The sequence below is a fragment of the Paenibacillus montaniterrae genome (genome assembly GCF_018403185.1).
Taxonomy (GTDB): Bacteria; Bacillota; Bacilli; order Paenibacillales; family Paenibacillaceae; genus Pristimantibacillus; species Pristimantibacillus montaniterrae.
The window spans coordinates 173015-230685 of record NZ_BOSE01000005.1; the positions used below are offsets into that span (position 1 = coordinate 173015).

General features: G+C 46.4%; 47 protein-coding genes (2 of these 47 running past the window's edge). 17 read left to right on the forward strand and 30 right to left on the reverse strand.

The genetic code is table 11. The annotated features are described in order from the left end of the window. The 8 genes from KJS52_RS27735 to KJS52_RS14590 form a co-directional block, all read right to left on the reverse strand. A protein-coding gene (locus KJS52_RS27735; protein WP_281425603.1) for a hypothetical protein crosses the window boundary here: on the reverse strand, window positions 1-300 show its 5' end (the start). The gene continues 570 nt to the left of window position 1, outside the view; 300 of the gene's 870 nt are visible here — the first part of the coding sequence; its start codon is at window positions 298-300; the stop codon falls past the left edge of the window. 195 nt (window positions 301-495) lie between these two features. Next, window positions 496-1287 carry a collagen-like domain-containing protein gene (locus KJS52_RS27910; protein ID WP_373871365.1) on the reverse strand — a complete coding sequence of 264 codons (792 nt, stop codon included), beginning with the start codon at window positions 1285-1287 and terminating at the stop codon, window positions 496-498. A 49-nt stretch (window positions 1288-1336) separates the two neighbouring features. Next, window positions 1337-2140: a collagen-like triple helix repeat-containing protein gene (locus KJS52_RS27415; RefSeq protein WP_246563578.1), complete on the reverse strand. Its 804-nt coding sequence runs from the start codon at window positions 2138-2140 to the stop codon at window positions 1337-1339. A 43-nt stretch (window positions 2141-2183) separates the two neighbouring features. After that, the gene (locus tag KJS52_RS27740; protein WP_213516467.1) at window positions 2184-3044 is read right to left on the reverse strand and encodes a collagen-like domain-containing protein; all 861 of its coding nucleotides are present in this window, start codon (window positions 3042-3044) and stop codon (window positions 2184-2186) included. A gap of 393 nt (window positions 3045-3437) precedes the next feature. Next, window positions 3438-3878 (reverse strand): DUF1259 domain-containing protein, encoded by a 441-nt coding sequence (locus KJS52_RS14575; RefSeq protein ID WP_213516469.1) that lies wholly within the window; start codon window positions 3876-3878, stop codon window positions 3438-3440. A gap of 49 nt (window positions 3879-3927) precedes the next feature. Next, on the reverse strand, window positions 3928-4347 hold the full coding sequence (locus KJS52_RS14580) for a DUF1259 domain-containing protein (protein ID WP_213516471.1): 420 nt from the start codon (window positions 4345-4347) through the stop codon (window positions 3928-3930). A 167-nt stretch (window positions 4348-4514) separates the two neighbouring features. Beyond that, window positions 4515-5711 carry a hypothetical protein gene (locus tag KJS52_RS27745; RefSeq protein ID WP_213516889.1) on the reverse strand — a complete coding sequence of 399 codons (1197 nt, stop codon included), beginning with the start codon at window positions 5709-5711 and terminating at the stop codon, window positions 4515-4517. A 408-nt stretch (window positions 5712-6119) separates the two neighbouring features. Next, window positions 6120-7232, reverse strand: coding sequence for a rhamnogalacturonan acetylesterase (locus tag KJS52_RS14590; RefSeq protein ID WP_213516473.1), 1113 nt, complete (start codon window positions 7230-7232; stop codon window positions 6120-6122). 123 nt (window positions 7233-7355) lie between these two features. On the opposite strand from KJS52_RS14590, the gene KJS52_RS14595 reads away from it, so the two are divergent. Further along, on the forward strand, window positions 7356-8183 hold the full coding sequence (locus tag KJS52_RS14595) for a helix-turn-helix domain-containing protein (protein ID WP_213516475.1): 828 nt from the start codon (window positions 7356-7358) through the stop codon (window positions 8181-8183). A gap of 22 nt (window positions 8184-8205) precedes the next feature. Here the strand turns inward: KJS52_RS14595 and KJS52_RS14600 are convergent, their stop codons facing one another. Next, on the reverse strand, window positions 8206-8373 hold the full coding sequence (locus KJS52_RS14600; protein WP_213516476.1) for a glycine zipper domain-containing protein: 168 nt from the start codon (window positions 8371-8373) through the stop codon (window positions 8206-8208). Between the two features lie 300 nt (window positions 8374-8673). On the opposite strand from KJS52_RS14600, the gene glpX reads away from it, so the two are divergent. From glpX to KJS52_RS14620, 4 genes are read left to right on the forward strand one after another with little or no spacing between them, the layout of a single operon-like run. Beyond that, window positions 8674-9648, forward strand: coding sequence for a class II fructose-bisphosphatase (glpX, locus tag KJS52_RS14605; RefSeq protein WP_213516857.1), 975 nt, complete (start codon window positions 8674-8676; stop codon window positions 9646-9648). Between the two features lie 49 nt (window positions 9649-9697). Beyond that, window positions 9698-10123 (forward strand): nucleoside-diphosphate kinase, encoded by a 426-nt coding sequence (ndk, locus tag KJS52_RS14610; protein ID WP_213516478.1) that lies wholly within the window; start codon window positions 9698-9700, stop codon window positions 10121-10123. A gap of 43 nt (window positions 10124-10166) precedes the next feature. Beyond that, a complete protein-coding gene (locus tag KJS52_RS14615; protein WP_213516480.1) occupies window positions 10167-10850 on the forward strand; it encodes a helix-turn-helix transcriptional regulator in 684 nt (227 codons plus the stop codon). Beyond that, the gene (locus KJS52_RS14620; protein WP_213516482.1) at window positions 10847-11671 is read left to right on the forward strand and encodes a pyruvate, water dikinase regulatory protein; all 825 of its coding nucleotides are present in this window, start codon (window positions 10847-10849) and stop codon (window positions 11669-11671) included. Before KJS52_RS14615 ends, KJS52_RS14620 begins: the two co-directional genes overlap by 4 nt. Window positions 11672-11795: 124 nt before the next feature. Here the strand turns inward: KJS52_RS14620 and KJS52_RS14625 are convergent, their stop codons facing one another. Together KJS52_RS14625 and KJS52_RS14630 are read right to left on the reverse strand one after the other, a co-directional pair. Continuing rightward, window positions 11796-13304, reverse strand: a complete 1509-nt coding sequence (locus tag KJS52_RS14625; RefSeq protein WP_213516484.1) for a UxaA family hydrolase — start codon at window positions 13302-13304, stop codon at window positions 11796-11798. Continuing rightward, window positions 13301-14848 carry a tagaturonate reductase gene (locus tag KJS52_RS14630; RefSeq protein ID WP_213516486.1) on the reverse strand — a complete coding sequence of 516 codons (1548 nt, stop codon included), beginning with the start codon at window positions 14846-14848 and terminating at the stop codon, window positions 13301-13303. Before KJS52_RS14630 ends, KJS52_RS14625 begins: the two co-directional genes overlap by 4 nt. Window positions 14849-15029: 181 nt before the next feature. Between KJS52_RS14630 and KJS52_RS14635 the strand changes: the two genes are divergently transcribed. Next, complete coding sequence (locus KJS52_RS14635; RefSeq protein WP_213516488.1) at window positions 15030-15902, forward strand: AraC family transcriptional regulator; 873 nt, start codon at window positions 15030-15032, stop codon at window positions 15900-15902. Between the two features lie 312 nt (window positions 15903-16214). Here KJS52_RS14635 and KJS52_RS14640 read toward each other — a convergent pair whose 3' ends face one another. After that, complete coding sequence (locus tag KJS52_RS14640) at window positions 16215-16673, reverse strand: DUF4362 domain-containing protein (protein ID WP_213516490.1); 459 nt, start codon at window positions 16671-16673, stop codon at window positions 16215-16217. Between the two features lie 247 nt (window positions 16674-16920). Continuing rightward, entirely contained in the window at window positions 16921-24429 is a 7509-nt protein-coding gene (locus tag KJS52_RS14645) for an S-layer homology domain-containing protein (RefSeq protein WP_213516492.1), read from the reverse strand. Window positions 24430-24695: 266 nt separating this feature from the next. Between KJS52_RS14645 and KJS52_RS14650 the strand changes: the two genes are divergently transcribed. Both KJS52_RS14650 and KJS52_RS14655 read left to right on the forward strand, forming a co-directional pair. Beyond that, complete coding sequence (locus KJS52_RS14650; protein WP_213516494.1) at window positions 24696-26927, forward strand: AraC family transcriptional regulator; 2232 nt, start codon at window positions 24696-24698, stop codon at window positions 26925-26927. Window positions 26928-27006: 79 nt separating this feature from the next. Then, the gene (locus KJS52_RS14655; RefSeq protein WP_246563581.1) at window positions 27007-27882 is read left to right on the forward strand and encodes an AraC family transcriptional regulator; all 876 of its coding nucleotides are present in this window, start codon (window positions 27007-27009) and stop codon (window positions 27880-27882) included. Window positions 27883-28462: 580 nt separating this feature from the next. Here KJS52_RS14655 and KJS52_RS14660 read toward each other — a convergent pair. The 9 genes from KJS52_RS14660 to KJS52_RS14700 form a co-directional block, all read right to left on the reverse strand. Further along, entirely contained in the window at window positions 28463-29536 is a 1074-nt protein-coding gene (locus KJS52_RS14660; RefSeq protein ID WP_213516498.1) for a Gfo/Idh/MocA family protein, read from the reverse strand. Continuing rightward, window positions 29529-30701, reverse strand: a complete 1173-nt coding sequence (locus KJS52_RS14665) for a Gfo/Idh/MocA family protein (RefSeq protein ID WP_213516500.1) — start codon at window positions 30699-30701, stop codon at window positions 29529-29531. The genes KJS52_RS14660 and KJS52_RS14665 overlap by 8 nt, the downstream gene beginning before the upstream one ends. Window positions 30702-30878: 177 nt before the next feature. Continuing rightward, window positions 30879-32936: a glycosyl hydrolase 115 family protein gene (locus KJS52_RS14670; protein ID WP_213516502.1), complete on the reverse strand. Its 2058-nt coding sequence runs from the start codon at window positions 32934-32936 to the stop codon at window positions 30879-30881. Between the two features lie 30 nt (window positions 32937-32966). Continuing rightward, entirely contained in the window at window positions 32967-33845 is an 879-nt protein-coding gene (locus KJS52_RS14675) for a carbohydrate ABC transporter permease (protein WP_213516504.1), read from the reverse strand. Further along, window positions 33845-34729, reverse strand: coding sequence for an ABC transporter permease (locus KJS52_RS14680; RefSeq protein ID WP_246563582.1), 885 nt, complete (start codon window positions 34727-34729; stop codon window positions 33845-33847). The genes KJS52_RS14675 and KJS52_RS14680 overlap by 1 nt, the downstream gene beginning before the upstream one ends. Before the next feature lie 142 nt (window positions 34730-34871). After that, on the reverse strand, window positions 34872-36452 hold the full coding sequence (locus KJS52_RS14685; protein ID WP_213516508.1) for an extracellular solute-binding protein: 1581 nt from the start codon (window positions 36450-36452) through the stop codon (window positions 34872-34874). A gap of 107 nt (window positions 36453-36559) precedes the next feature. Continuing rightward, the gene (locus KJS52_RS14690) at window positions 36560-38392 is read right to left on the reverse strand and encodes a sensor histidine kinase (RefSeq protein WP_213516510.1); all 1833 of its coding nucleotides are present in this window, start codon (window positions 38390-38392) and stop codon (window positions 36560-36562) included. Continuing rightward, window positions 38389-39405, reverse strand: coding sequence for a response regulator (locus KJS52_RS14695; RefSeq protein ID WP_213516512.1), 1017 nt, complete (start codon window positions 39403-39405; stop codon window positions 38389-38391). The genes KJS52_RS14690 and KJS52_RS14695 overlap by 4 nt, the downstream gene beginning before the upstream one ends. Window positions 39406-39576: 171 nt before the next feature. Beyond that, window positions 39577-40713, reverse strand: a complete 1137-nt coding sequence (locus tag KJS52_RS14700) for a DUF2264 domain-containing protein (protein ID WP_213516514.1) — start codon at window positions 40711-40713, stop codon at window positions 39577-39579. A gap of 138 nt (window positions 40714-40851) precedes the next feature. On the opposite strand from KJS52_RS14700, the gene KJS52_RS14705 reads away from it, so the two are divergent. Both KJS52_RS14705 and KJS52_RS14710 read left to right on the forward strand, forming a co-directional pair. Beyond that, window positions 40852-41628, forward strand: a complete 777-nt coding sequence (locus KJS52_RS14705; protein WP_213516516.1) for a helix-turn-helix domain-containing protein — start codon at window positions 40852-40854, stop codon at window positions 41626-41628. Between the two features lie 86 nt (window positions 41629-41714). Next, window positions 41715-42179, forward strand: a complete 465-nt coding sequence (locus tag KJS52_RS14710) for a hypothetical protein (protein WP_213516518.1) — start codon at window positions 41715-41717, stop codon at window positions 42177-42179. 109 nt (window positions 42180-42288) lie between these two features. Here the strand turns inward: KJS52_RS14710 and KJS52_RS14715 are convergent, their stop codons facing one another. From KJS52_RS14715 to KJS52_RS14730, 4 genes are all read right to left on the reverse strand, one after another. Continuing rightward, complete coding sequence (locus KJS52_RS14715) at window positions 42289-43881, reverse strand: extracellular solute-binding protein (protein ID WP_213516520.1); 1593 nt, start codon at window positions 43879-43881, stop codon at window positions 42289-42291. A 73-nt stretch (window positions 43882-43954) separates the two neighbouring features. Continuing rightward, on the reverse strand, window positions 43955-44848 hold the full coding sequence (locus KJS52_RS14720) for a carbohydrate ABC transporter permease (RefSeq protein ID WP_213516522.1): 894 nt from the start codon (window positions 44846-44848) through the stop codon (window positions 43955-43957). Between the two features lie 39 nt (window positions 44849-44887). After that, window positions 44888-45814, reverse strand: coding sequence for an ABC transporter permease (locus KJS52_RS14725; protein ID WP_213516524.1), 927 nt, complete (start codon window positions 45812-45814; stop codon window positions 44888-44890). A gap of 291 nt (window positions 45815-46105) precedes the next feature. Beyond that, entirely contained in the window at window positions 46106-46762 is a 657-nt protein-coding gene (locus KJS52_RS14730; RefSeq protein WP_213516526.1) for a helix-turn-helix transcriptional regulator, read from the reverse strand. A gap of 147 nt (window positions 46763-46909) precedes the next feature. Between KJS52_RS14730 and KJS52_RS14735 the strand changes: the two genes are divergently transcribed. The 4 genes from KJS52_RS14735 to KJS52_RS14750 all read left to right on the forward strand — a co-directional run bounded on the left by KJS52_RS14735 (window position 46910) and on the right by KJS52_RS14750 (window position 50893). Beyond that, window positions 46910-48262: an MFS transporter gene (locus KJS52_RS14735; protein WP_246563584.1), complete on the forward strand. Its 1353-nt coding sequence runs from the start codon at window positions 46910-46912 to the stop codon at window positions 48260-48262. 156 nt (window positions 48263-48418) lie between these two features. Continuing rightward, the gene (locus tag KJS52_RS14740) at window positions 48419-48844 is read left to right on the forward strand and encodes a collagen-like protein (protein WP_213516530.1); all 426 of its coding nucleotides are present in this window, start codon (window positions 48419-48421) and stop codon (window positions 48842-48844) included. 132 nt (window positions 48845-48976) lie between these two features. Continuing rightward, a complete protein-coding gene (locus KJS52_RS14745) occupies window positions 48977-49636 on the forward strand; it encodes a TetR/AcrR family transcriptional regulator (RefSeq protein WP_213516532.1) in 660 nt (219 codons plus the stop codon). A 66-nt stretch (window positions 49637-49702) separates the two neighbouring features. Beyond that, window positions 49703-50893: a serine hydrolase domain-containing protein gene (locus KJS52_RS14750; RefSeq protein ID WP_213516859.1), complete on the forward strand. Its 1191-nt coding sequence runs from the start codon at window positions 49703-49705 to the stop codon at window positions 50891-50893. A gap of 465 nt (window positions 50894-51358) precedes the next feature. On the opposite strand, the gene rpmG is transcribed toward KJS52_RS14750, so the two are convergent. The 4 genes from rpmG to rpsN form a co-directional block, all read right to left on the reverse strand. Continuing rightward, a complete protein-coding gene (gene rpmG / locus KJS52_RS14755; protein ID WP_213516534.1) occupies window positions 51359-51508 on the reverse strand; it encodes a 50S ribosomal protein L33 in 150 nt (49 codons plus the stop codon). 61 nt (window positions 51509-51569) lie between these two features. Continuing rightward, complete coding sequence (locus KJS52_RS14760; protein WP_213516536.1) at window positions 51570-52379, reverse strand: AAA family ATPase; 810 nt, start codon at window positions 52377-52379, stop codon at window positions 51570-51572. Window positions 52380-52443: 64 nt separating this feature from the next. Further along, window positions 52444-52800 carry a DUF3024 domain-containing protein gene (locus KJS52_RS14765; RefSeq protein WP_246563587.1) on the reverse strand — a complete coding sequence of 119 codons (357 nt, stop codon included), beginning with the start codon at window positions 52798-52800 and terminating at the stop codon, window positions 52444-52446. A gap of 8 nt (window positions 52801-52808) precedes the next feature. Further along, on the reverse strand, window positions 52809-53078 hold the full coding sequence (gene rpsN, locus KJS52_RS14770) for a 30S ribosomal protein S14 (protein WP_213516538.1): 270 nt from the start codon (window positions 53076-53078) through the stop codon (window positions 52809-52811). A 424-nt stretch (window positions 53079-53502) separates the two neighbouring features. Here rpsN and KJS52_RS14775 point away from each other — a divergent pair, with 424 nt between their 5' ends. The 3 genes from KJS52_RS14775 to KJS52_RS14785 form a co-directional block, all read left to right on the forward strand. Then, the gene (locus KJS52_RS14775; protein WP_213516542.1) at window positions 53503-54036 is read left to right on the forward strand and encodes a hypothetical protein; all 534 of its coding nucleotides are present in this window, start codon (window positions 53503-53505) and stop codon (window positions 54034-54036) included. A 1228-nt stretch (window positions 54037-55264) separates the two neighbouring features. Next, entirely contained in the window at window positions 55265-56212 is a 948-nt protein-coding gene (locus KJS52_RS14780; protein ID WP_213516544.1) for a MerR family transcriptional regulator, read from the forward strand. Between the two features lie 633 nt (window positions 56213-56845). Further along, window positions 56846-57671, forward strand: the 5' end (the start) of a protein-coding gene (locus tag KJS52_RS14785; RefSeq protein WP_213516546.1) for a cellulose binding domain-containing protein. 2252 nt of this gene lie beyond the right edge of the window; the window shows 826 of its 3078 coding nt (coding positions 1-826); it begins with the start codon at window positions 56846-56848; the stop codon falls past the right edge of the window.

A 57671-nucleotide genomic window follows, 5' to 3' on the forward strand; every position in this document is an offset into this window, starting at 1 on the left:
TCCAGTTGCTCCGGCTGGACCCGTTGAGCCCGTTTCTCCTTGCGATCCAGTGGGACCAGTTGGACCCGTTGCTCCTGTTCCTGTCGGGCCAGTTGCTCCGGCTGGGCCTGTTGAGCCCGTTTCTCCTTGCGATCCAGTGGGACCAGTTGGACCCGTTGCTCCTGTTCCTGTCGGACCAGTTGGACCTGTCGTGCCGTTAAATCCGTTCTGTCCATTTAAGCCTCTCGGTCCAGTTGGACCCGTTGGACCCGTTGGGCCTATCTCCTGTTGAGCTTGAAACTTTTGATCTTCTGTTGTCATATACAACAAACTCCTTTACATTCTAATTGCTTTCGGCCATTAACGAAGCGGGTCACAAATCAGGAAATATAAACTGTTACAACTCCGGCCACATCGTCCGGAATATAGATGTTATTGTAAATTGTAGGCCGAGTGCTTCTGTTGCACCTGGTACCCCTGTCGGACCTGCAGGGCCCGTGGGAACGGCATACTAAATCAAGGGATCGTTATTTTCTTAATAATCAGTGCTATATCATGAAAACTCGACCCAAAAGGCTTCATGTTAGTACTTGCTGTAAGCTCCGCTGTTACAAATGAATGGGCCGACGCTGTAAATGATTTTGTTAAATAGAAAGGATAGCTGTAAAATGGGGAATAAGCAAAATTAATCGAAGATAATGCGAGTTTAAATGTTTCACTATGATTCTCCCAGGATATCTGAAATGTTGCATCAGCAAATTGGTTTTCATTTACACAATATTGGTAAATGAAAAAAAGAGTGAATTGATACGTTTGATTGGAATCAAACGTGCTTAGATCCTGATGCAAGATTTGAACCGGCTGATTCACCTGATCAATATTGCTAAAGCTATAGAAAATAGGAATTTCAGCCGGTCCCGTTGCACCTGGCGCTCCGGTTGGGCCCGTTGCACCTGGCGTTCCTACTCCAGCCGGTCCCGTGGGACCTGCTTCTCCGCTTCCTGTCGGGCCAGTCGGACCTGTTGCACCTGGTGCTCCTTTCGGGCCTGTTGCCCCCGGCGTTCCTGCTCCGGTTGGACCCGTTGGGCCTGGCCTTCCTGCTGCACCAGTCGGGCCCGTTGGGCCTGGCGTTCCTGTGCCAGTTGGGCCTGTTGGGCCGATTTCTCCTTTCAGACCAGTCGGACCCGTGGGACCGTTAAACCCATTCTGTCCATTCAAGCCATTTTGTCCAGTTGGACCTGTCGGGCCCGTGGGACCAGTTGGACCAGCCTCCTGCTGGACTTGCACATGTTGTTCTTCATTTGTCATTTCCATCTGGCTCCTTTTCTTAAACATGATATCGTATCGCTGTATCGAATCAGGAAGAGGCGATCGTTACCTTATTAATAATTAGCTCTATGTCATGAAAATTGGAACTGGAACTTACCATGTTATAACTGCTTGTAAATTCCGCTGTTACAAATGAATTGCTCGATGCTGTGAATGATTTTGTTAAATAGAAAGGAAAGTCGTAAACTCGGTTATCAGTAAATTGATCCGAAGGGAGGGAGATTGTAAAGGCTTCACTATAATTCTCACTGGATATCTCAAATGTTGCCTCACCTTGTGTGTTATTGTTTACACTATATTGGTAAGTGAACGCAAGAGTAAATTGATACGTTTGATTGGGTTCAAGCGTGCTTAGATCCTGATGCAAGATTTGATGCGGCGCGTTCACCTGATCAATATTGCTAAAGCTATATAAAATAGGAACTGCAGTCGGGTCCGTTGCACCTGGCGCTCCTGTCGGACCGGTTGGGCCCGTGGGACCCGTTGAGCCAGGCGCTCCGGTTGGGCCTGTGGGACCTGCTTCTCCGTTTCCTGTAGGGCCTGTCGGGCCTATTACACCTGGCGCCCCGGTTGGGCCTGTTTCCCCTGACTCTCCTGTCGGGCCCGTTGGGCCTGGCCTTCCTGCTGCTCCGGTCGGGCCCGTTGGGCCTGGCGTTCCTGCGCCAGTTGGGCCTGTTGGGCCGCTTTCTCCTTTCAGACCAGTCGGACCCGTGGGACCGTTAGACCCATTCTGTCCATTCAAGCCATTTTGTCCAGTTGGACCTGTCGGGCCCGTGGGACCGGTTGGACCGACCTCCTGCTGGACTTGCACATGTTGCTTTTCATTTGTCATTTCCATCTGACTCCTTTTCTTAAACATGATATCGTGTCACGAATCAGGAAGAAGCGATCGTTACCTTATTAATAATCAGCTCTATACCATGAAAATTGGAACTGGAACTTGCTATGTTAGTACTTGCTATAAGCTCCGCTGTTACAAATGAATGGGCCGATGATGTAAATGATTTTCTTAAATAGAAAGGATAGTCGTAAATTTGATTATCAGTAGACTGACCCGAAGGGAAGGCGATTTTAAAGGTTTCACTATTATTCTCCCAGGATATCTGAAATGTTGCATCAGCAAATGTGTTATTGTTTACGCTGTATTGGTAAGTGAACGCAAGAGTAAATTGATACGCTTGATTGGATTCAAGCATGCTTAAATCCTGATTCAAGATTTGATGCGGCGCGTTCACCTTATCAATATTGCTAAAGCTATAGAAAGTAGCAGCCGCACCTGAAATTCCTTGCGGACCGGTTGGACCGATTGGGCCGGCTGGGCCAGACTCTCCGGTTGGGCCCGTAGGACCTGCTTCTCCACTTCCTGTCGGGCCAGCCGGCCCTGTTGCACCTGACGCTCCAGTTGGACCCGTTGCACCTGGCGCTCCACCTGTCGGTCCCGTTGGGCCTGGCATTCCTGCTCCGGTTGGGCCCGTCGGACCTGGTGTCCCTGCTCCGGCTGCTCCTGCTGGGCCCGTTGGGCCGCTTTCTCCTTTCAGACCGGTCGGACCCTTGAGACCGTTAAACCCATTCAGTCCAATCAAGCCATTTTTTCCAGTTGGACCTGTTGGACCCGTGGGGCCTGTATGACCATTTTCTCCATTTTGACCACTTAAGCCATTTTGTCCATGGCGTCCAATTGGTCCTGTCGGACCGACCTCTTGCTCAACTTGCACGTTTTCGTCTTCAATAGCCATATACAGCAAGCTCCTTTACATCACATTTGTTCATAGCAATTGGCCAGAACAATGAATTTAAGATTTTCGCACCAGTCCACATACAATCTTGCTGTGTTTGCCAGACATGTCCAACTAACGCATGCGATTCGCCGCGTTTATTCAGCTCTCAAGATCATTGTAAGGACTTTCCCAGCGATCGATTATTTGAATGTTTGAAGCATGGTACATGTTAATGATATGTACGCTATTCAAATTTGGTGTAGGAAAAGTTACCTCCCGAGCATAAATGTGCGAAAGTCAGAGGTAAAAAAAGAGGTTGTGATCGCCATGCGCCCAGCAAGCTCTCACAGCCTCTCTCCGATTATTTATGTTCCCCTGAACTTTACAACGCTTGCAGTGACTCTGTTTTCCTTACCCTATGAAAGCAATCGAACGCTTTACTTTTTTGGCAAAGGCAATTGGATTATCGATCGACTCCCAATGAACATATATTAGACGAGGTTCTTCGAACAGCCAATGATTATGAACTGCCGTTACTTTTATTCCATTTTTGCGTAAATTGGTCAGCAGCTGATTAACCTGATGCTGAAAAACTGCCGTTTCTCCTAAACAAAGCGCCTTTCCGGAGCTGTCCAGCGATTCAAATGAAAACAATTGATATCGTACTAAAGGAGAGGTCGTACGTCTTCCTAAAATCGTTTCCTGAAATGAACGACTTCTTGAGACAAAACAAACAGGACCTTCTGTAATCATGTGCTCTGTTCCGCCTAAAATAGCTGAAAAACGATCACACAGCTTCCTAAAGTGATGACTTGCTTTTACGTGATGTCCTTCTTTTACATGAAGACTCAACTATATCATCCTTTCATTAGCATCGAATGCAAAGCTTATTCATTGATCTTTAACCTAAAAACGATATTGATTCCTTCGTTCTTCTGGCAAACACAATAGGATTCATGATCGCTTCCCAATGCATATACATTAACCGCGGGTTTTCAAACAGCCAATGATTATGAACCGAGGTCACTTTTATTCCGTGCTTGCGCAGGTTGGTTATTAAGCGATTGACCTGATTTTGATGAACGGCTGTTTCTCCCAAGCATAATGCACGATCGGAAGAATCCAGCGACTCAAATGAGAACATCTGCATTCGGACAAGAGGTGAACGTGATCTTCTTCCCAGAATGGTTTCGTGCAAATTCGTCAACCGTGTAACAAAACAAACCGGACCTGGTTCAATCGATGATTCACCTCCTAAAATATCTCCAAACTCAGAACAGAGCTGCTTAAAATGCGAGCTTGCTTTTACTTGGTGCGACATTTAACTCCTCCTTATTTTTTTGTTCACAATAATCTATGACCCAAGGAGCTAAATGTAACGGGCGATACCCCATTTTTGAATAATTTTCCATTTTTCTCTTATTTGACCATCAAAAAGACCAACCCTTCGTCCAGCAAATAGACGAAAGATTGGTCTTTTTTCAGTATTTATAAAATTACGGATTGATGAATAGACCATATGATACCAGGAGGTACAATTCCGATATTGAGCGTCAATGTTAAGCCATTGTCCACGTAAAACAATCCTAATTGTTCACCGCCGTTAAACTGCAGGTCTCCGGCCAAAGTAACCGTACCAGCTCCAAGCAAAGCGCGTCCAGTAAAATCCGTGAAATTAAGATCGATAATAGGCAGCACTCCTGAAATAAGGTCTGTGCCAGAGGCTAAATCTCTTACGCTAAAGTAAGGAAGAATATCGCTTCCTATGGAGGAGGTTGGAGGCGTCGTTAGATTATAGCTAATTGTCGCATAGACCGAGTACACGCCTGGCATTGGAACAGAATAAGTCCCTGATCCGCTGTCGAACAAGCCAAAAAAATTATAGTAAGGCGGATTTGTAGACCAGCCCCCAATCTGGGTAGTCGCAGAAATACCTGTTGCTGTCGTAATCGCAGAGAAGCCATTCGGATCTGTAATCATCGGTCTAACGTCAAAGAACACTGTAGTCCTGTCAGGCTCCTCTTGTACATTAATGAAAATATTTCCTCCTGGCTCCAGATTTAACGTCCCGCCAAAAGGAATTGCGCTTGTACCTCCTGGCGAGGTTACATTAAACAGTGGCTCACCGATATCAAACCCGCCTGTTGGGCCCGGCTCTCCTGCTGGGCCGGTTGCTCCTGTTGCTCCTGCTGGCCCCGCTTCTCCTGGTACACCTGTCGCGCCTGTTGGGCCGGTTGCTCCCGCTGCACCTGTCGCGCCTGTTGGGCCGGTTGCTCCCGGCACACCTGCACCAGTTGCCCCCGTCGGGCCGGTTGCTCCTGTCGCGCCGGTCGCTCCTGTTGGGCCGGTTGCTCCCGGCACACCTGCACCAGTTGCCCCCGTCGGGCCGGTTGCTCCTGTCGCGCCGGTCGCTCCTGTTGGGCCGGTTGCTCCCGTCGCACCTGCACCCGTCGCGCCTGTTGGGCCAGTCGATCCCGGTGCGCCTGTTGCCCCTGTCGCGCCTGCCCCCGTCGCGCCTGTTGGACCTATTGGCCCTGCTGGACCTGTTGGACCGGTTGGGCCAATGTCACCCACTTCTCCTTTTTCGCCTGGCAGCCCCATTTTTCCACGCTTAACTATTATACATTTTTTTATTGTTCTCCGTGATCTTGGCGGGCATAGAAGCGCTTTTTTACGTTTTTTCATACATATTTTCTTTTTTCTCCCGAGATACATTAGTCATTTCACCTCCTTCTCAAATACTTTCATTATATGAAAATCAGTATTATTCCGCTTATGCGTCCACCTACTGTTAAAAATGAGTACAGGCACGTGTATCACATTTATTACCTTGTACGCGATCTGCACTACAAAAAAACAACCTCTCGCAATACAGCTGCGAAAGGTAGTAGGGATGACCAATTAAAAAGTTTTTGCAAACGCGTAATTTACTAGGGCGTGTCTGAAAACCCGCTCAGAGGCCCCTTTCACCGCCTTTTCGCCCCCTGCTTCGTTCCGTTTGCTTGACGTACGCCCGGTACGCCTTCCCAAACGCGCCTTGCATGGAACGAAAATTCGGCAAAATTGGCTGTCCTCGGAGTTCTCAGACACGCCCTAGACTGCCGCCGCCTTTAAAAACATTGTCAGCGGCATCAATTGCAGCTCGCGTATGCCTTCGACAACTAGCCGGGCAATGCTTAAGCCGCCTTGCTCTTGAAAATGGGTATTGTCACTAATGCCGTTAGAATAGTTGATCCACTCTCCCGGCTCTCCCCACAGAAAGAGGGAAGTCGTGCCTTCCGGTCCCAGCTCTTCAAACAGCTGCTTGCTTTTCTCTGCCAAATCGATTAGCGCTACCTGCTCTTCCGCCGCCAGCTTCCTTACCGCTTCAAGGTAAGCTTGATGCGTATCGACCAGCTTGCCTTCCTGATCATAATAACGGCGATGCACAGACGTAAGCAGAACTGGCGTAGCCTTCACCGAGCGAGCCGCATCAATATATCGTTTTAGATGCTCGGGATAAGTCGTGGCCGGATCGGTAAATCGCGCCTCATCATTTTTTTGATCGTTATGACCGAACTGTATAAACAGGAAGTCCCCTTCCTTAATCTCTTCCATAATGCGATCAAGCCTGCCTTCGTCTATAAAGCTTTTCGTGCTGCGGCCACCGATCGCATGGTTGGCCACGACAACATCATGCTTGAAATAAAAGTTCAGCATTTGTCCCCAGCCGGAAAACGGGAAGTTGCCAGGCACCGGGTCAGTAACCGTCGAATCTCCCGCCAAATAAATCGTCGTTTGCTGTGAGGATGCCGTTATTTCCAGCGCATTAATTCGCGGCGCCAGCCCGCCAAAGCTTAGCTTCAGCTTTCCATCCCTCACATTTACGCCAAACTGCTCACGGGCAAATTGCCCCGCTACCGTCTTATAGTTGTGCAGCACAAGATGCTCGCCGTTCGTTTTTAAAGAAGTGTGGGTAGGTGCAAGCGTGTCGCCAATTAATAGCGAAACGATATAATGGCCGTTAGGAACATCAACCATAAATGTAGTGTCAAAAGGAATGCAAAAATCCCCTGTCAGCAGCTCATCTGTCCGCTTCTTGAATGTTACTTTTTCCAGCGAAGCAAAGCCGTAGCCTGACTTGTCATCATATCGTACAGCACTGCTAATCTTCTGATATTCTTCCTTAACAGCCCCTTCCGGGCCAAAATCAAAGCGCCACGTCATCGTGAGCTTCCCTCCCAAGCTTAGCATTTAGCATTTATACCTTTTACTGTAGCGAAGGAATCCGTTATAATCGACTATATTAATTGCTCAATTCATGAAAAAGTTGCAATTCTTGCACTGGCTATGGAGGTAACTATGGGCATGTACTACAATTCAACTGGCACGATATTGGTCGATCATTACAAACGCAAGGGCTTCTATACGATGCAGGAGCATCATGCTCATGATGACTATGAGCTGTACTACCTGTTTACAGGCGAGCGAAACTTCTTTATTCGCGATCGCTGCTATCGTGTAAAGCGAGGCTTCTTTGTGTTTGTTGAAAAAAACGAGCTGCACAAAACGATCGATACCGAGGTTCCCAATCATGAAAGGCTCGTTATAAATTTCGGCTCTGCACTGCTTGCAGATTTCCCTTTGCATGGAAGAAGCGGAGCAATTTTGCTGCCGCCGCAGGAGCAGTTTAAAGGCGAGTCACTTGTACGAGAGATCATTGCCGAAGCACAAGGCCATGCAGAAGGGCGCGACGTTATGCTGGAGTCGTTAATCAAGCAGCTTCTTCTGCTGCTGTTTCGCGCACAAAAAGAGCAGCCAGAGCTTGAAGCTGAAGCATCCACCGTTCACAAAACCATTTCCGAGGTGGCGGCATATGTAGGAACACACTATCGTGATCCGCTTCGTCTCAATGAAGTAGCGAGCCAGTTTTTTATTAGCCCTTATTACCTTAGCAGAAAGTTTAAAGAATGCACGGGCTTCGGCTTTTCCGAATATGTTCAGCTCGTACGGATTCGTGAAGCACAGCGGCTGCTGCGCGAAACCGATTTGAAAATGATTGAGGTAGCCGAGCAAATTGGCATCGAAGCGGTCGCCAATTTTTATAAGCTGTTTAAAGCAACGACAGGCTGCTCGCCTCTGCAATACCGCAAGCGCCAGCAAGCCCGTAAAAACTAAACGTGATAAAATGAGCGGTCTTTCACTTGCGGGGATTTTTATTTCTAGCTCCGATTCCTGCTCCAAGTGCAATACCTAGCGCAATGCCAAGCGCCAAATTATCTATAGCCAGCCCAAATATAAGCCCCAGCGCAACACCAATGCTAATGCCTGTAGCAACTGAATTATTGTTGTTTTGGTTATCACTCATAGAAAAGCCTCCCCGTCGTTTAATCGCAGCCAGCTTGCAGCTTACTAAGGACCAATGCTATTTGAGCTACGTTATACTAGACTACATAACATATATCGTTTACGCCAGTCAAGCTGCTTCATGCTATGTGCATTGCGTTCATGCTGCACATTGCGATAAGCAGTACCGTTATATAAGATACACTATTGATTAATTGACACAACATAAATATAGTCAAAAACATATATTGCCAACATTATTATATATAGTGTACACTATTAAATAAATAGAATACACTAAAAGGATGGGGAAATGATGAAGCTGGAACGAGAGCTTGCACTTGAAATTGTTAGAGTAACAGAATTGGCGGCTTTAGCCTCGGCTCCCTGGATGGGACTCGGAGAGAAAAACAATGCCGATGGCGCTGCGACAGAAGCGATGCGCGACATGTTTGATACGGTATGCATGAAAGGCACAGTCGTAATCGGTGAGGGTGAAATGGATGAAGCTCCCATGCTTTACATCGGGGAAAAAGTCGGCTCAGGACTAGGACCGGAGCTGGACGTAGCAGTCGACCCGCTGGAAGGGACCGAACTCGTTGCCAAAGGCTTGAACAACGCAATGTCCGTCGTCGCCGTTGCCAATAAAGGCAATCTGTTGAATGCTCCTGATATGTATATGGAGAAGCTGGCCGTTGGTCCTGCACTGGCTGGCAAGCTGTCGCTGCTCGACCCAATCGATGTTACCTTGCGCAAAGCATCGCAAATTCTGTGCAAGCCGATTAACGATATAACGGTTATGATCCTTGATCGTGAGCGCCATCAACAGATGATTCAAACTGTTCGCGCACTCGGCGTAAGAATTAAATTTCTTGCTGCTGGCGATGTTGCCGGCGCTATCGCACCGGCCTTTCCAGAAACGGGTATTGATATGTACATCGGCTCGGGCGGTGCTCCTGAAGGTGTTCTTGCTGCTGCCGCGCTTAAATGCTTGGGCGGCGAGCTGCAAGGAAGGCTAATGCCGGAAAATTCGATACAGGAGCAGCGCTGTCTGGACATGGGACTTGCTGATCCGAGAAAGCTGCTGACGATGGAGGATATGATCGGCAGCGGAGATGTTATATTTGCAGCAACTGGTGTTACTCCAAGCGACTTTCTTGGCGGCGTGCGCTATTTGCCCAATCAACGTGCCGAGACCTTCTCCATGGTTATGCGCGCCCAAACTAAAACCGTTCGTTTTATTCACTCGATTCACGATCTTACAACGAAACCGTATTTTCAGAAGCAAGCCATCTAAGATTGGTTGCAAGCCGAATCATCTCTATTATCTAGGAGGATCAACGAGCATGGAACAAACCTTTGTTATGATTAAGCCAGACGGTGTAAAGCTGGGACTAATAGGAACAATTATACAGCGCTTTGAGCACAAGCGCCTTCGTCTCGTAAGGGCAGAGATGATGCAGCTTTCGCTGGAACAAGCGAAAGCGCATTATCTCGATCTGGCGCATAAGCCGTTTTTTCATGATTTGCTTCAATTTATCACCTCCGGGGAAGTGATGGCTATGGTATGGGAGGGTCCCAATGCCGTCAAAGCTGCACGCTGCCTGATTGGCGCCACGAACCCGTTAGAGTCTCCTTCCGGCACAATTCGCGGCGATTTTGCGCTTGAGCTGGACAGCAACATTATTCACGGCTCTGACAGCGTGGAGAATGCTGCCCGCGAAATCCAACTGTACTTTCCAGACTATTATGCAGCCAAATCTGTATCGTGAATTGGAGTATAGCATGCTATAATGAGAAGCAATGGAGTTGTGATTGGTAAAGGGGGTTATTCACATTCAGCTTACACAAAGACAAATCGATATTGTTACATTTGTTCAGAATCAATCTCCCGTAACTAGTGATCAAATTGCGGATTTTCTAAATGTTAACCGTGCCACCTTGCGCTCAGATCTTGCTGTTCTCGTTATGCTGGGGTACCTGGATGCCAAGCCGAAAGTGGGCTACTTTCCCGGGAAAGTGCAAAATGCACCAACATGGACATCACGCCTGGATAATATGAAGGTTAGTGATGTACAGGGAGTTCCAATCGTGATTTCGATCAATGCCACCGTGCAGGACGCCGTTATTTCCTTGTTTTTAGAAAACGTAGGAAGCCTGATCGTAACCGATCAGCGCGGCGCGATTGCAGGCATGGTTTCGCGCAAGGACTTGCTTAAAGTAACACTTGGCAATCAGTCTGCCCCTGCTATGCCTGTCAGCCTGGTCATGACCAGACAGCCGAAAATAGTGACCGTTGAACCCGAAGAATCTGTACTGTCTGCGGCCAAAAAGCTGCTGCACAATGAGATAGGCATGCTCCCTGTCGTTCGTAAAACGGTTGATCAGGACGGCGCAGAGCTTCTTGAACCCATTGGCCGCATAACAAAAACAACAATGACCGAAATACTGCTCAGCTTGGCTGCGGAACCTTTCGCAAAGGATGGCAATCGTGTATGAATATAGATATAGACAATCAGCATTGGATCTATGTATGCTCTGATGCAGCCGGTACAACGGCAGAAACCGTCGCCAAAGCGACCATTAGACAATTTCAAATGAGTGAGGTGCAGTTAAAACGCTTCTCACAGCTGCAGGATGAGGAAGAAATTCGTGCGATCGTTCATGAAGCGGCAGCTCAGCAAGCCTTTATTATGTATACGCTTGTGCAGCCAGAGCTAAGAGAAATGATGCGCCTGGAAGCAGCCCTGCACAACGTGCACGCCTTTGACATTATGGGACCTGCGATGAAAGGCTTTGTCGACACCTTTCACAACACGCCGCAACAACTTCCTAAATTGCCGTATACGATGGACGAGGATTACTACCGACGAATCGAAGCGATCGAATACGCGGTGCGCAACGACGACGGCAAAAGCTTAACCGAGCTAACCCAGGCCGACATTGTGCTTATAGGTGTTTCTCGTACTTCCAAAACTCCATTAAGCGTTTACTTGGCGCATAAGGGCTACAAAACAGCAAATATTCCAATTGTTCCAGAGGTACAGCCGCCAGAAATTTTATTGCAGCTGGAGCCGCAGCGAGTAATCGGACTTACGATGAAAGCAGATCAGCTTATGCGCATTCGTGAAGCCCGCTTGCAGGGTCTCGGGCTATTATCAGGAGCTAAATATGCGGAGCAGGCGAGAGTTGAACGGGAGCTTGCGTATGCCCGGCAATTTATGGAGCGGATAGGCTGTATCATCATTGATGTTACGAATCGAGCAATTGAGGAAACAAGCGAAATAATAATAGATCATATCCAGCAATTCCAGCAATAACAAAGAGAGGGAGTTCAAAGCGTCAGTGAAGCCTGACGATTTGAACTCCCTTCTTCTTGTTTGCAATCATTCTTGTTTTTCGGCTAGGGCGTGTCTGAAAACCCGCTCAGACACGCGCTAATGACTATAGCGTAACCCCGTCCTTGAAGATCGCGATTTCCTTAAAGCCATTGCGCTCATTATGCGTTTGCCGCTCGCCAGAGGCAAGAGCAATAAGCTGCTCCCACAGCTCATCGCTTAATTCTGTCATCGTCTTTTCGTTCAGCAGTCGTCCTGCATTGAAGTCGATCCAGTTGCGCTTGCGCTCAGCCAGCTCGTTATTGGTTGCGATTTTAACCGTTGGCACCGGACCGCCAAATGGCGTTCCTCTCCCTGTCGTAAACAATACGATATGCGCCCCGGCTGCGCTAAGCGCGGTGACGGATACCAGATCATTGCCAGGTGCCTCGAGCAGCGTCAAGCCGCCGCTTTTTCGCACTTGCTCGCCATAAGCAATAACGTCCATGACCGTCGCATGACCGCCTTTTTGCGTACAGCCAAGCGACTTTTCCTCCAATGTGCTTATGCCGCCTGCTTTATTGCCCGGCGAAGGATTTTCGTAAATTTCCTGCCCATGACGAATAAAATATTGCTTGAAGCCGTTAATGAGCTGCACAATATCCTCAAACACCTGTTGGTCGACAGCACGCTCCATCAAAATCGTTTCTGCGCCAAACATTTCGGGCACCTCAGTTAATATTGCGGTGCCGCCTGCTGCAGTTACCCGGTCTGCGATTGCTCCGGCAAGCGGATTGGCTGTAATCCCGGACAAGCCGTCAGAGCCGCCGCATTTGAGGCCGATTTTCAAGCGGGATACAGGGACGGGCTCGCGCTTGAAGCTTTCGGCGTATTCGACCAGCTCCTCTATCAGCTCCAGAGATTCCTCGATTTCGTCTTCCGCCTGCTGTGCCTTGACAAATTTGATCCTGCGCTCGTCATATGGTCCAATAGCCTGCTGGAAAGCTTCAATTTGATTGTTTTCACAGCCGAGACCGATGACCAGTACCCCCGCAGCATTTGGATGACGCACCAGCGATGCCAGCAGCTTCTGCGTATAGGTCAAATCATCGCCAAGCTGCGAGCAGCCGTATGGGTGAGCGAAATGGTAAATGCCATCGACTCTGCCCGCATACATTGCAGATGCCTGTCGCGCTACAATTTCGCATGTTTTGTTAATGCAGCCAACCGTATTAATAATCCAGATCTCGTTGCGAATCCCGACCTCGCCATCTGCACGAACATAGCCTTGAAACGTACGCTCAGCAGCCTCAGGGCGAGCGGCTTCAGGCTGAGCGATCTGAGCAGCAGGCTCATATTTGTAGTCGATAATGCCTTTCAGCCCGGTTGCCAAATTATGCGTGTGAATCCAGGTGCCAGGCTCAATCGCAACTGTCGCGACGCCAATGGAATAGCCAAACTTCCATACATGCTCGCCTTCAGCGATGCTTCGCAGCGCAATTTTATGTCCAAAGGGAACCTCGCTGGTCAATTCCAGCTCGCTGCCATCCTCCAGCTTAAGCTTTTCCCCCTGCTGGAAAGGCCGAAGCGCTATGGCAACCGAGTCCTTCTCATTCAGCTTGATCCATTCATTCATAGCTCTCTCTCCCATTGCTCGATTATCGAGGTAATTTGCTCAGCAAGCTGCGGATATGCGGCATGCAAATTGCTTTGCCATAGCTCCTCCAAAGACAGCAAAACTGCAACTGTTTCCTGCAGTGACCGCTCGGCTTGATGGAACAATGCCCATATGTCCGCCAGCTTGATCAGCAGCTCGCGATCATCGCGCAGCAAATACTGCTCGCCTGTGAAGCTTTGCCCCCAATAGCCGGATTCATCCACCTTCACGATGCGATAATGACGCAGCAAGGCAGCGAGTGCTGCAGCCAAACCTTGCGGCAAGCTCACAGACTCGCCATCAGAGCCGACCTGATCTTTCTGAGCTATAAAAGCCTCGTTATGCTGCAAGTAAAACTTTAGCGAAGGCAGCAACCGCGTTTGGAATTTGCTAAGGCTGTTCATTGTAATATCCGAAAGCCGATGCTGGATAAATGGATTAAGAAAGCGCTCGCATACCTGCTTGGCATAAGTCTGCAATTCCGTCTGGTCGTATGGCAGAGACGGTATAATTTCCGATTCAATCGTACGAATGATCAATACTCCCAGCTCGTCATGCTCCATAGCTGCGCGCACCTCGGACAAGCCCTTGAGCATACCCAGCAATGCCATAAATGTATGCGCACCGTTCAGGATGCGAACCTTGCGCTGCTGAAACGGCTTCAAGTCGTCCACCCACAATACGTTAAGACCTGCGCTAGCCAAAGGAAGCTGCTGCTCCAGCTCGCTCTCGCCCTCAATCGCCCACAGATGATACGGCTCGGCCGTGGTTAGAAGCGGATCTTCATAGCCCCACTCAGCAAACCATTGCTCGGCCTGCTTAGCGTCCGGATAACCGGTAACAATGCGATCAACCAGCGAATTTAAAAATCGATTATGCTCCACTACCCAGCTTCTAAAGGCTTGCGGCAGTCTCCAATCCTCGCAATAGCGCAGCACGCATTCCCGCAGCGTATCGCCATTGCGCTCCAGCAGCTCGCAAGGCAAGCAAATTAAGCCTTTTGCCGGATCGCCGTTAAAAGCGATATATCTTTCATATAACAGCTGCGTCAGCTTGCCGGGAAAGGACTGCACTGGCTTGCCTTCACTGTATGCTTCCTGACGATACACAAGTCCAGCCTCCGTCGTGTTGGACACAACGAAACGAAGCTGCGGCTGCTTTGCCAGCGAGAAAAATTGCTCCCAATCCGAATACGGGTCAAATGCGCTTGAAAACACGGTAATCACTTGCTTGCGTTCAACCGGGCTGCCGTTTTCCAGCCCGCGTGTGACTAGCGTATACAGTCCGTCCTGCTCGGCCAGCTCTTCAATTTTTGGCTTGCCGCTTGGTCTTGGCTGAACGACGGCTACGCTTCCTTGAAATAGTCCCTGCTTGCGGCTTTCGTGAATCATCCAATCAAAGAAGCCGCGCAAAAAGTTGCCCTCGCCAATTTGAAGCACGGTTACTGGCGCTTCCGTCAGCTCGTCAAAAACATGCTTCTGCCCGGCTTCCAGGCTAATCCGATTTAATCGCTGCTTTATCATAATGTCCATGCTCCTTTACTAGATTGTTGTATTCATTATAGGAGATAATGATCAAGCATGAAATGGCAGATTTCGTGCAATTTGTACTCTATTTTGATCTTTGATACACTATAAGTACGTGTTCATACGCTTGATTTGAACATCCTTTACTATTAAATCAACTTGGCGAGGTGAGGTGCCTATGAATCCATATCGCAAAACCTTTGCATTCAACGCTGAGTTTCCATTTGAATATGTTTACCGTGATGCAAAAAGCGCGCAAAATGAGCTGCCCGATCATGTGCATGACTGGTACGAGTTCGTCTATGTTTATACGGGGAGAGGCACCTTTTTTATCGATCACAGCTTTTATGATGCGGAGCCAGGCGATATTTTCCTTATTCCCGGCAATACACTGCATCGCTCGTTTCCGCTGGAGGAGGATCCGAAGCGCGCGACGGCTTTTTATTTCAGCGCTTCTTTCGTCAACGCTCCTGCCTTGGGCGACTCCTTCTCCTATTTGCAGCCGTTCGAGACAGCCAAGCGCAATCAATCGTTCCGTCTAACGCTGGCTAAGGAGAAGCAAGAGCAAATTGAAGCGGTTATTGAGGAGATTCATCGCGAGTTTTGCGAGGCCAAAACCGGCTATAGACAGGCGGTCAGGCTGCATATGCAGCAGCTTTTGCTGCTGGTGGGCCGGTACGTTGAGGAAGCATGGGGCATCCAGTCTGGACATCGAGTCGGCTCGCCGCTGCCGGAGTGGCTGGAGGATGTGCTGGCTTATGCCGACGCTCATCCAAATGCGGATCTATCGCTCTCTGCGCTGGCACGACATGCCGCTGTTACAGCAGCACATTTCTCTCGCGTGTTCAAACGGCTAACGGGCATGAATGTAACCGATTATGTAACAGCGAAGCGCGTTATGCGAGCCAAGGAGCTGCTGCTGCAGGGTGATCGAAGCATAGCAGATATCGCTGAAAGCTGCGGCTTTGGCAGTACCACGCATTTTCACCGCAAGTTCAAAGCATTGACTGGTCTCACGCCTGCGCAATATAAGCGCAACGGCCACAGCTAGTGGCCATGCTGCCTAAGTGTGTGCAGCGAGCAATAGCAGAGCGGATCTATTCATGTAGGTAATACTAGCTTGCTAGCTAACTAACTAGCAGAGCGAATCTAAGGAATATGGGCAACGTTAAATGCCAGGTTTTGAGCCACTTGGAAATCTAAAGAATATTCATAACGTTAAGCACGGGGAATCGGTTGATCCACAAAGAAAACCGACTAATAGGACGTTGAGGTTTCATTAGAATTGGAAAGGTTTCGTATTCCGTAAATAGCGTTACTCAGCTTCCTTAGGCTAGCTTTTAGCCCTCCCCCTCTTTTGGTACTATAGCATCGATTTTATAGATAGGTTACTTCTAATACTTTCATGCTCCAACCGGAATAGAAAGATTTTGTCGGTATTTGCACCTGAACAACTATTGAGATAATAAGCTACTCCGCTTGAAACTGAATCTTGTGTTATGTTGCTGCAAACTCCTTTTTGGATATCTCTTTTTGAAAATTTATCCTTGGAGTTATCTAATCTAAAAGAAATGGAATCATCTTCTCTACGTGATAAATCTGTAATTATTGAATCTCCCTCGTCAGTATATAGGACGATTCTAATCTTTTGTCTCTCTTTTTCTAAAAAATCAAAAAAAGTATCCAAATTATAATCTTCGCTATGCGTAAGTACAACATCCCCATTTTTTATTGCCTTTTTTGATGAATAGTTCGCGTTACGCATGAGAAAAAACAATAAAACTAAGCAAGCACCTACAATAATGATCCACTTGATTTTCATAGTCTCACTCCTCACTTCTAATAATACTATATAAGTTGTTTTCTTTCTGCTACGGATATGAGAAAATCAGCTATTAAGGTGTTGAGGATTCATTAGAATTGGGGGCACTTATTTGTACGAAAATAACGTTCTCCAGCTTCCTTAGCGAGTCTAGTCTCCTCCTCTCATTAAATGTGCTGTATCAGTATAAAATGGGGTGCTGCGGCTATTTCTAGCCTGCAGCACCCCATTTTTCCATAAACTAGCTTTATTTCTCCAATGCACGCAGGATCATTACGACCGCCTCTGCACGTGTTGCATATTCATTGGGCGCAAAGCTATTGCTGCTGCGGCCTCCGATAATGCCCAGCTGTCGCATGGATTCAACTGCTCCTTTCCCCCATTCAGGAATTAAAGCGTCATCAGTAAATTGGGTGCTCTTGCTGTCTGCTGCTGGCAAATCTAAGACTCTAGCTAACAGAATTGCCATCTCTGTTCGAGTAATCTCTTGGTTCGGACGGAAGCTGCCATCCCCATATCCTTTAATAATTCCCCGCTGCATTGCTTGTGCGATGGCGTCATTCGCCCAAGCACCGATTTGATCATTGTCGGTAAAAGCAAGCTGCGCAGCATCGCCCTTCCATAGGAAGGCATTGTACAGCATGACGACAAACTCCGCTCGAGTAGTTGCAGCATTGGGCTTGAACTGATTGTTCAGATGCCCATTTACAATTTGCAAAGCCGCTGCTCGTTTAATTGCAGACTCTGCCCAATGTCCTGCAATATCAGTGAATATGAATTCTGGCTGCTCTACATGCTCTTGAGATGCTGGTTCTTCCGATTCATGCGACGACTCTGCTTCCTGATCAACAGGCAATTCAGTCTCTTCCTGTTCAGCAGGCGGGACAATGACGCTGCCGCCGGAATAGATCGGCAGCGTGCGTACGGTAACGCTTGGTCCTGTTTCGCTCCAGTTGCCTGCTGCATCAACCGCTTCGATCTTAAATGTGTAGCTTGTGTCCGGCTGCAAGCCCGTTACATGGAAGCTATTAACATTCCCGATAACGACAGCCTGCTTGCTCCCCTCGTCCCATGTCACTTTATATCGTGCAACAGCAACATTATCCTCAGCAATCGTCCAAATTAATGTCAAGCTTGTTTGGGCAACAGCAGTAGGTACGATCAGACTGTTGCTCGGCCACGTTGGAGCGACAACATCTACAGGTTCCTCAGGGTCTACCGGATCTATCGGATCCACCGGGTCTACTGGATCCACAGGTTCCACTGGATCTATCGGATCTATCGGGCCAACGTTGACCAATTTTTTGAATGTTTCAATTGCAGCTTCCAGACTTGCTGCTGCTTTATTTACTTCTTCCTGTGTCACATTTGCTTGATCCATTACCAATTGTGCTGCTGAAATCGCTTTTTTCAGCGCTGCAATAGCGAATGCGGGATATTGACCAGGCTTTGTTCCCGCTTCAGCTGCGTCAACCAGAGCTTCGGCTTCAGTGATTTTTTCTTCCAATGCAGCTCTATCCACAGAACCAACCGGATCCTCTGGATCAACTGGGTCGACTGGATCCACCGGATCTACCGGATCCTCTGGATCTACTGGGTTCACCGGATCCACCGGATCGACTGGATCAACTGGGTCTACCGGATCCACCGGATCCACCGGATCGACTGGGTCTACCGGATCCACCGGATCGACTGGGTCCACTGGGTCTACCGGGTCGACTGGGTCCACTGGGTCTACCGGATCTACCGGATCCTCTGGATCTACTGGGTTCACCGGATCCACCGGATCGACTGGATCAACTGGGTCTACCGGATCCACCGGATCCACCGGATCGACTGGGTCTACCGGATCTACCGGATCGACTGGGTCTACCGGATCTACCGGATCGACTGGGTCCACTGGGTCCACCGGATCTACCGGATCGATTGGGTCAACGTTGACCAGCTTTTTGAATGTCTTTATTGCCGCTAATAAGCGCTCTACTTCTGCATCGACTTCCTCTTGTGCTGCATTCGCATTTTGCAACACGGTCTGTGCAGCTGCGATTGCTTCTTCCAATGCTTCGAGCGCTTCGGCTGGATACTGCCCTGGCTCTGCGCCAATCTCAGCCTCGGTAACCAGTGCTTCGGCTTCGGCAATGGCTTCCTCCAGTTCTGCTTTATCCGCTGGCTTCTCTTGGTCGACGATCACGGCTGCCTGGAATGCTTCAATCGCGGCCAATAAGCTTATTAACGCTTGATCCAGTTCGCTCTGAGTAGCCTCCGCCCGTTCTGCGGCTGCCTGCGCCGTACTGATTGCAGCCGTTAGCGCTTCAATTGCTTCTGGCGGATACTGGCCAGGCTCTGTTCCGGCTTCTGCTGCATCGACAAGCATCACAGCTTCCGCGATCTTTTCTTCAAGCGCTGCTTTATCTATCGGGTCAGCAGAATTGGCATAAATTTGCACCTCGACCAGTCCGCTTCCCCAGCCATTGCTAAGGTTATTGTTATGGACATTTCTTACACTATTTACTTTAAGCTTAACATAGCGATAGCTTCCGCTAATTGCATCCGAGTTAAAGCCCGCCCATCTGTTATCGTTTTTGTTAACTAGCTCAGTCCAGCTTTCATTGTCCTGTGATGCCAATATTTGATAGCCGTGGTACATTTCCGAGCCGTTATATAGCCGATAGGCCACATCAATTCGTGACAGGTCATAGACGGCCTCTAAATCAATCGTATATTCGTATGGTGCAACCAAACCGCCAAAGAAATGAGTAGAGTCGCCGCTCGTTCGCAAATTGAAGGCGTAACCGTCATTCGCTTTTTCAATGCCCTGCACGCCATCATTGTTTGTTATTGTTGCTGGCTTGCCCTGTGATACGAGATGAACCTGCGGAAGCTGCACATTGCCGGTCTCAGCATCAAGCTTCCAGCCGGTTGTAAAGGCGATCGAGGCTGTTTGCTCCGATTCGTCTATCGTCATTGGCAGCCACACGTAGCGCGAATCAGCCAGCTGTCCAACACGCCATCGGTCTCCCATATAGACATATGTTTTCTCGCCGTCAGCATTAATCAGCTTCATAATGTTTGTTGGCTGGCTGTAGTAGGTGCTGTTGTTGCCGAAGGCGTACTTCTCCATAATGAGGCCGTCCTCTTTTACCGGAGTCCATCCATCAGGATCAGCAAGATCCGTTGTATAGCTGATCGTCCCTTGATTCGGCAGCCAGCCCGATTGCCCGGAGGCCGCCATATAGTAGCCATGCTCCGCCCGTACTACAGCAGGCGCTTCGCGTCCGACACCATCGTAGAAGTTGTACGATTCAAAATCATCCGCTTTCGTAGCTGGATCGCTGAACGAGTAGGTCGTAAAATCGACATCGGTGTATTCGTCATTCAGGCGATGAACGCGCATCGAATGCCCCTCTGCCGACACCAGATAAGCAGTGCCGTCATCGTCCATAAATACGGTAAAGTCGCGCGAGGTATAACCCATTTGTGCAATGTCGTTTTGCACGCTTGTTGGAACCGTCGCCTTAATACCGTTTGTTTTATAATGCTCGGAATCGAGAATGATTCCGCCTTCACTGCGCCAGTTGCGCAGTGTGCCGCCTGGACGCCAATGCCCGAGCACTGTATATGGGCCCGCCACATGATCGGCAGTCGCCACGACAACCTGGCTGGAAGCATAGCTGCCTGCCGTTTCCCAATGTCCCCACAGCACATATTTGCCTGTTTTCTCATTGTACAGCAGCTTCGGGCGCTCCCATTTATTGTCGAGCAGCGTATACTCTGCACCTTTAACGGTTTCCGTAAATTGATCGATAATGTCGCCCTCATACGTCCAGTTCACCAGATCGCGTGAGGAATATAGCGACACGGCATGGAATACGGCGCTATTATGAATTTTGTTTTCGCCTACCCAGTAATAGATCGGCTTGCCGTCTTCGGCCGTTTGCTGCAGAAAGCCGCCGCCATGCGCCTGGATTGGATTGCCCTCGGTATCGTACCAGGTTTCTCCGACAGGCACACCTACCGAAGCATAGTCGAGTATATGCTGCGGCTGAACGGTTTGCGCCCATCTAAATGCTTCCTCTATTTGCAGAGTCGCCCGGTCAACAGTCCATTGCGTGGCGGAATCATCAGCTAAAACCGCAGCCGCATGATTGAGCGCACGCGTTATTTTGCTCCATGCCGCATTCGTATAATTGCCTTTTTCAGTGTCCTTTTTCTCATCATATACCGCTTGAAGTGCTGTTTTATCCACATGTGGAGTTCCGAATACCGCCAGCTCGATGATCCCGTCAGCCCAGGTTGCGCCGTGGCCATTATGGACATTAATAATTTCGTTAACCGTTAAGCGAATATAGCGGTACTGTCCGTTATCTGCGATTGGATTCGTTATAAAGCCAACGACTTTGTTCTGCGAGCCGTCGACCAGCTGCGTCCAGCTTTCATTATCCTTGCTGCCCTCAAGCGTATAGCGGTAAACGGCATCCGAGCCCATTACGATTCTCGTAGTCAGATTGATTTCAGAAATTTGCGCTGGGTTCTCCAAATCTATCACAATATGATACGGCAGCGAGCTATGCTGAACACGCGGGGAGCTTGCCAAATCCGCACCGTCTGTAACCGCTGTTGCGTCCAGACCGTGTGAATCGGTCGCTTGCTTGCCTAAAGAAAGAAACTGGCCCGCTTGAACCGGGATAATGCCGTAGTTAGCATCCCAATCCAATTGATGGAACCAATCGCCTGTCACGATCCCGTTGTGGAACACGACGGGGAACTGTCTCGTATAGGTGCCCATTGGATCCTTGAAGTTCTCCGCATATTGCGCGCCCCAATGGTAGCCGTTGGCAAGCACAACCTCTCGCCCGTTAGCCCCGATCCATTTGGACATGCCATTTCCTTGCGTCGCATAGGTTGAGCCGTTGCCAAGCGCCCGAAGCGGTGTCCATTCCCCATCAAGCGTTGCTGCTGAAGCGTATTCCGCCTGACTCGGATACCAGCCGTTTGCCGTTGAGCCATAGAAGTAGTAGTAGCCATTATGCTTCATAATAGCTGGAGATTCCTTGTGCTGGCCCTCGAAAATCGTATTCACGATTTCAACAGGCTCCTCCCAGTCCTCATTCAGCTTCACAATAGCAAGATCGTTGTTGCCGCGCGTCGCGAAGATGATATAAGCGGTTTGATCCTCATCGACGAACAAAACCATGTCGCGCGCATCCTTGTCAAATGGTCGACCTCGGAACGTTGCGGTAAAATCGTTGCCGCCAGGTGTAACCGAAGCAATGAAAATATGTGCTCTCGTATAGGCGCTGCTGGCTTCCTCATGTGCTGTGAAAACGACTTTGCCCGTAGTCGGATTAAGCTTGTAGCCCTCGCCTTCAACACGCATATCCTCAAAAGAGCCAAGCAAGCGCTCATTGCCGTAATTGCGCCCATCTGTTCCGCTCAGCTCGTAAATACTCGTTGTAACTATGCCTGTTTGCGAATCTCTTGCCGCTCTGTAGCTATAATGGTACCAGGTATCGCCAACCTTAATTCCGTAGCTGCTGCCTTCATCCAAAGTCGAGTCTCCTGTGTAATTGTTTTTCTTTCTAGTCACCGCTGAAGGATCGTAGGTGAAGGTATGCACGCTATTCGTTTCCGCCGTTCCAACTGCCACTCCACCACGAATCGCCTTGACGGTATAGCTGTAGTCCTGACCAAGCTCAAGTCCGTAGTCGTCCACAGTATCGCCGTATACCCGCCCAATCAGCGTATCGCCACGGTAAACCTCGTAATAATCTGCACCTGCGATAAGCGGCCACGATACTTTTACGTTATTAACCGTTTCTTGGCCATCGAGTCTAAATTCAAGCGCTGTCGCCGCCCATGAGCTTCCATAAAATTGCGCGCTTCTAATCTCGCTGCTTTGCCCATTTGGCGCGATGGCAGCTGTCTTTACCGTCGTATTCTTATCGATTTGAAAAGGCCCTGTATACTTTGTGCTCTCCAAGGTAGGCTCCGATCCATCCGTTGTGTAATAGATGTATGAATTGCCTGCTGGATGAGTAATCGTAACTGGAACGTAAACCTGCCCGCCAGCAGGTGAAATGACCGGCGGAATATTGGTGATGCGATACTCAATCAAGTCCTCTGGGGTTAGCGCCTTGCTGAAAATCTGGACGTTGTCAAGCAAGCCGATATAATATTCGCCCGAGCCCCAGTTGCCTTTTCCAAGCTGAACAATACCGCCTGTCGTTGACAGTATATCCGCCAAGGCATAGCTGCTTGCGACAGTAGATTTCAGCTCGCCATTCACATAGAGCTTGGTGTCCGCGGCTGAAACGACAATATCAACATGCTTCCATCCTGTGCTGCTGCTCGTCTGCGCACTTTGCGGACGCGCCCCGCTGTTAAAGTATCGCTCTACCGTTATCGAGTCTGTTTTATCTAAAATGCCCACATAGCGCTCACTGAGATAGCTTTGTGTGGACGTGTCAGGAGCGGCAAACAATACCCAGCCGCTTCCTCCGCTCGTCTTGCTGTCATAGGAAATCGTGAACTCGTCAAGCCCGGCAAGCAGCGGCGTTCCATCCTCCTTCGTTACGTTCAACCAAAAGCTGCTGCTTATATTGGCAGCTTTTCCGTTGCCTTCAAAGGAATCAGCATAGCTTGCGGTGCCTTGAACAACTGCTTTAGCTCCTCCACCTGCAAGTCCACTACTTGCATCATCAAAGTTAAAGTCTGCAATTAAAAAGTCCCCTGCGTCAAAAGGCGGCACAATGACAGTGTAGGCTTGACTGAAGTCAAACCAGCTCATTGTCAGCGTCACTTCCTTGGCACTTGCTCCTTTTTCCGGACGATTTACTGCGCCTGAGCTTGGGTCAATAACGCTGCTGTCACTGGATTGCCAGACCAGATTCGGATCGCTAAATAATGCTAGCTGCTGACGAACGATCAAGCCGTCCAACAACGGCTTTAATGCGAGCAGTTCGTTCCAGGTGAAGCTGCGTATTTCATTGGCTAGCGCAAGTGCTGCATCCTCGCCTAGTGCAGTATTGAAAATACGCACATCACGGTAATGCGTATCCAAATTAGAGTAGGTCGCTATCGTGCGATTAAGTCGAAATTGCCCGTTGCCAATCTCATCTGCTCCAATCCCCTCAGAATCCACCTCTGCAGCTTTAACTCCGTCAACCCAAACGATCAGCTTGCCGGTATCAGCTGTTCCATCCAACGAAATCGTATAGTTATGCCACATATCGGCTGCTGGCGCCGGAAAGCTGGCGGTAACAACATCTGCACCATTATGCTTAAGCACAACCGCAGCCATGCCCTCGCTATAGTAAGGTCGAAGCGTAATATTGCTATCATTGTTGGCCCCATAGGATAGCAGCGTATTTTGCGAGCTGGTTGCGCGTGTCTGTGTCTTATTTAATTTAACATTCAGCGAAAATGAAATTTCTTCCCCTGTTACTGGCGTGCCGGGATTGCTGCCCGCAATATGACCGTTGTTGGCATTGCCGGGATTGACTAATGACACGTAATCGGTTCGCCAGACTGGATCGCTGCCGCTCAGCGCCTCACTTGGGTTCAGCTTGTTTTTATATTGATAGGTGCTGTTTAATGGGTAATGCGCTACCAGACCTGCTGGCTCGTCCTCCTCCCCTTCTGCCGCGTGAGCATAATGAAGCGATGTGAATGTGCTTAAAATAATCGTTGCGGTAAACAGCAAAAGCATTGATTTCCTAAGTCTATTCCTCGCTTTTTTCCATGCTTCAGATTTCATAACAATTCCCCCTGTTTTCAAGGTATAATAGAAACCGTTTTCATAAATTATATAAGCACATTTTGTCCTCTTAATTAAAGTGCAAATTCGCCTCATCACTGAACATTCCCGCAATATCATAAATGTGCACATATATCAAAAAAGTTCACAGGGGCATCCCCTCTTTGTTCAACATTCTGGTATCGTTCTACTATTGATTACAAATATGAACAGCTATAATAAAGCTGAAATGTTCAGAACGATACAATAGGAAAAGGGGAGTACATATGAGACTGAACAAAATTCGAAAGCACGGCAGCCTGTATGTAAAAATGCTGCTTGGCATTACGCTTGGCATTGTAATCGTATTGATTGCAAGCTCATCGGTCTACTATTTTTCATTTACACGCATTTTGCAGCAAAAAGCATTTGAATCCGATTTAAGCGACCTGAAGCATACCGGGCATGCGATAGCGATTACGACTGAAAATGCTCAAACTGTCTCCTTTCAAATTTACCGCAACAGCTCGATTGCCAAAATTCTTTATTACAGCAATCCTCATCCGTTCGATATCCAGGGCGCTATGCTCGATCTAAGCAATTATTTAAGCTCGATGCCGTTTATTGAATCAATCTATGTGTACAATGCTGCCCAGGAACGCTACTATATCGTTTCGCAAAACGGGCAAAAAGGTGTTATTCAGGCAGAGCAGCTGACGGATACTGCTTTTATGGAAATTGTAAGCGATTACCGAAGCTATAAGCCGTTTGCTCCAATACCGCGGATTATTGAGTCTGATGACCAGACAAGCAGCGGCACGGCTGTCTATACCTATTTATGCTATGATGCCATCCGCGCCGACAATAAAATGAATTCGGCAATAGCGGTTAATATTTCAGCAGACTGGATTAACCAGGGCATCTATCTAAATGAGAGCAATGAAGCGGATCAAATGTTTCTTGTCGACAACCAGGGCGTCGTCCGTTCTATCGAAAATTTGATTGCACTGGATTCTGATTCAAGCGATGCTGGCACATTGCTGACTCTAAATCCTGACAAGCAAGCGGCCTATTCGATTTCCAGCTTTAACGGAACTCGATCATTGTTAAGCTATACGGCGCGGGATCAGTTTGGCTGGTATTATGTGCGTGTTTCCCCATATCAGCAAATTGTTGGAGAAGTGCAGCAGGTAGGCGTGACTACGATTCAAATCGCTTCTATTATATTGATAGCAGGCTTGCTGCTGTCATGGCTGTTGTCGAAGTATTTGTATGTTCCGATTAATAAAATCGAGATTCGTATGGAGGATCTTGAATCGGAATGGCGCAACAGCAGCTATACAATCAGGCAGAATACTCTGCACAAGCTGCTGCAAATTCAAGGCTTTGATCCGAAGCTGCAGCTGGAAAAGCTGCGCAGAGTCGGGATTCAGTTCGATTTTACAAGCCCGTATCACTTGATATATTTGCGAATCGATCGATTTGAGGAACTGAAGCAGCAAGGCCATGGAGATGTGCTGACCTATAAATTTGCGATTATGAACATTAGTACGGAAATTTGCTCGAAATATTTCCGCGTAGAAGCGCTGGATTTGGAGGATGACAGCTTGCTTATGTTCGTTAATGTGCCCGAAGCCTCCACGGTTGCCCCAGATACTCTGGGCGTTATTTTGAAGGAGGTGCAGGCTGCCTGCAAGGAATATTTGCGGCTCGGGCTATCGATTGCGGTTACTCCGCTTTGCAGCGATCCGTATCAGCTGCATACGCTGTACAAGCAAGCTAGAGAGGCTTCACTGCATCGTTTCTTTGAAGGAAGAGGCGCCATTATCGACATGTCGAAGCAGCACTTCGAGCAGAAGCCGCATCATTTCCCGATCGGGAAGGAAAAACGCTTGATCGAGGCATTGAAAACCGGCAGGCAGGAGGAAGCCAAACTGCTATTCAGCGAGATTATGGAGGAGACACGCGCTTATTCGATTCATACGGCCCAGTTGACTGTTAAGCATTTGACAGCAACCTTGGAAAATATGGTGGCGGAAATAGAACGCAACGGCTCTCTGCAGCTTGGCTTTGGATCAGAGCTGCACGTTCCGAGATTTGAAAACGTTGAGACGCTCGAAGAGCTGACACATGATTTTCATCAGCTCTTCGATACGATTATGTCGAAGCTGAATGAGAAAAGAAGCGGCAAGCAGGAAGAACTTATACGTAAAATTAACGAAATTATTGCACAAGAGTTCGCAAATCCTATGCTTAGTCTGAACTACATTGCAGACGAGCTGGGCATGTCCACCTACCATATTAGCCGGGTGTACCGCCAGCAAAACTCAGCGACAATTATTGATGCCATCAACGATTATCGTATGGAGCATGCCAAGCAGCTGCTAACCAACACCGAGACCTCGATCGCCGAAATTTCAGCGAAAACGGGCTATACAAGCAGCTCTTATTTCCATCGCATGTTCAAAAAGCTGTATGGCGTCACCCCTTCCGAGTTTCGTAAAGCCAATCGTTGCTAAACGGTTGCTTGCTTATGAACGATTCGCTATAGTGGAGAGAGATAAGCTTCCGTACATATTTAATTAGGAGGGAATGCGCTTGGTTTCTCGTGTAGTCGCCGGTTTGAATGAAGAGCCTCTCGATTTTGCATATAGACGGATCAGTGTCGACAACCAGTTCAAGGAAACGTTCCACTCCCATCGCGGCACCGAGATTTTATTAATCCATCAAGGAAGCGGAACGATGATCGTCAACAACGTCAGCTATGATATTAGACCAGGCATGCTATGTATATTTCAGCCCTATCAGCTGCATCATCTAAAGCTCGATTATTCAGACCATCAATCCTTTGAGCGTTCTCTAGCTACCTTTGAACCAACAATGTTCGCTTCATATTTTGAGAAATGGCCGGCTCTCCAGGCCTTTTACAACTATATAAACACAAGCATCCTTCCTTCTCCGTGCATTTATGGAGTGGAAGAGACTCATGAAATGGTGACGCTGTTCCAAAGCATGCAGCAACGGCTGTCGAGCTTGTCCGAGGCTGAGCAGCTTGAGGAAATTTCTTTGTTTCTCGTGCAGCTGTTTCGCAGCTTGAAGCCGCTGTGGCAAAAGCAGCAGGTTCAGCTAAAACCGTTTCGCACTCGCAAAAATCATCATGTGGAGCAAATGCTGGGATGGATTGAGCAGCATTATACGAAGCCGTTTCATCTTGATGAGATGGCCAAGGAGCTGCATCTGTCTACCTATCATTTGTCGCATACGTTCAAGGAAACGGTCGGCATCAGCATTACCGAGTATATTGCTACGCGCAGAACCCATCAAGCGCTGCTGCTGCTCACTACGACGGATAAGCCGATCGCGTTGATCGCGGAAGAGATTGGCATTACAAACTGCTCGTATTTCTGCAAATTTTTTAAATCTCGCATGGGGGCTACGCCCCATCAATACCGCAAAAGATGGACCAAACAGTAGAGAGGTAGTTTAAAAAGCTGGACTTTGATGACGAGGTGACTTCTTTGTAGCGTTGTCGACGGCGAATATGTCACGCTACCGAAAGCTCCGGTGCTCACGTAGCGGTTATCTACGCTGCGCTCCTCGCTTTCTAGTATCGTGCCATCTTCTTGGTCCTGAAAGCCCAGCTTTTTAAACCTCATTGTAAGGTAATTCAAAAACTGGACTTTGATGACGAGGTAGTGCGTTGTGGTGGATTCGACGTCGAATCTTGGACGCTAGCGAAAACTGCGGTGCTCACGTAGCTCTGCTCTACGCTGCGCTCCTCATTTTCTACTAGCGTCCAAGCTTCTTGGTCCTGAAAGCCCAGCTATTTAAACCTCGATTGGAAGGTGATTCAAAAACTGGACTTTGATGACGAGGTGATTGCGTTGGAGGTTACTCGACGTCGAATCTTGGACGCTAACGAAAACTGCGGTGCTCACGTAGCTCTGCTCTACGCTGCGCTCCTCGTTTTCTACTAGCGTCCAACCTTCTTGGTCCTGAAAGCCCAATTTTTGAATTCTTATTGGAAGAGTGTTCAAAAACTGGGCTTTGCAATTTATTCAATATGGGTTGCGTTGAGTTGGGCGATTATGCTTAGCTCGGCTGCTTTGAAGGCGTGCTCTTGTGTCATGGCATGCTCTGTGCGGTTTATGCAGTCGAGTATTAATTGGCCGAAGTAGGGATGTCCTACTTTGCCTGATACGTTCATGTAATGCTCTCCTTCGGAATTGACTAAATATACGTTGTCCCCGCTTCGCTCTCGGCCGATGTCTACATATTTGCGCAGCTCAATGTAGCCGTCGGTGCCAAGAATGGTCGTACGTCCGTCTCCCCAGGTCGACAGACCGTCTGGCGTAAACCAATCCACTCTGAAATACCCTGTTGCACCGTTGTCTCCGACCAGTGTCGCGTCGCCGAAGTCTTCAAATTTGGCATATTGCTTATGATGATAGTTTGCTTTCTTGCTATGAACGACTTGTGCGTTTTGCGCACCTGTGTAATATAAAAACTGTTCAATCTGATGGCTGCCGATATCGCACAATATTCCGCCGAAACGCTCTCTGTCGAAGAACCACTCCGGGCGACTGTTGGCGCTGATTCGATGAGGTCCCAGGCCGATCACTTGTATGACACGTCCGATCGCTCCCTGCTCGATTAATTGTCCGGCGTATACCGCACTTTCCACATGGAGCCGTTCACTGTAATAGACCGCATATTTCTGCTTCGTTTCCTCAACCTTTTGCTTCGCCAATTGCAGCTGCTCCAATGTTGTAAGCGGTGCTTTATCGGTAAAATAGTCCTTCCCATGCGACATTACGCGCAAGCCTAATGCACAGCGCTCTGAAGGAATAGCTGCCCCTGCTACGAGCTGAATGCTGCTATCCTGTAAAATTTCTTGCTCCGAGCGAGCAATTTTTACATCAGGAAAGCTCTTTTGAAATGCCGCAACCTTCGCTGGATCAGGATCGTATACCCATTCCAGTTGAGCGCCAGCCGCTATTAGTCCAGCACTCATCCCATATATATGACCGTGGTCAAGACCGATTGCCGCAAAGCGAAACTCTCCAGGCGAACAAACCGGGCTTGGCTTCGCCTGCGGGACATAATACATTCCACTCTTTTTATCCATGCTGCTCGTTCCTTTCCTCAAGGTTTCTTCCTAATGTGATGTCGAGCTCTTTGAAGTTTTCAACATGCTGTTTTTTCTCATAGAAGTAAGTGGCATGCTTCAGCACTCCTTCACGTGTATAGAACGGATCATCAGGCTGCAGCGGCAGCTCTACGCATTGCCCAGTGCTGGCTGATTTGTAAATACTCATAATCAACTCCAGCGTCGCTCTCCCGCTAATACCATCAATGAGCAAATCTGCGCCAGTTTCAATCGCTGACAGCACATTATCGATTTGTCCTGCATGTCCCTGATGTACAAGCTCAGGCACTCGCTCATAATATTGCTGTATTGCGGTTTCCAGCTCAGCGTTAGGCTCCGGAAAACCATTAGACCTGGAGACCGATGCTGCAAGCTTCCACGGAGCAGAAATGCGCGCATTTAGTCCCTGGAAAATAAGCTGCTGCTCTTCTCCATGATGAACAACTGAGCTTGTCACCTGCCCAAGAGCTCCATCCGGGTAACGCAGCATCGCGATCGATAAATCTTCAATTTCTGCGTTGTCATGGGCTACGTTGCTCATAAAGGCTTGAACCTGACTTGGCCGCCCCTGCATCCAGAGCAGCGCATCAATATGGTGCACCGCATGGTTAAGAGTAGGACCTCCGCCTTCCTTTTCCCATGTACCGCGCCACCATAAGTCGTAGTAGCAATGTCCGCGCCACCAATAAGAGTCTACCTGGGCATGCAAAATTTTACCTGCCAGCCCGCTATCCAAAACTGCCTTCAGCTTCATCATCGGATTTGTAAAGCGATTTTGCGCGACAACGGATACGAGCTTCCCGCTGTTGCGTGCTGCTTCATTAATGTCGTCGCATTCCTTGAGCGATGCCGCCATTGGCTTCTCAATCAAAACATGGCTGCCAGCGTTCAGAAATGAAGTTGCAATTTCCGCATGCACATACGGAGGCGTACAAATGGATACAAGATCAATCTCTTGATGCAGCAGTTCTTTGTAATCGGATACAATTTGCGCATCAAGCTTGAATTTTTCAGCCAGATTCTGAGCTTTCTCAGGATAAGTATCACAAACGGCGACAATTTTACAGCGATCGGTAAATTGCAGATAGCCCGCTGCATGAGCGGATGAAATCGCACCTGCGCCGATTATTGCTACCTTCAACATATGCAGCCCTCCAATGTTATTTATGTCATTCCTCTTACTCATCATAAACAATGAAGCCGCTGCAATGTCCTTCTCTGTTGTGGCAAAAATAACGCTACATTGCGGAAACTTGTTAAACTTGCTATGCCACCATAATAATCCTAATTTTTCAATATATTCAATCGGTCAATGATCTGCTCAAACACCAAACTTTTCTGCCAGCTGCCTGGCAAGCTCATCGTCTGATAGTGGGTTGCGATGCGTATTTTCCAGGTAGATATATTTCTCGGTTTCTGGCATTAAATATGTTTTGTACCATTTGAAAAAGTCTGGATTGTCGCCCTGCATACGCAGCCAGCGCCGCAGCGTGTCCATATTTCCTACCGTGCTTTTAATGTTAGTCAGCCAGTCTGCCCGGAAGAAATGCTCCCACTTGCCATGCTCGGCCCTCTTTAGTGCTTTGAGGCCTTGCTCATACTTCCACATTGCCTGCGATGCATATACGAAAGCTAGCGGGTTATTACCATCACGATAAGCCTGATAGGACTGCCCCAGCTTTGCGAAGCCCTCGCAGCCAGATCGATGCAGCGCTGCATGCAGCTGCAAATGGTCCTGCAAGCGAATCCGTTCAGCTTCATCAAGTGCCGGCAATATTCGCTCGATGTTCTCCAGCATATCAGTCCAGCCTGGAATAGCATCTGCACAGAGTTTGCGAAGTCGTTCTACTTGCACTGGAAAATCCACTTCACCTGTAACCCATTTTAGAGAGGCAAGCGGCTGGTCGGATTTTCCCCGAAGCCAATGACCAACTATTTCTCGGGCTGGATGGTGATAGAATTCATCCCCGGCCTTGTCATCCTCATTTGGACCGTATTGAATCGTGCGAGTCGCGTAGTCGCAATAGAGCTCAGCTATTTCCGATCTTTTAGTAGAAAACATGCGGCTTACAAATGAATGTAGATGCTCCTCCGTATTCGCTTGCCCCCGCAGCCAAAGCTCTCGCACCAAATCTAGCGTATAGAGATGAGGTCGTATGTTGCCGCTATTAACGAGCACATAGTCCTTCGCGCCAACTCCAAATGCTTCCTCTACCTCGCGTTTAATCAGATCAGCATTTGCCGAAAACATTGTCAAATGATTCGAAGCCTGAAGATCGTGGAATGTAACATGATAATAAATGCCGTGCTTGCCTGCTTCATTTTTATTTGGAAGTGCGGGAACACGGGAGTTTTCATTCCCATTACGACGAGAAACCATTTTCCCGTAGCCGTTATCTGCCCATATTTTAATAATATCGTCTGGAATGTCGATATGTCCTGCTTTATACAATTCTGAAATTTCCCCGTACAGAGCTACACAGCAATAAGGATCGGCTACTTTGGCACGCACCATGTCATATTGTCTGCGTACAACGCGGCTAATCATTTCCCCGCGCTTCTCAGGTGTGTCAAATGATGGATCTTGAATCCAGAACGGCTGATCTCCTTGTCCGCGGAAGGAAAGCACCCACACGATGTTGCGATCCTTTTGTTTATTAATCGCTTCTTCCCATAGCTGCTCGAACAGGTCTGGGTTGGTCTGGTAGCTCGCTTGCTTGCCAGGATAAGCCCGTAAAAACATCTCTGCGCCCAGCGGTTCTGCATGATGATGCGTTACCCATAACCCCATCTCAGCAGCCAAATCTGCATGAACCCCATGCTTTGGCAAATCCGTTCCCGGTATAACCATATTGCCGCCGCAGCGCAGCAATGCTTCAAAAACCGGCTGCCATACTTCACGAGAAGGTGGATATTCTTCCTTCCAGCCGATCAAGCATACCTCGTCATTGACGAACCAGCCTCGAAAGCGTACGGATGGCTGAGGAGCATCATAATTTTCTGCAGGAACCTCAATATGATCGCGTTGTTTTGGGGGAAGATCCGCCCAGAACCAAAATGGATCGACACCGAGAAACTTCTCGCTATATCGCAGCATACCGTACACCAGGCCAAGCTGATCAGCAGCAGCAATGTGAAGCGTCAACCGGTCTCCGTCATGGACGAAACGAAAACAAAATGCTTCTGCGTGCTGTGGGCATTGGTCTTCTGGATGGGCATATCGAAACACGACATCCGCTTGCCCCTGCTCAATCAAAACGGGAGCTGTACCAAAAACATGCTCATGGTCTCGCTTCACCATATCCCAAGCATGTGCGACTGACGAGGCCGCCTGCTCAGGTAAACGATATGTCGTATTTTTATCAATTGTGAATGTCATCTTATCTCCTCCATCGTATGCAATATTCGATCAGCCCTTCAATGATCCGAGCAGCATGCCTTTGTTGAAATGCTTCTGCAGAAATGGGTAAATAATCATCATCGGTAGCGCTGACACAACAATTGCCGCCATTCGCGCACCAGGTGTATACGAAATGACTTGCTCCATTAACATAGCCGAATCATCCATAGACTGATTGAGCACAAGGATTTGTCTCAGGAAAACCTGCAGCGGCCACATGCTGGAGTCATTCAAGTAAATGAGAGCAGAAAAATACGTATTCCAGTAGCCTACCATATAGAACAGTACAAAGGTTGCGATGGAGGCTTTAGATAAAGGAAGCATAATATTAAAAAATGTTCTCCATTCCCCACAGCCGTCGACACGTGCCGACTCCTCTAATTCATGGGGGATGGAAGAAAAGAAGCTTCGCATGACAATTAAATAGAAGGGTGTGACTGCGCCAGGCAGCCAAAGCGACCAAAAGGTATCGATTAACTGAAATTCCTTGATAACAAGATAAGTAGGAATCAAGCCGCCAGAAAATAGCATCGTGAAGACAACCATAAAATTAATCAACGTTCTTCCTTTAAGCCATTTCTTCGATAAACCGTAGGCCATAAGAGTCGTTACCGAGATGCTGATCGCTGTTCCTACGACTGTTATCGTAACTGCATTCATAAAGCTTTGAGAAAAGGTATTATTACCAAGTAAGTAGAGATAAGCATCTAACGTCCATTCCTTCGGCCATATGAAAAAGCCTCTCGTTAAATACTCTCTTTCAGTTGCGAAGGATGTCATTAATACATAGAGAAGTGGAAAAATGATTGCGGCTCCCCATATGATTAGAATGCAGTATACGAATACGTCAATATGCTTTTCATTTTTAATGATGCGTTGAGCTTTCATTAATAAACGCCCTCCCTTCCTGAACGCTTGGCAATCGCGTTTGCAGCAAGAACTAATACTAGGCCGACAACTGACTTAAATAATCCAACTGCTGTCGTATAACTGAATTCACCCTGCTGCACGCCTACTCGGTAAATATAAGTGTCAAATACATCAGACACGACAAGGTTTAATGGATTTTGCAGGAGGAAAATATGCTCAAAGCCGATATCGATAAAGCTGCCTAAACGTAGAATGAACAGGATCAGTACAACCTGTGCTAGAGATGGAAGCGTAATATGCCAGATCTGCTTTAAGCGACTTGCTCCATCGATTTTCGCTGCTTCATACAACGTCGGGTCAATGGAGGCAAGTGCAGCCAAATATATAATGGCACTCCAGCCTACTTCCTTCCATATATTTTGCAGCAGCCATATCCAGCGAAAATGATCAGGATCAGTTAGCCCTTCATATCTGGGCAAGCCTACTGAAGCTAGCCATTCATTGATTCCACCAAATTCACTGGCAAACAAAATATTCGTAATTCCAACTACAACGATCATTGAGACAAAATGCGGCAAATAAACGATCGTTTGCAAGGATGACTTAAACCATTTGATGCGCACCTCATTAAGTATTAGTGCGAAAATAATAGGAGCAGGAAAATAAAAGCATATATCAATTAAATTAAGAATTAACGTGTTTTTAAGCAGTGTTGCAAATTGTTGCTCAGTAAACAAACGAACAAAATTTTCTAGTCCTACCCATTTACTTCCCCAAACTCCTCGAAACGGGCTATACTGCTGAAAGGATATTGCGATCCCAAACATCGGCAAATATTTGAATAAAATAATGGAAAGCAGCCCTGGCAGCACCATCAAGTAAATCGGAAATGCTCGTTTCATATAATGGGCCATTGTTGAAGAAGTCGTTCTCCTGGAATTAGCAACAATTGGTTTGCTTGCGGATGCCCTCATGCTGTCCCGCCTTTCTTCTTTCTTATTGAAAATTCAGTCGGCCGCAATCAATGCGGCCGGCTTCTTCATACTATTTGCCTTTTTGCTTAGCATAGGCGTCGTTCACTTCTTGAATAATTTGATCTCCGCCTCCAGCTTTCCACGCTTCAATAGCTTGATCAATGCTGTCTACAGGCTCTTGCCCGATAACAATTTTCAATTGTGCTTCAATAAACTTCACTTCAAGATCTTTCCATTTGCTTGCGTAGGTATCCGAGTATATCGTTAAGCCGCCAGAATCATTTCTCCATGGATACAGCGCATTATTTTCGTTATATTTCGCTACAAATTCAGCTTCCTTTGGGTCTGTCCATCTAAAGACATTCAGGTTGGCATCGGCACGCTTGAAGAACCAGTTATTTAAAATACGCGGCAAATCCGTTTCGATTAAATCGGTTGCCTTATATGTGCCATCAGCTTCCTTTGTATAATGAACACCTTCAATACCGCTCCTCATAATGTCCGTTCCTTCATCGGTTACCCACCAATCCAAAATTTTCAGGATGCGCTGCTGCTTTTTAGGATCAATCGTTCCATTGATGACAACTTTACGATCGCCTATTAATCCGGCAGGATTGCCGCGTAGACCTGTAGGGCCAAGCGGTGGCGCAAGCTGAACAAGCTCAGCGTCAGCATCATATTCCTTTAGCTTCACATTATCCGCCAGCATCGCCATTGGATGATGGTGGTACAAGCCTGTTTTGCCTGCTTGATACAGCTCATACACATTTGCATTGCTTCGGCTAAGGAAGTCCTTGTCGATAATGCCTTCCTCGTACATGTTGCGTAAATATGCTAAAAAGTCCTTCTGCTCCTGCGACTGCACAAATTGCGGGATCAGCTGATCATCTACCAGCTTCCAGCCATTCGCAAGCCCGAATGCCGCGCGTAATTGTCCAGTATTCGTACTGAGCGTATTATCCGTTGCAAAGCCAATTGTATCCTTCTTCCCGTTTTGATCAGGATCATTTAGTGCGAACGCTTTCACAATCTCATAAAATTCATCAAGGTTAAAGGTAGCTTCATCGGGCATCGTCAACCCTACATTACGAATCCAGTCAGCACGCACCTGGTAGCTGTCACGCACTTCAACTTCCCAAAGCGGAATACCGTAAATCTTTCCTTCCGGGTTCATCATTTCCCATTGATAGTCAGGATAGGCCTGTGCCAAATTCGGATATTGCTCCAGATAAGGCGCCAAATCCATAAATACTTCTTCACTTTGCCATTTTCCGTAATTATCGGCCGGCACTCGATACAGATCAGGCAAGCTGCCTGACGCTGCCATAACATTTAGCTTATCATTATACGTCGGACCATCTGTCCACATCAGCTTCAAATCAACATTAAACTTTTCATTCAAATACTGAATCGTTGGATGATCCTCTCTCCACTTGCCACCGCTCCATGATTCCGGCATAAATGTAAGCGTTAGACGCTCAGTCCCATCATCAAGCGCCGCTGCGTTAGCTGATCCTCCTTCTTTATCCCCTAAACCATTACTTTGCTGTTCCACGTTGTTCGTTGCCGCTTCATTCTCTGTTCCGGCACAAGCAGCAGCAACAGAAACGATTAGCAGTAATACTAGCAAACTTACAACTGACTTTTTCATCTTTTTCCCCCTTCTGCTCTCATTCTTTAGCCAAATCGACTATAGCCCAATTCTAAATGAAAAGATCGCCTTTGTTTTTACAACATTTTAAGATTCATTATCCGATCTTACTTTTCTTTTCTGTAAGGGATACGAAGTGAGACAACAGTTCCTCTCTCCTCAAAGGCATTGATCGTGATGCCATATTGCTTTCCGTATTGCAGCACAAGGCGAGCATGCACATTAGCAAGGCCAAGCGAATCATGCGTTCTGTATTGGGCTTCCTCCTTATGCTCTGCCACCTTAACGAGGGAGCTTCTTACAGATTCCAGTTTTTCGGGGGACATGCCCGGGCCATTGTCAGCTACTTCAATAATTAAGTCATCCCCTTCATCGAAGGCGTTAACTAAGATGCTGGCGTTTCCGTTTTTCGGCTCTACCGCATATTTCACTGCATTTTCTACAATTGGTTGCAGGGACAGCTTAACGAGATGTGCAGACATAAACTTCTCATTCACATACACCTTGCTTTGAAAATTTTGCATGAATCGAATATCAATAATCTCCAAATATTTGCTCAAATGCTCAATCTCTTCACGCAGCGTCACTTCCAGCGGCTCTAATTTCGCTGTATATCTGAAAAATGAAGCCAGGTTCCCTGCTATTTTTTCGATTCTAGGCACTTCCTCCATGTAGGCAATGCTTCGAATAATACCGAGCGTGTTATACAAAAAGTGCGGATTGATTTGCCCCTGCAGCGCTTTAATCATTGCATCTTTTTGCTGTACCTCCAGCTTCATCTCTCGCAGCTGATACTGGTACACGTCCTCGATTAGCGTATTTAATTGCTCCAGCATTTTACTAAAGCTGCGGCTTAAGCTTTGCAGCTCATCCTTACCGGGATGAAACTCAACGCGAACAGCCAAGTTTCCCCTTTCGACCTCATGCATAGCCTTTTTCAGCCGCAGAACGGGCTGTATCAAAATATTTGTCAGTATCGGTACGACTAAAATAACGATTAAAAACAGAAAGAGGAGAACGATCAGCAACGATTGAGTGGCCAAGTTTAATCCAGTTGCCATTTCATGCAGGGGAACAACTGCGACATTTCTCCACCTTGTAAAATCTGAACGGGTAAAGGTAAGTAAATAATCCTTTCCCGCAACCTTTTGCACCGTATCGGAGCTGTTTAAGTCAAAGTCATTCAATAGAGTTTCCGTTATCGGCTTGCCCACAAGACTGGCGTCCGGGTGGTACACAACCGTATCCTCGGCGGATACGATAACAAAGGTTCCCGTTTCCCCGATCGTTGTCTTTCCCATAATTTCATTAATTTCTGACAAGGATAGATTAATAATTAGTCTGCCGACAACACTCGTGTCCTCAATACTGAAAACAGGAATAACTAATGAGACAATCGGGATCTTATACGGATAGGAAAGATAAGTAGGGATGACCATCGTTTCATTGGTAAATGGTATAGAAAGCCAAGCCTCTATCGACTGATCCTCCACTCTGCCGTTAGAAGAAACAAATTCACCATCCTGCTTTAAAAGTACCAGACTCTCAATCTCGGAATAGTTGATCGCGATATACCTTCGCAGCGTATCCTCAATGATTGGCTTGTTGGATGCAGTTAAAGCAGCTTTTCCGGTTAGCCAGGCTTGAACTGCTCCTGCCTCATTGTTCGTGCTTAATCTGTCTCTCATTCCGGGAATAGGTCCAGCGATAACTGCTGAGGTAGATTGAATTAACTGCTTGAAGTAACGATCAATTTGATTATTCAAGCTTGCAGAAGAACTGCTGGCAATATTAAAGAAATCTTGCGTCGTTGCTCTGGTGTAGTAATATTGTGCAAACAGCGCAATTGTCACTACGCCAAGCAGACTAATCGTTAGAAAGGCAATGATCATTTTCTGTTTAATAGAGAATCGGTACAAGTAACGAACGATATGCTTCATAGCCCCATCCTCTTGCGGAAAGCGTTAGGGGAAACACCGACGGAATTTTTGAATACTCTAATAAAATAAGGCTGAGTAGCGAACCCGACACGTTCAGCAATTTCATAGTTTTTAAGCTGTGTCTCGAGCAAAAGCTGCTTTGCTTTTTCCACTCTAACCTCCTGAATATATTGAACTAACGTTCGACCTGTGCAGCGCTTGAACCATGCGCTAAAGTAGGAAATGCTCATGTTGGAGAACTGAGCCATCTCTGTTAAAGAAATATCCTTCTTATAGTGGCTATGAATGTATTCACAGACACGTTTTATGATGTGATTAGAGTTGGACAAGGCGTGCTTGGATAAATGAACCATTACGATATCTGCCAGCTGGTTGAAATAACGGATAATAACCGAATCTTCTGCTTCCATTGGAATAGAGGGTACAGGTCGCTCAAGAGATAGTTGCTCCATGATCCCGATCAGCTTCCGGTCGAACATGCGCAGCAAGTTTAGTCTTGCTGCTGGATTAATATATTTAAGCTTTAAGACGGAATCAATGATGTCCGTCAATTTTCTAGCTGCAGTCTGCGGCGACATCTCACCGAAGCAGTCCACAAGCTGTTGGAATCGTGACATATAGCTGTTAATATCTTTTAATCTCCCTATACTTTCTTCTGTTCTTTGCAAGGCTGCTTGAAGCTGCTCTATATCTACCGGCTTCAATAAGTATTCAGTCACGCCATAACGCATTGCTTTTTGAGCATATTGAAAGTTGTCATAGCCGCTAATAATAATAAAACTCATCGGAATGCCCTGCTCGTGAATGTTGTGAATAAGCGACAGACCGTCGAGCTTAGGCATCATAATATCTGTAATCAACACCGTCGGCCAAAGCTCTTGAATTAAAGCCCACGCTTCCTCACCGTTCGTTGCTTCCGATACTGTAAATTTCCCTTCGCCAATCCGGCTGACCATTTCGACAACAGAATTTCTGATCCACGGTTCATCCTCAGCTACTAGAATATGATACATCGCATTCACCTCGAGATTGTAATGCCTTAATTTTAGCAGATATTTATTGTCTAATATTCTACTTTGTTATCCGATCTTACAGTTTTGCCAGGGCGTGTCTGAGAACTCCGAAAACAATAAAAAAGAGTAAGCGATAGAGTCTAATAAGTACTCTAAGCTTACTCTTGGCAACTACTCTAATATTGCTTTATCTATTGGAATCACTTCGCCGAGCCACGCCTTGCGCGAAGTCCAGGCAGCCTCGCCTTGCCAGAAAGCATTGTGGGGAGGAAGTCCTAGCGGAAGAAAAACTGTCGTGCACAAGTACAAGCTTCCCGTAGAAATATAGCCTTCACCTAGCTCCTTCTGGCTGCCGGCAAAACCAATTGTTAGCCAACCCTGCTCATCGAATGTATTGGGCATCTCCAGCTGCCGTTTAATGACGGCCGTCAGCGCACAGCGAACCTGAGCTGGTTCAAGCTCTTCAGCAAGCTGCTGCCTTAATGCCATCAAGGCCAAATGCTGAAAGGCTCCAAAGCGATAAGCAAGCGAGCGGCCAAGCGGCGGGTAAGCTCCTTCCGGAGAAATAAGCCGCTCCAGCACCGAAGCATAACGTACTCCCCTATTTAACACTTTACTGCGCAATTGCGCCCAGTCCGCAAATTGATCGCCCAGCACATCCAATATATCAATCAGCAGCGGTTGAATGACAAAACTATTATAGTAATCCCAATGAAATGATGGACCGTCTCCATAAGCACCATCTCCTGCGTACCACTGCTCATGCTGCCGCAGCGCATAGTCAACGCGCATGCGGTCCCAATCTTTTCCCATCTTGTACAAAGCAGCTTCAATGACTGCGCTAAACAGCAGCCAATTGCTGAATACAGGACGAATCGTGCGCGTTGCCATTAATGCAGCAGCCAAATTCTGTTTCACTTTAGGCTCGAGCTGTTCATACAGCTCGTTCGGAGCACGCAGCAGCGCATTTGCCAAAAAAGCCGCATCGACTAGCGGCTGGCCGCCTTTGTCAAAATTCATAAAATCAGGAGAGGCTGGGTCCGTTGCTGCATCAATCGCCCGTCTAGCCATCTCAGCCATATGAGCGCGGGCTTTCCCTTCCTCTCCTGAACGCGGTCCGGTTTCCAGCCACGGCGCTATTCCTGCCAGCGTACGTCCCAACGCCTCCAAATGAGTATAGAGAATACGATCATCCGCCTTTGCTTCGACAGGCATTTCAATCCGAAGCCGACGTTCACTTAAAGCCTTAAGCACAGGATGCGCAATACGCAGCAGTGCATCGACCCAATACTGTCTATCAGTCGTCATATATGCATCCCTCCTTTTAGGGCGTGTCTAACCGTGTTCTTAGACGCGCCCTAGACACAGTATAGATCGTTGTGACGAGGTGCTCAATAAACTATAATATAGAAAAACTGACCTATCATGCTTTAGGAGCGTGTTTATATGTTGATGTTGCATTCCTGCGGCTGCCATACGATTCATGAAGATGGAATCGTAAGAAATCGCCCGAACGGATCAGGGAACTATACATTTGTCTTCTTTAAAAGCAGTGCTGAGCTAAAGCTTCACAATGATAGATTTAGCGTCGAGAAGAACAGCTTCATCCTGTTCCAGCCTGCAACTCCCCATCGTTATCGCGAGCTTGAAAGCCCGTTTATTAACGACTGGTTTCATTGCAGCGGCATTGAGCTGGATTACTTTCTGTCTCAAATACACTTTCCTGTAGATACGCTCGTGCGAGCTTCAGATCCATTGCTTATTTCCCGCTCTATTAGAGAGCTGCAACATACATTTCGTTTTGGCGGAACGCTGCGCGACGCAATTATCGACTGTGAGCTGCGCGCTTTCTTTATGAAGCTAAGCGACTTGCAGCAACGAACAGCACCAGAGAAGCTAAGTCGTTATTACATTCCATTCACCGAGCTGCGCAATGAGCTTTATCGCTCCCCGCCTTCCAACGTTTCCGTTGCGGAGCTTGCAGCACGTTTAAATATGAGCAAATCGTATTTCCAGCATATTTATAAAGATTTATTCCATTGCTCTGTCATGACAGATGTTATAAATGCAAGGCTTGAGCATGCCAAGTATCTTTTGGATCATAGCGAGCTATCTGTAGCCCATATTGCCAGCTTGTGCGGCTATGAAAATGATACCCATTTCATGCGGCAATTCAAAAAATTCGTCGGCGTCTCGCCCAGACAATATAAATTCAAGCAATGATAACCAGGGTTTTTAACTCCATATTTGCAGTACTCAGGATCAGTCCTGGCTTAATGTAAAATTTAATTAATGGAGGTTATTGTATAATGATTAAAAAAGCAGTTTTTTTTATTTTGTTTCTCATTCTTTTAATTGGCTGTTCATCCGCAAATGATGCTGATACTCAGATCGAAATTGACTTAAATAAGTATTATGGGGCTGAGGTCTATGTCAATCATGAGGATCACATTGAAAGTAAATTTTTGCGTGGTATTAATGATACTTATGACGTCATTCAGACCTTAAATAAGGTTAGTAAAGAGGAGTCAAAAGACTCATTTAATTTGCAAAAATGGGATTATATTGTTGTTCTTGGTGAAAAACTTGAACCGGTTAATAACAATGAGGATATTTATTTTGCAGCGGACTCAAATAAGCTGGTGATTTTTATTCAAGGAAATCAAATAAAGATAGATGATAAATTCGTTGTAACCTCTGATAATATAACTGAGAATTTTAAGAGGTTGTATGAGCAATTTAATTATGAACCTAGAGTTTGGGAAAAATACTAACATAGCTGAGATTTTTTCGACGAATTGAATGAATATATAAAAACTTAAGTCCCGAATGCAATACTTTCGCAGCGCATTCGGGACTTTTTGTTTCAAGTGGTATAGCTATCTAGTAAATGCCATTTTCCTGCAAATACTGCAGCCATTGCTGCTTGTAGCTTTCTTGAATTTTCTCAAGACCTGCTTGATTTGCTTTTTCCATAAACGTTTTCAATCCGCCTTCCACATCCTCAACAAGACCAGCCATTAGCGGGAATAAATATTGCTTCTCTACCTGCTCTAGCGCAGCCCGCTCTGCTTGATAGGAGCTGTAGTCCTCAGCGAAGCCAGTATAAATATCAGGAACTTGAACCTTATCGAGCTCTTTAAAAATTGCTTCAACCCCATCATAGCTAGGCTCGAACAGCATATAGTCAGGATTGCGCCATGCCCAGCCGTTCATTGCCTCGCGGGCAAAGCCGTTGGTGCTATTGTCGCCAACCATTTTGTAATAGCCGTCCTCTACGGTGTAGTTAACCCCTTCAAAGCCATATTGTGTCAATAGATTGTAACGCTCATCCGTTACCATCAGCTCATAGAATGCCAAGGCACGCTCTGCTTTTTTGCTGTTTTTCGGAATAGCAAAGCCGTTATGAATCGGGTGAACCGGTGTTGCATAGCCATTCGTCAAGCCAAATGGATGATAAGCCAAATCCCATTCCGGGTGAAGCGATTTCATTTGGTTAAGTGTATTATTGAAGCGTGTCGGATTGTCAGCCAACATAGCGGCTGCTGTACCGTTGATCAGCTTATCCTGATTGCTGTCTGTTTCATTAAGCTCGTTTTTTGAGAAGTAGCCTTTGTCGGCCCAGTTTTTGTACACTTTAAGATCGGCAAGATGCTCATCCGAACCCCAATAGCCTACCAAATTTGCTGGATCATGATAGGAAGCATGCAGCCCGTAAGGCAGCGCTCCTACACGCTGTCGCTGGAACTCCATATAGGAATCCTCAAGCGTTGCATCAACGGCTCCGCCTAGCGCAAGTGGTTGAATTGATGGCTCATTTTGCTTGATCCCTTCAAGGTACGCCTCGAATGTCGGGATATCAACCGGCTTTGGCAAATCGTATTTAACACGCAAATCCTCGCGCCATACGAAGCCGCCTGTTACGTATTCCTTGTAGGTAGCAGGCACAGTATAGATGCTGCCGTCAATTTTAACAGCTTCCCACATATCGGCTGGCACAAATTCATACAGCTTAGGCGCCGCTACTGACAGCAGCTCATCCAATGGAAGAAACGCGCCGCTTTTCGCATATTGCTGATATTGCGTCCATTCCGCTGTAAAGATCAGGTCTACATCCTGACCTGTGGACAGCAGCAGTCTATACTTCTGATCCCAGTCCGTCCAGGTCGTATAATTGAACTTAACTGTCGCATTCAAATCCTCAATCAGCCACTCATTAATTTGCTCTTCTACCTTGGGCAAATCCTTTGGCGCGTTGCCGAGCATATAAAATTGCAATTCAACTCGCTGTGAAGTATCAATGCCAGACGCAGCAGTTGGCTGATTGCCTTCCGCATTCGTTCCATTCGCTGTAGTCGTCGGGGTTGGTGTCGTGTTGGCTCCGCTATTCGAATTGCTGCTGCACGCCGCCAGCAGCGTCAACGCCAACACTAGCGAAAGTACAACATTTAAAGCTTTTCTCTGTTTTCCAAACATGAAAAATCCTCCCTTTGTTTTGATTCGTGTTCAGATTTTGAACTACCTTTATATGTTAGCTGGCAAGCCAGTTCTAACCCTTTACCGCCCCAATCGTCAGCCCCTTAACAAAATAGCGCTGAATAAACGGATACAGAAGCAGGATCGGCCCTGTCACGACAACGGCCATTGCCATTTTCATCGCTTCTGACGGAACCGGCCCTGACAGCACGACGCCTGCGCCCGCTCCAATACTATTTAGGAAATTGGATGTGTTAATAATATTGTACAAATAGAATTGCAGCTGATATTTCGCTGTATCATTGATAAACAGTGCCGAATGGAACCAGTCATTCCAGTAATGCAGCGCCAGAAACAAGCCAACCGTGGCCAGCCCTGGAACGGCTAGCGGCAATACGATGCGATAATAAATAATAAAATCGTTGGCGCCGTCGATTTTGGCCGATTCCACCACTTCGTCAGGCACAGCCGAGTTTATGAAGCTGCGCATCAATATAATGAGAAAGGGCGTCATCAGCGAAGGCCAAATAAGCGCATACATTGTGTTAGAAAATTTCAAGTAGTTGGTAATAAGCATATAATAAGGAACCAGCCCGCCGCCAAACAATGTTGTAAAGTAAATAACGAATGAAAAAAAGTTGCGGTATTTGAAATCCTTGCGCTGCAGCACATAGCCCGCCATTGTCATCAGCAGCAAGCCGACTGCCGTGCCAACGACTGTGACGAAGGTAGTTACTCCATACGCTCGCAGCAAATCCTCAGGAAACATAAACACGACTTTATAAGCATCGAGCGAAAATTCGGTCGGAATCAAATTATAGCCATCTCTCACGATCGACTCATTGCTGGAAAGCGAGGCCGACACAATAAGCAGAAACGGCAGCAGGCATAAGGCACTGCCAACGAGTACGACGGTGTAAGCGAGCAAGCGAAACCACTTGGTGGCGCTATCCTCTTTAATTTTCATCTCTATCCCTCCCTCCTAGGACGTGTTTGCATACACGCCCTAGAACAGTGCGTAATCTTTATTAATTTTTCGAATAATGCCGTTGACGGTCATAATTAAGATAAAGCCGAACACCGATTGATAGACTCCTGCAGCGGTCGCCATTCCCATATCAAAGGTAACGCGCAGCGAACGATAAACATAGGTATCGAGAATGTCCGTGGTGCTGAATAACAGCCCGTTATTGCCTACCATTTGATAGAATAGGTCGAACTGTCCCTTCATAATGCCGCCCAAAGCAAACAGCAGCAAGATGACAAATGTGTTTTTCAGCATAGGCAGCGTAATATGCCATGCTCGCTGAAAAATATTGGCCCCGTCGATTTTGGCCGCTTCATAATACTCATCGCTAATGCCTGTAATCGAGGCCAAATAAATGACCATGCTGTACCCGAAGTTTTTCCACAGGTAAAAAACGATAATAAGAAAAATCCACGCCTTCGGCATGGCGTATAAATTAATCGGCTCGCTGCCCAGCTTTTCCAGCATCGTATTCAGCACCCCCTGCTCATAGTTGAACAGGTTGAATACGATAACACTTAAAATAACGAACGAAACGAAGTAGGGCAGGAACAAGATGGACTGCGTAACCTTCTTGAACCATTTTCCTCTAATCTCGCTAAGCAGAACGGCCACTGATATCGACAGCACATTGACAAGCACAATAAACGCGATGTTGTAGCCGATCGTGTTGATCGTTAGCTGAACCAGCTTGCCGGATTTCCATAAAAACTCGAAATTTTTCAGACCAACAAATGCCATTTGAAACAGATTGGAAGAGTGAAAATCAAATTGAACAAATGCATAGTAAATTCCAATCATCGGCAAATAGTTGTTTATTAGAAAATAGAGCAATGTGGGCAGCAGCATGAGAAAGAGAATTTTATTTTTATTTAACTCATACAGCACTCCTTTTTTCTTGACCATGGTAGATCTCCTTTCATGAATTTGCGTCCTTGTCGGCCTGCTCAAACTATAAGCGAACTTGCCTGACGATTAAAAGTGCAAATCCAGTTCACCAATGAACAAATGAGCATTCTGCTAGTGAACAATTGTGAGATTAATGTACAAAAAGGCTTATTTGCAGCAAGTCGATCGTGTTAACTGTTGCGGCTGCACCATTTAAACAACAAAAACAGACTACCTTTAATCGATAGTCTGTTGAATAATTTGGAGTATAGGAAATGTTCACTGCTTTCTGCCCAAATTTTCCTGCTTTTAAACAAACGTAACCTTATACATGCATCGCAGATCCCCTTGCAAAATATGCTCTCCTCTTGTTACTTCAACCTCATTGCCAAGAACATCTTGAAACATTTTCAGCTCATTTCTGCAAATATCTGTGCAAACGCGCGCCGCTTCACAGATCGGGCAATGCTTCTCTACAATATAAAATGAACCATCATCATTGCTAATAATTTCAGCCATAAACCCTTCAGCTGTACGTGCTTTAGCAAAAGCGTCCAGCTTCTCCTTTATAGTACGGTGCTTTGCAGTTTTACTTTGATAGTCGATCAGCTGCTTGCTGGAATAAACGCTTAACAGCCTCTCCAGTCCTTCATCGCCAAACGCTTCCTTCATAGACTCAATCAAGCTTACTGTTAAAGTCGCATATCCATCAGGAAACAGCCGATTAGCCTCCGCTGTAAGAAACCACATTTTAGCGGGGCGTCCCATTGAGCGCGGCTCTTCTTTAAAATCTACCAGATCCTGCTCTTGCAAATCATATAAATGCTGCCGCACTGCCATAGCCGTGACGCCAAGCTCGCTCGACAATTGATGAGCATCCATTGCACCGTTATGCTTCAGCAGCTTTACAATCGATCTTCTCGTTCTTTCCGCGCCTATTTTTTCCGTAGATTTAACCTTCTTCATTCTACATCACCTACAGTTATCGTGTTACAGAGATTATAAAGAAAAATGTTGACAAAGTCAAAAGGAACATGTAACTTCTTTATAAAGAAATTTCTTTATAAAGTATCCGGATGCTTTAAACCTTATACATGGTGGAGGGAGAATAGATTGACGGTACAAAGTATCTTTGCCAAGCGATACGCTGCACTTTCAATTGGCATTATATTAGCGGCGATGACGATCGGCTTTGAAGGGTTGGCGGTAACGACAGTTGCTCCAATCATTGCCGGAGATTTGCAGGGCTTGCATTTATTCGGCTGGATCTTCAGCGCTTATTTGCTTGCGCAAATCGTAGGAACGTTAGTGATTGGTCGTCAGATTGACAGGAGAGGTCCTGCACTTTTGTTTACTGCTGCCATTATTATATTTGCGATTGGCTTAATCATTGCAGCTGTAGCGAATAATATGTATATTTTGATCATTTCTCGAGCATTGCAGGGCTTTGGCGCTGGAGCCATGTACACTTGTATTTATACAGCCATTTCTTTAAGCTACCCCGATTCACTCCGAGCAAAAATTTTAGGTGCGCTGGGAACAGCATATGTGCTGCCGTCGATGCTCGGTCCTTATGTTGCAGGTCTTTTAGCAAGCCAATGGTCTTGGCGCCTCGTCTTTTGGGGTGTTCTTCCTTTCCTGCTGTTGGCAATATTTTTAAGCATGCCTGTCTTTCTCCGCCTAAAAATGCCAGCAGTGCAGCAGGCTTCACAGCAAAGCGGTGTAATCAGCTTGTCTATTTTGCTGGCAATAGGCACCGGGCTTTTTCTTAGTGGTCTAGGCATGCTGCCTAAGATGCTAGGCATTGTTTTGGTGGTTGTCGGTTTGCTGCTCATGATTCAACCTTTGCGCAAGCTGCTTCCGGCAGGGACATTAAGCTTGCGGCCAGGTCTGGCTTCACTTATTGGCTCACGCGGCTTGTTTTTTGCAGCATATGTTTGTACTCAAAACTTCCTCGTGCTTGCATTGACTGATACTAAAGGGATGTCTGCCGACAAAGCTGGACTTATCGTTGCCAGTGCGGCTTTGAGTTGGAGCATTATTGCGATGTTGCAGGCTCGCTGGGATGCTGCCGATCAAGGGCGAGGCCGCCATAAGCGGATTATAAGCGGAATTATTCTCATGCTGGTTGGAATTGCAATTATGGTATGGATTCCAGCTATCAATACAACACTGGCAGTACTTGGGGAAATTATTATTGGTATCGGAATTGGGCTTGCCCATACAGTCAGTGGAACTGTAGCTTTTTCTGTTGTAAAAGAGGGAGAATCCGGTCAGGTTTCGGGCAGTCTGCAATTTGCCGATTCCTTCACGCCAGGAGTTGCTGTTGGCATCGGAGGAGCTATTATAGCCATTACCCAAACTGCAGGGATGTCTTTACAGGCTGGAATAACTTTGGCAATGAGCTTTAATTTAATTCTGTTAATTGTTAGCCTATATGCTAGTATACGTACACGTCGGGCTTAAAACATATCCATAACTTGAGCCTCACCGCCATGCTATTGCTTATAAGTGGGGAGGCTCTCCAACTATTTGAAATGGTTTTTATAGGTTTTCACCCAAGCATTCTTTCCGCGAAAGCATATGATGATTATGCCTATTCATTGAAAGGAGCGATCATATATGCATTTATTTCCAACCCCTGGAAGCGGCGGGGGATTTCCGGGTTTTCCGGGCGGACCTGGAGGACCTGGCGGGCCAGGGGGATTTCCAGGTGGTTTTCCGGGTGGATTTCCAGGCGGTTTCCCGGGCGGATTTCCAGGAACTCCGGGACCACCTGGGGGTGCACCGGGAGGCGTTCAAGCGCCAACAGCTCCTCCACCACAATTTGTGCCGCAAATGCAGGCAACCACGCTTGCCGTCGACCCCGGAGCAATCAGAGGCTGCTTATTCCGCAACACATACGTTTGGCTGAATAACGGCCAGCAATTCTGGTTTTTCCCGATATTCGTCGGACGTACTTCTGTTGCAGGGTTTAGATGGTTCGGTTACTTCTGGGCGTATTTCGGCACCGATTTGAATCGAATCCGCTCGTTCACATGCTTCTAATGCCGGTAGCGAAGGACGACAGCGAAGGAGGACGGCTTTCAGGGCTGTTCTCCTTGTTGTGTAATTTTATTGCTAATAATTTCTTGATAATACCACTGAGAGTTCAATGTTACTATCTACGAACAGCTTAAAATGGATTTTATTTTAATTTTACTTGAATATCTTATTTACTTGCATTATCATAAAAGAAATCACACGGTTTCTTTTGGGGTGAGTAGTTATATGGTACAAGTTCGTAAGCCTCAAATAAGAGAGGCTTTACTAAATTCAGCTAAACGCGAGTTTTTGAAACATGGATTTCAGCTATCCTCTACTCGAAGAATTGCAATTGGGGCAGGCACTACAACTGGCAACATGTATAAATATTTTCAAACTAAGAACGAACTTTTTGAGCAATTGGTTTCCGAGGTAAAAGCACAAATATATTCCTTCATTAGAGAGCATGAAGTCGAAAGCGGTGGGGTTCCTAATAGACTACAACAGCTTCAATCGTTTGTAAATTTAATGAGCGACTACCGAGATGAAATGTTATTGCTTATTGATGCTTCTAATGGCACGAAGTATCAGAATACTTACGAGGACTTGATTGAGATGATCTCGCTAAACTTACAAGAACATCTCCCAGACTTTAATCTCTCAATATCTGCAGCAGATTCTAAAATTCTTGTAAGAACAATTGCTGTAGGCCTTGTAGCAGGATGGGTTGACATACTACGTAATCATTCAGATAAGAAAGAAATTAAGAACGGTCTATACCAGTATTTTATGTTTGTTTTTAGAAGCTTCTTGTAAGCTTTTATTTTTCTTCCAAAAGAAAACGATTGATTCCTTTTAAGAGGAGGGAATAAAGTGGATCGAATGAAAGCTAACGGGTATGTAGAAGCGGGATTTGAACCAGTAAAGGATGCTTTTGAGCAAAATTTTAATAAGAAAGAGAATGGGGCAGCATGCGCTATTTATTATCAAGGTAGAAAAGTGGTGGATTTATGGGGCGGTTTAGCGGAACCACGTCTAAATAAATGTTGGGAAAAAGATACACTGGTACCCGTATTTTCGAGTACAAAAGGCTTTGCCGCCCTTGCAGTGGCAGTTGCGCATTCCAAAGGTTGGATTGACTATGATGCAAAAATATCGAGTTATTGGGCTGAGTTTGGAACTAATGGGAAAGAAAATATTACAATCAGGCAGCTATTGGCACACCAAGCTGGATTATGTACTCTTACTCAATTACAACTAGATAAAATTTCAGATTTAGATACCTCTCATATTGCTCCACAGCTTGCAGATCTAAAGCCCGAGTGGAATCCAGGAAGTATTCATGCATATCATACATGGACAATAGGGTGGTTCATTGGAGAAATCATGCGGAGAGCCGATCCTAAAGGGAGAACACTAGGGAAATTTTTTCACGAAGAAGTAGCACAGCCCTTACATGCTGAGTTTTTTATTGGTCTTCCTGATTATATTCCCCAGAGTAGACTTGCCGCTGTACAAGGAATGCATAGTCCATTCCAATTACTGTTTCACTTACATGAGATTCCTAAGCCACTGCTTATAGGTTTTCTGAACCCAAGATCGCTTACCTCACGAAGCATGGTGGATCGCAATAAGTTAGTCGCTCACGAAAACTTTAATAAGAGAGAGATGCTTTCAATCGAGTTACCTTCAGGCAATGGAGTCGGTGATGCAAGAAGCATGGCTAAAATATATAGCGAGTTCGCAACTGGTGGAAAGGCGCTAAACTTATCCAAAGACACGTTAATTGAGATTATGAAGCCTGCCAACCCTCCTTTCAATGGGTGGTATGACCATGTGAATAGATGTGAGGTTGGCTATTCGCTAGGTTTTTGGAAACCTATTTCAGGTCGAATGTTCGGTAGCAGCACACATTCCTTTGGACACCCAGGTGCAGGGGGATCCTTTTGTTTTGCAGATCCCGATCGTGCTGTTGGCTATGCATATGTCTTGAACAAAATTGGCGGGTATATGGATGGTAATCCGAGAGAAAATGAAGTTAGAAAAGCATTTTATCAGTGTATAACAAACTAGTTGAAGGTTTAGTCGATTATTCTCATTTGAGATGACACTGCCCGATTACACAACTTATGCAGCATTTCATTAATCTATACGACTCCGCTATGCTTAAGCAGCTTACTATGAAACTTCATGCAGATGCTCGCAGCCCCGAACGGAGTGAAGTCTGTCCTCCGATGGTCGATATGAAAATTCATAGAAAAATTCTATTAATTATAATTAAGAAGTTGTAAAAGTTGATTCGTTTTTACTGCCCTCTTTCGTAGACATGAAAGAGGGCAGTTTGCTTCATTGACCGATTATAGATATCACCATACTACAAAAGTGATCTGATGCCATATGTTTGTAAACGGTTTTGAACCCAGTGAAGTTGCAGGGCTCTTTCTATTGCTTAACGTACTTTGCTGGGCATGCCAAGCAAAGCACGCTAAGCAATAAAAATGACTGCTCAAATTGCTGAGCAGCCATCCTGCCTCGCCCTTAGCGAGTTTCTCTATGGATTGTATACTTTTTCAGACGCGGACAATACTTTCTGAGCTCCAGGCGCTCGGGATTTGTCCGTTTATTTTTGGTCGTTGTATAGTTGCGGTCCCCGCATTCTGTACACGCAAGTGTCACTACTACTCTCATCATGATTCCTCCCATTAAATTCGTTGAGTTTAAAAGGTATAAACTTTACAGGTATATTCACTTACAGGCTCGGCTGGGGTTTATATTCGACAAGCGCTTCCTCAATATGAGCGGCAGTTAGCCGGCGATCCTCAATAATCGCCTTGCGCTTTGCTTTAAGCACAACCTGCTCCATATCCGCATAGCTGCAGCCAGTTAACTGCTCCAGCGCTATTTGCATGGCTTGTTCCTCATGCGAGAAATCGCCGATCAATAAAGCAATATACGTTTCTGCCTCTTTTTTATCAGGCAAACTGTAGGTTATTTTCGTATCAAATCGGCGCCAGATCGCCTTATCCAGCTCCGCTTCCAAATTGGTGGCAGCGGTCAATATGCTGCCTCCTTCAAATTCGTCCAGACATTGCAGCAGCGTATTGACCACCCTCGCCATTTCCTTTACTTCGTCGTTATTTTCTCGCGTTCTAGCAATTGCATCAAATTCATCAAGAAACAAGACACACGGAGTAGCTTTGGCATATTCAAAAATTTTGCGAACATTGCTCGCCGTTTCGCCGAGATGGCTATGAATGATCGCATCAAGCCGCACCAGAATTAGCGGAAGCTCCATTCTCTTAGCCAAATAAAAGGCAGTTAATGTCTTTCCTGTACCTGGTGGTCCGAACATCACGATTTTATTGGGGATCGGCACATCGTAGTGTTCAAACTTTTCCTTCATCCCGAGTATCGTAATAAACTCCTCAATAATTTTGCGATTATAGTTCGGTAAGACTATTCGCTTCACTCTTCTGGCACATTCCTTGGCTGAATAGAAGGCAGCCATATCGATGCCTTTGGCGCGCGGCAGCCGTGTATTGGCGTTGGTTTTACTCATAAATGCTAGTCTCCTTCAATTTCCACGTCAGTTGGGTCGCCGATTGCCAAGGGTTTTGAAGCCATTACGAAATCCAGAACAAGCCATCCTGATCGATTTCAACCTGCTCCAGCTGCCGTTCAAAATCAGGATCAGGCAAAATGGTATCGACTAGAAACCATTCGCCGCCACTACTCTTGGCATATACGCTCCACATGCCTGCTTCCAAATAAAACTGGACGAGCGCTATGCGCTTCCATTCCCGTTTCGGATAATCTGGTCTTTCCTCAAACAAGGTCAAGCGATTCCTCTCAAATTCGTAGGTTAATCGCACCGCAGAGCGCACATCGCGCGGAACCTTCGCTGCAATGTATCCATCCAATATTTTCTCAAGCCTTCTCAGCGTAAAAAGATCCACTTTCTCTTCCCGCTTACATAGCATTGTCTGCATTACCAGCTCGACTTTTTAATGCCCGGGATTTGGCCTTTGTAGGCCAGCTCTCTAAACACAATGCGCGACACTTTAAATTTGCGCAAATAACCGTGCGGTCGGCCGCTTACTTCGCAACGGCTATGCAGTCGAGTTGGAGATGCATCGCGCGGTAGCTTGCTCAGCCCAACATAATCCTTGTTTTCTTTCAATTGTCTTCTGATTTCTGCATAACGCGCAACCGTCGCTTGTCTTTTCTTCTCCTTCACGACTTTCGATTTCTTAGCCATCTTCATCAACCTTTCTTTATTTAAATTTATGGTTAATCGTAATTGTTATGATTTTAAATAGTAATCGTTACGATTTCATTTGTCAAGCGTAAGCTTTGTCAGCGCTCCGGAGCAAAGCAATCCTCCAGTCGCTTTTCCTGTTCTTATTATTCCTCCTTACCCCTAAATTTCGATAAATATAGTGAATTTACATCTATAGCTAATAGATTGATAATATGGTAGAATTTAGATATCCAATGTGATCGTACCTGTTATAGTGGAGGTGATTGGTTAAAATTATATTGGAGGGATCATTCTGAAATCATCTAAAAAAAAGATTTTTATTGTGTACTCTTTGATTGTAGTTGTCGTGGCTATAATAGTAATGCAACGCTTCCTTACTCACGAGAAACTCTCTGATCATACCATAGTGAATGATGGTGTTATGGTCACTAAGCAATTTAGCGTGGAGTCGATAACGGCAAAGCAAAATACTTCGGCAAAAGGATCCATTTTTGTATGGGGTGATAAAGAAGTCCCCCAGCAAATAAGAATTGTTGCGTCGTTTGAAATTGATCCTGAAGATTTCGGCGGAGTAACTATTTACATCCCGAAGAAATGGTATATCGCTAATATTTTAAGTAGTTATCCAGAGGATCAAAAAACTTCACTGCACCCATATGCTTCTGAAACTGATATGAACTTAGGCAATGAATGGAGAAATAAAGTTGAAGTCGGTGTAACAAATCTACAAGACCCTGCAGGCGGAGGATCTGGAACGATAATAATTGATTTAGTTCCTGATGATAAGGCAATTTTACCTTCGGAAACTTTCAACATTATGGTTTCCGTTGGTTCCGATACCAAAGACGGTGTAAGGTCAATTGGTGTCAATTCAATCAAAATCCCTATCTCTGTGAATGCTGAGAGTAAGAATCAATTATTGATGCCTTCCAACGATACGATACTAAGAATGTAGAGCATGAACAAATCATCACAAAACATAAACATCAAGAAACAACTCTACAAGTACTTCTTCAACGTGCGAATCAGGCTGATGAATAACGTCAGACACGGTTATTTCATTAGGCAGCTATCTGGGCATGAGTTCTGAAATGTATCGGGCTCATGCCTTTTAATTTCTCCTCTGATGTTTGTTCAACTTTTGTTTTGGTCCAGGTGATTTAGACAGTATTGAGCAATTTGCACACGTTCTTCAAATGTCTTTGTACGCCCCTTTAATCATCTTTGGTTCATTCCTTTGCTTCGGTCATTAAACGCCTCATGGCTATTATACTGCTACCCTTTCATTAAAATCGTTCTGCCTGATACCTAATACTTTTCATGAGTTCCAGTACGGAATACTGCCCTGATAAATAATTCTTTACGGCTCGAAGTTTCTGCTCTGCTGTATAGGTGCGGTAAGGAAATACAACACCAAATACAGCCTCCCCGAATACTTCGTATTTTAGATACCATGAAATAAACTAAGCTCTCCTCCAGTCGCTTTTTAAAGCGTAATACTTTCTTATTTGAATTTCTATGGTTGCATTACAATGTTAAAGGCGACACACTTCGTTTTCCGGATGCTTTGCTCCTCCGCTGTAGCTATTTTTGAGTGCAGGACCAAGAAGCTTGGACGCTAGTAGAAAATGAGGAGCGCAGCGTAGAGCTAAAGCTACGTGAGCACCGGAATTTTCGCTAGCGTTCAAGATTCGCCGCCGAATACGCTACATCGAAGTTACATCGTCATCAAAGTCGGATTTTTGAACATCCCCTTCCAATTGAAGTTTAAAAAGCTGGGCTTTCAGGACCAAGAAGATGGCACGATACTAGAAGGCGAGGAGCGCAGCGTAGGCAAAAAGCTACGTGAGCACCGGAGCCTTCGGTAGCGTGACATATTCGACGCCGAATACGCTACATCGAAGTTACATCGTCATCAAAGTCCAGCTTTTTAAACCTCTCCTTCCAGTAAAAGTTCAAAAATTCGGCTTTCAGGACCAAGAAGCTTGGACGCTAGTAGAAAATGAGGAGCGCAGCGTAGAGCAAAAGCTACGTGAGCACCGGAATTTTCGCTAGCGTTCAAGATTCGCAGCCGAATATGCTCCAACGCAACTACATCGTCATCAAAGTCGGATTTTTGAACATCCCCTAAAGGTTGACTGTTCCCTTGGGTTTTGGTTTACAATTACCCCGAGGTGATATCGATGCGGATACAAGAGGTTTGCAGGGCGTTAGCCTTAACGAAAAAAGCAGTAGAATACTACATCAAGCAAGAGCTACTCACGCCAAAGACGCTGGAAAACGGCTATCGTCAATTTAGTGAGCAGGATGTTGAGCGGTTGCGGAAAATTAGCATTTTACGCAAGCTTGGATTAGGAATAAAGGAAATTAAGCAGGCGCTTGCAGAAGATGGAGCTGCCTTGCTCAGACGAAAAATACTGCAAAACGAGCAGCGCTTGATGTATGAGCAGCTGAGGCAGTCTTTATTAGCTGAATTAAGCGAACGCGGCGATTGGCAGGAAATCGAAGGCAAGCTTCTAGTATTGGAGCAGCAGGAAACGGTTAGCAGCAAGCTGCTTGGAGCGTTCCCAGGAGAATTTGGCCGCTTTATCGCCCTCCATTTCGCCCATTTTCTCCCGGATGCGATAGAAAATGCGGAGCAGCAAACGGCATACGAGGAAATCATCAACTTTCTTGATGATACAGCGACATTGTCATTTCCGGTGCAAGGGCAGTCAACGCTGGATGATCAGCAACCAGCTCTGGACAACCAGCTTTCAACTCTGTACGACCTGCAATCAGCTCTGGATGCTCAACAACCAACTCTGGAGAATCAGCAAGCAATGCTTTCGTTATCGGACTGGCGTCAGCTTTCAGCAGATATGATTATTAATGTACAGCGAGCGGAGCAATTTCTAGAGAAGAATGAGGAAAGCATCAAGGCCTATCTGGCCTTTAAACAATCTGAGCAATATTTGACTTCCCCTGCCTTCCAGATGCAGCAGCTGCTGAGACAATTTCAGCAAGCAAGCGGCTACTACGAACGCTTTATCCCTGCAATGAAGCGACTAAGTCCAGCTTATCGCGAATATATTGAGCAGCTTGAACAAGCATCCGGCGCACTGCGAGCCAAGTACGGCGATCAGCTCTAGCAGCTATAGAAGTTTACAGCAAACTCGCTCAGAGCGCGTGTGATGTATGAAAAATATCCGATAGTAAAAGACGCTAGTACCCCCTCTGCAGCGTCTTTTCTACATTTTTGCAACAAGATCATTCTTGACGCCTCGAAAAACTGTAATGAAGGTGGATTATTGTTGTCTTTTTAACGGCGATTGGATAATCTCCCTTGTGATCGTATGATTGACAAACGTAAACGTACAGGCTAATCTTTAAATAAATCACTGGTTATGATTTTAATGTCATAATTGTATTTTTAATCCATCCATTCGACTTTGACAACATTTCGCATATTGCACCTTACTTCTTCTAAGATTGCCGCTACTGCGGCAGCCCCAACAGCTTGCATTTAAGCAACTTACTTCCTTCTTTGGACCAGTCACGACCCTCTTGCTTTTTATATAATCCACCTTAGTTCAACAGCTGAAACGCTTTATCGACATCTGATGCTTGCACATAAGCATCGCTTGCTTCGCTGTGCTTTTCAGCATTCATGTATGCGGTTACATTTTGTCGAAAATTTATTCATACTCTAACAAGGAGGTGAGTCCTTTCCATCTGAAAGCCTGCAGCATTTAAAATCTAATAAATAGTAGGAGGAATAGTTAATGGTATCAATAGCTTATCGAAAACTGCCCTTACTTCTAGCTGCTGCTGTATTGATTTCATGCTTTACTGTAATTGGCCCGAAAACAGCGAATGCTGCACCTAGCGAGCCCTACCACTGGCAAAATGTTGTGACCAATGGCGGCGGCGGCTTTATACCCGGCATTATTTTTAATCAGAGTGAACAAGATTTAATTTATGCAAGAACAGATATCGGCGGTGCTTACCGCTGGAATCCTTCTGATGAAACCTGGATTCCGCTGCTCGATTTTGTCGGCTGGGACGATTGGGGCAAAACTGGAGTTGATGCGCTGGCAACTGACCCTGTTGATCCGGATCGCTTATATCTCGCAGTAGGAACCTATACGAACAGCTGGGACCCGAATAATGGTTATATTTTACGCTCTACGGACCGCGGCGAAACCTTCCAGGAAACGGAGCTTCCTTTCAAGGTAGGAGGCAATATGCCTGGCCGCTCGATGGGCGAACGCTTGCAAATCGATCCGAATGACAACTCCATCCTCTTCTTCGGTGCCCGCAGCGGCAACGGCTTGTGGAAGAGTACAGATTATGGCGCGACCTGGTCCAAGGTAACGAGCTTCCCGAACGCTGGAACTTATGTACAGGACCCTTCCAATGAATATCAAAGCGACATTATGGGCTTGGCATGGATCACATTTGACCCGACTACAGGCTCGCCTGGCAATGCGACACAAACGATTTATGTCGGCGTTGCTGATTTGGCTGAAAGCGTTTACCGCAGTACAGACGGCGGTGCAACCTGGCAGGCTGTTCCTGGACAGCCGACTGGATATTTGCCTCATCATG

Coding starts and splice junctions, on each gene's coding strand:
- KJS52_RS14730 (WP_213516526.1), bottom strand. CDS start 46,762: ATGAAGAAGGTTAAATCTACGGAAAAAATAGGCGCGGAAAGAACGAGA.
- rpmG (WP_213516534.1), bottom strand. CDS start 51,508: ATGAGAGTAGTAGTGACACTTGCGTGTACAGAATGCGGGGACCGCAAC.
- KJS52_RS14765 (WP_246563587.1), bottom strand. CDS start 52,800: ATGCTATGTAAGCGGGAAGAGAAAGTGGATCTTTTTACGCTGAGAAGG.
- KJS52_RS14635 (WP_213516488.1), top strand. CDS start 15,030: ATGAATCCATATCGCAAAACCTTTGCATTCAACGCTGAGTTTCCATTT.
- KJS52_RS14760 (WP_213516536.1), bottom strand. CDS start 52,379: ATGAGTAAAACCAACGCCAATACACGGCTGCCGCGCGCCAAAGGCATC.
- KJS52_RS14725 (WP_213516524.1), bottom strand. CDS start 45,814: ATGGTCAAGAAAAAAGGAGTGCTGTATGAGTTAAATAAAAATAAAATT.
- KJS52_RS14715 (WP_213516520.1), bottom strand. CDS start 43,881: ATGTTTGGAAAACAGAGAAAAGCTTTAAATGTTGTACTTTCGCTAGTG.
- KJS52_RS14620 (WP_213516482.1), top strand. CDS start 10,847: ATGAATATAGATATAGACAATCAGCATTGGATCTATGTATGCTCTGAT.
- KJS52_RS27745 (WP_213516889.1), bottom strand. CDS start 5,711: ATGAAAAAACGTAAAAAAGCGCTTCTATGCCCGCCAAGATCACGGAGA.
- KJS52_RS14650 (WP_213516494.1), top strand. CDS start 24,696: ATGAGACTGAACAAAATTCGAAAGCACGGCAGCCTGTATGTAAAAATG.
- KJS52_RS14780 (WP_213516544.1), top strand. CDS start 55,265: ATGCGGATACAAGAGGTTTGCAGGGCGTTAGCCTTAACGAAAAAAGCA.
- KJS52_RS14665 (WP_213516500.1), bottom strand. CDS start 30,701: ATGTTGAAGGTAGCAATAATCGGCGCAGGTGCGATTTCATCCGCTCAT.
- KJS52_RS27910 (WP_373871365.1), bottom strand. CDS start 1,287: ATGACAAATGAAGAACAACATGTGCAAGTCCAGCAGGAGGCTGGTCCA.
- KJS52_RS14705 (WP_213516516.1), top strand. CDS start 40,852: ATGTTGATGTTGCATTCCTGCGGCTGCCATACGATTCATGAAGATGGA.
- KJS52_RS14775 (WP_213516542.1), top strand. CDS start 53,503: ATGGTCACTAAGCAATTTAGCGTGGAGTCGATAACGGCAAAGCAAAAT.
- KJS52_RS14640 (WP_213516490.1), bottom strand. CDS start 16,673: ATGAAAATCAAGTGGATCATTATTGTAGGTGCTTGCTTAGTTTTATTG.
- KJS52_RS14695 (WP_213516512.1), bottom strand. CDS start 39,405: ATGTATCATATTCTAGTAGCTGAGGATGAACCGTGGATCAGAAATTCT.
- KJS52_RS14595 (WP_213516475.1), top strand. CDS start 7,356: ATGGAGGTAACTATGGGCATGTACTACAATTCAACTGGCACGATATTG.
- KJS52_RS14750 (WP_213516859.1), top strand. CDS start 49,703: ATGAAAGCTAACGGGTATGTAGAAGCGGGATTTGAACCAGTAAAGGAT.
- KJS52_RS14580 (WP_213516471.1), bottom strand. CDS start 4,347: ATGTCGCACCAAGTAAAAGCAAGCTCGCATTTTAAGCAGCTCTGTTCT.
- KJS52_RS14660 (WP_213516498.1), bottom strand. CDS start 29,536: ATGGATAAAAAGAGTGGAATGTATTATGTCCCGCAGGCGAAGCCAAGC.
- KJS52_RS14590 (WP_213516473.1), bottom strand. CDS start 7,232: ATGACGTGGCGCTTTGATTTTGGCCCGGAAGGGGCTGTTAAGGAAGAA.
- KJS52_RS14670 (WP_213516502.1), bottom strand. CDS start 32,936: ATGACATTCACAATTGATAAAAATACGACATATCGTTTACCTGAGCAG.
- KJS52_RS14690 (WP_213516510.1), bottom strand. CDS start 38,392: ATGAAGCATATCGTTCGTTACTTGTACCGATTCTCTATTAAACAGAAA.
- KJS52_RS14630 (WP_213516486.1), bottom strand. CDS start 14,848: ATGATAAAGCAGCGATTAAATCGGATTAGCCTGGAAGCCGGGCAGAAG.
- KJS52_RS14680 (WP_246563582.1), bottom strand. CDS start 34,729: ATGAAACGAGCATTTCCGATTTACTTGATGGTGCTGCCAGGGCTGCTT.
- KJS52_RS14740 (WP_213516530.1), top strand. CDS start 48,419: ATGCATTTATTTCCAACCCCTGGAAGCGGCGGGGGATTTCCGGGTTTT.
- KJS52_RS14645 (WP_213516492.1), bottom strand. CDS start 24,429: ATGAAATCTGAAGCATGGAAAAAAGCGAGGAATAGACTTAGGAAATCA.
- KJS52_RS14745 (WP_213516532.1), top strand. CDS start 48,977: ATGGATTTTATTTTAATTTTACTTGAATATCTTATTTACTTGCATTAT.
- KJS52_RS14720 (WP_213516522.1), bottom strand. CDS start 44,848: ATGAAAATTAAAGAGGATAGCGCCACCAAGTGGTTTCGCTTGCTCGCT.
- ndk (WP_213516478.1), top strand. CDS start 9,698: ATGGAACAAACCTTTGTTATGATTAAGCCAGACGGTGTAAAGCTGGGA.
- KJS52_RS14625 (WP_213516484.1), bottom strand. CDS start 13,304: ATGAATGAATGGATCAAGCTGAATGAGAAGGACTCGGTTGCCATAGCG.
- KJS52_RS14600 (WP_213516476.1), bottom strand. CDS start 8,373: ATGAGTGATAACCAAAACAACAATAATTCAGTTGCTACAGGCATTAGC.
- KJS52_RS14685 (WP_213516508.1), bottom strand. CDS start 36,452: ATGAAAAAGTCAGTTGTAAGTTTGCTAGTATTACTGCTAATCGTTTCT.
- KJS52_RS14700 (WP_213516514.1), bottom strand. CDS start 40,713: ATGACGACTGATAGACAGTATTGGGTCGATGCACTGCTGCGTATTGCG.
- KJS52_RS27740 (WP_213516467.1), bottom strand. CDS start 3,044: ATGGCTATTGAAGACGAAAACGTGCAAGTTGAGCAAGAGGTCGGTCCG.
- KJS52_RS14675 (WP_213516504.1), bottom strand. CDS start 33,845: ATGAAAGCTCAACGCATCATTAAAAATGAAAAGCATATTGACGTATTC.
- KJS52_RS27415 (WP_246563578.1), bottom strand. CDS start 2,140: ATGACAAATGAAAAGCAACATGTGCAAGTCCAGCAGGAGGTCGGTCCA.
- rpsN (WP_213516538.1), bottom strand. CDS start 53,078: ATGGCTAAGAAATCGAAAGTCGTGAAGGAGAAGAAAAGACAAGCGACG.
- KJS52_RS14710 (WP_213516518.1), top strand. CDS start 41,715: ATGATTAAAAAAGCAGTTTTTTTTATTTTGTTTCTCATTCTTTTAATT.